Origin of the sequence: Pedobacter sp. Leaf170, from assembly GCF_920984665.1 — a bacterium.
Taxonomy (GTDB): domain Bacteria; phylum Bacteroidota; class Bacteroidia; order Sphingobacteriales; family Sphingobacteriaceae; genus Pedobacter.
Genome location: NZ_CAKLBP010000003.1, coordinates 432,303 through 485,949, shown reverse-complemented (window position 1 = coordinate 485,949; position 53,647 = coordinate 432,303). Strand labels below are relative to the sequence as shown.

The following is a 53,647-nucleotide window of genomic DNA, read 5'->3' as shown; positions in this document are numbered from 1 at the left end:
GACATCCAGGCCTCAACATGGGGAAACATTTCGTTTGACTGTAAAACTGGTTTTTTCATATCATGATTTTTAATCAAAATTAACAGTCAAAACAAGTTAAGTCAAGATGGGTTGGTCGTAGGCTTACTCTTCGCCAGCATAGCTGATGCCGTTTTTTAGTATAGTGCAGCTCGTGAGCAGAATAATTGCAGCAAAAATCAAGATAAGATTTTTCATTATGAAGAATTTAGATATGGTTTAATTAATTACCCTCAGTTTCTCTTCGTTTTCTTCTTTCTTCAGCAGCACGTTCTCTGGCAAGTCTTATCCTCTCTTCCCGAGCTCTTTGTGCTGCAGCTTTTTGTGGGTCGTTTCGTTGCTGGGATGGTGTTCTTTGTGGCTGTCTGTTGGTATTGGCTTCTCTTTGTCGCCTAATTTCTTCTGCTCTTTTTTCCTTATCAATTTGTGCATTTAGGGCATTTCGTTGACGTTCATCTTCTCTGCGCACATTTTCTCTACGTCTTTCTTCTGTTCTTTTTTCTTGATCTATTTGTCTGTTAAGCCTATCTCTTTCTTTTTGCTCTTGCTGTTGCTGTAGTTTTTCTTGAAGCCGTTTTTGTGCCTCTTGAGCCCGCTCTCTTTGTCTTGCTTCTAATAGTTTTTTACACTCCACATACTTTCTTGTTTCTTCATTTACTTGCGCAGAAGTTTGTCCTTTTTTATAGGTTGGCAGCGGACAAGGTCTATCAAAAATATGTGGTTCTTCCTCAGTTTTCTTTGCCATAGTTGCCGTTGCCAACCCAATTAGAATTAGCAAAGCTGATGTTTTTAAACCATTCATGTTAAAAGTTTGATGTTAAAAAAAATAAGTCTATTTATCAATTTTTAGAGATAACTCATCAGAAATATTGTTACCCACCAATAGCTCATTTTGATTATTTGCTCCTGCAACCACAATAACCAACCTCAATTTTAAAGCCCTACCGTATGCCTGCTCGGGTGTAGGTTTAAAACTAAACTGATGTTTTAGCAATAGTTCTTTACCTGGTTCTATAACTTGTAAAAACATTGGGTTTGATTTGATAGAAATTAAACCTTGTGAACTCATATAGCTATATTCTGCATAAATAGTTGTAGGTTTGGATGTTGTAAAACCAATGTTTTTTACAATAAAATTGATAGGGATTTTTATTCTGCCCGAAGTATCATCAAGTTTTTCTACACCGTTTCCACTGCCTACCAAAACCGGTACAAGGTGAAAAGTTAAGTCTGGTAAAGCCCTTGATACTGCTTTATTTTGGTTAGCAGCAACACCAGTATTAGTATTTACTTTTTGTGCGCATAGATTGCAAAACGAAAATATTAGCAATGCCGTAAACATCAATATTATTTTCATGGTTTTACATTTTAACGATTAATTTGAAATGTTTTTGAGCGAGCATCACCTTTAAAATAATGGATTGGCGCAGCAACTTGATCTACTAAAACTCTTGTTTCGCCAGCAATGGTTAGGGTAATTTTTAGCTTATCTAAATACCAGTTATCAATACCCTGCCCAAAAGCACCACCTGTATGGCGCAATACAATATCTTCAATATCATCGAAAGTAAAAAGCAGAGCCGAAATAGAACGAGTGAAGGTATGTTCGCTAAAGTTTCCCCAATTTTGGCTACCATTTATATTGTTTAATGCAATATTTCTAACTGGCCTAAATTTTAATCTAATTAATACGTTTAGGTTGTCGTTTCCACCTCGTAAGTCATCTCCGCCTGTTAAGGTCTCTATCTTTAATAATGGGTTTACAGCTGTTGTTCTGGGGTATGTATCAGGCGACAAATACGATAAAATACCCTTAAAAAATTGACCTTCAGTTTTTCCATCCCCACCTTCGTAAACAAATCTAAACAAAGGGTTTCGGCTTCCTAAAGGACTTATAAAATCAGGGAATTTATACGATTTTAGCACCCCACCAATCTTTAATCTTGCCGTTGCAGATATTTTATCTACATTCCAATTGTCTTTTTCGGCAATGTTAAATATTGTTGGTGTTGGCGTGCCTCCTCGTTTTTGCTTTCTGTAAACATGTAACTCTTTAATTTCGTTAACATTAATATTTGCTGGTAATGGTATGCTAACCCTTTTTATAGAGTTGTTCGGCCAATTCTGATTGTTATTTGCATTTGCCAAAATTGCATCGGCTCTGTTCTGTAAAATTATTCTTATCTCAACATTTTCCTGAAAAGGTTTCATTTCCAAGTTATCAGCTCATGTTTTAAAATCTACATCTATCTTATTGTCTGAGGGAGCACTCACAATTACAGTACCGGCATTTTGAACGGGTAATGGGGTAATTGGAGCGGCCAAAACCCAGGCATACTTTACTTCACTAAACTCACTCGCAGCTATTTTAAAAAATCTAACACCTTTATATGAACCTGTATCAAAATTAGCCCCTAAGTAGAAGACATTTGTTGCATTGCCATCTATAGCTGGCTGTATCTGGTAGCTTCCTTTATCATTTAATGTAAAAATAAACTGCTGAAATTTTTGTTTTTCATTAGGATAACGTGGCTCTAACCTAATTTTTAGGCTTATTGCGTCAGGTGTTGCTTCATCCCATGTTAAATACTTACTACTACCATTTAATGTGATTTGGTAAGTATTAGGTTTACCTCTAACTCCTGCTACAAACCAAACTTGAGAACCACATCCAGGCGTTCTATCTCTGCAATCTTCAGCAACTCTAATAAAGTTTCCACTGGCAAGTTCCATGCGTAAATTGCTAGGTACCAAACTTAATTTATACCGATTATTAACTATTTGGGCAGATAAACAAACGGGCAATAATAATAGAAGAAGCAATAATTTTTTCATGATTTATAAGTTAAGAGTTTTAACTAAAAGGCTGTTTAGATTATCAATTAAAACAGCCTTTTAAAAATTTTTATAAAATAGGTTCGCCTACTTCAAGCCCTAAACTCTTGTTTACAATTGGGCATAAACTTGTTGCTAGCAAACCATAATTTAATCTATACCTAACAACATATTGTGTTGTTCTAACCAATAATTCTTCCCGCTATTGAGCTGGTTTAATTCGGTACAAAATAACTCCTCTACTCGAGGTTTTTTCTAATTCTGCTAATGGCACTCTAATTAGGCTTTCTGAACCACCCCTAAAAATACCCAATGTATTAACTGTAGGTGTACAAGCATTTGATTTGTTATTAAAATAATCTAATCTAACAATGTAGTTTGTTGTACCTGTTTCTTTATATAAGTAAACATTTACCTTTAAATCGCTACAATTACAAGTTAGTTTCGGTGGTACAGGTCCTACTCTATCATTAACTCTAACTTGTGCAAAACTAATAACACTAATCCCTAGTGCTAATACTGTGGTAATTAACTTTTTCATATACTTTTTTTAATTAATGATTTTATAATCTTGTTACTAATCCCACTTCAAACTTTCTTGATGTGTTATTATCTGTACTGGCCTCCGCGGCAGGTGTTGGATAAATAATTATTGCAGTTAACCTTACTTTTTTACCAGGCGATAAATTTGGAAAGGTATTAAAAACAAAAGAATGCTCTTTACCCAAATCTTGTCCTTGTGTTAAGGCTGGTAAAGGCAACGGATCAGAAATAGCGGCATCATTAAAAGCACCTTCTGCCACGCCATGCTCTACCTCAGAAAAAGTTCTCGGGGCTTGGAAATGAACATATAAAATCACTTTACATGGTTTTGAAGTGGCAAGGCCGATGTTCTTAATAATTAAGTTTTTGGGAATTTTAGTCTTATTTTTAGTCTCAACAGTAGCAGGCTGGTAAATTGCTTCAGTTCCGCCATTTGTTAAGCCAGGGATAAGAAGTATTGATAAATCTGGTTTTATTTGTACAATTTTTCTATCTGGATTTATAAAAACTCCGGTCTCTCTGCCTTTTTGCGCTTTAGCAAAGCTGATGAAACAAGTCATCAACAATGCAATAGACAGTAATTTTTTCATGGTATTTAGGTTTATTTAATTTTTATGAACTCAACTCTGCGGTTATTTGCCTTGTTTATTTCACTTGTATTTGGCGTTGCAGGTACACTTTCACCTTTGCCATCGGTTTGCATTCTGCTGGCTTCAATTCCAAAATTTGTAGTTAACATGTTTTTTAAAGCTTCGGCACGTTTTTTAGATAAGGCCAGGTTTGCTTTTTCATCGCCATCGCTATCAGTATGGCCAATTATTTTAATTTTTACTGGCGGATTTTCCTGCAAAATCACCGCAATAGATTTAATTAAACCTAAACTTTCGGGCTTGATGTTTGCCGAGTTTACATCGAATAAAATACCTGAAGAAACAAATTTGCCTTCGTTTAATAACTTGTTTCTGGTATCTGCTTCGCCAACGGCCAACCTTAAATTATTGATGTAATATTTATCTTCTTCTTTTTTAACGCCACCAGTTTGAAACAGGATGGTATTGTATTTTCTTCCATCCACAAAAGCATTAGGTAAATCCCAAACTTTCTCCTGATTTAAATAAACCCTCAAACGATTTTTTTGGCGCCAAACACTTACATGAACGGTAGCTTTAACATCGCTAATAAATTCACTTTGTACGGTTTTATTTTTAGCGCCCAAACTGCCATTATCGTAAATTTGGTAATTGGTAGTGCCTTTTGCGTTTACTGTAGAAACTGATTTAGGATGAATGCCAACTTCGATACCATTTCTACCCAAACGGGTAAGCATTTTCCATTTCAAATAATCGGTGCTGGGTTTTGCTAATTCGGCAATAGAAAAATTAAGTGGATTGCTGTAAAAGTTAAAATTTGCGCTACAAGTAACATCAAACTCAAAAGTGAAATTATCTGGTAAGTTATTGATAAACTGAGGCAAAAACACGCCGTTTTTACCAAGATTAAACCAGTTTTCGCCATTTAATTCAACAATTTCGCCACCGCTGTTTGTCGTCCATTTGGCTGGGAAATCGCCCAAATTATCCTGACTAAAACTTTCTAGAACTAAAATTTTATCGCCCTGCACAAAATCAAATTTCCTTAAAATATCAGCGTTTTGTTGTGGCATTTCGTTGCCAGTTTCGCTTACTGTTTCTGCTGGTTGCGTTACCGGTTGCGTTGCTAAAGTATCGGCTTTTGCTTTATTTTTTTTGCCTTTAAATAATCCACCAATACCTTTTTCAAGTTTATCTATTCCAGCATTTACACCTTTACTTATGGCTTCATTGGCTCGGCCTTCAGCATTGCGTTTAATATCTTTGGTGTTAATTTGAGCTTTGCAAAGGCTACAAACAAACATCAACATTAAAAAGAGTTGAGTTTTCATAACCAGGTATTTAATTAACAATGATATTGAAACTGCAAGGCTGGCATTTTTTATTCCCGCAAAGCGGATTAATAGCCAACTTGTATTTGCCTGCCGTTGGAAAAGGAGAATTAACGCCATCCATTTTAAAATTCGGGAAGTTTTGCACTAAGCCAGTGCTCAGATTAGTTAGTTTGGCATTTAAAACTGCTTCGCAATTGCCCTCACATTTGTAACCGCCTTTAAACGAAAATGGCATACCAACCTTTAAATCAATGGTTGCGCCACAAGCAATTTGCTTCGAAACATTGTCTATAGAAACATAAATATTATCCCAGCCTGCTTTATTGCACTCACATTTAGCAAGCTCATCGCAAGCAACATTAAAATAGAATTTAATTGTCGGGCATTTTTTGCCGCCACAAATCGGTGTTATTTCTATCGAATAATTTCCGCCAGTTTCAAATTCATATTCCAACGGAAAAGTGAAGTTTGGAAAAGATTTTATTACCGTTCCTGCCGAATTTTTTATAACAGCAACAAGTTTAACATCACAAACCTTAATACTGTAATCGCATTTGTAACCTCCATTAAAAGAAAATGGCTGTTTGCATTTTATGCTAAATTGATGACCATCTCTTACAGTTTGGGCTGCTTTACCATTTGAATAAACAAAAGGATTAAAACCGTTTGGGTTACAATCGCATTTTTGAGCATTTGCCACAAGCATAGTTGTAGCAAATAAGATTAATAATAGAGTTAATTTTTTTATGGCGAGATTTAATTAATGGTTTCATAATCAAATTTATAGGCTAATTAACTGCCCATCAATACCATAAAAGGGTTAGTGCCTAACCTTGATTGTACTTATAAATAGCTTCGGTTGCGCTATTTACCTGTAGCTTTTTATAAATCTTTTTAATGTGACTACGAATGGTTTCCACAGAAATATGAAGTTCGCTGGCAATCATTTTATAGCTTAAACCTTTAACCACATATTCTAGAATTTCAGTTTCGCGGTGGGTAAGCAGTTCGGTGGTTTGCTGGTGTTTATTTTGTTTTTGGGGGATAAAAGAAAGCACTTTTTTAGCTACGCTACTCGTCATAGGTGCGCCACCCGCCATCACATCATGTATAGCAGCAGGCACCTGGTCGAAGTTTTTCTTTAACAAATAACCGTTAGCACCTGCGCAAATGGCATCGAAAATGTTATTTTCATCTTCAAAAACAGTTAGCATTATCACAAAAATTTCTTGGTTTTGCTGGCGGATTTTCTTCAACGCCTCAATGCCATTTAGGCCAGGAATATCAATATCCATTAAAATAACATCGGCTTTGTAAGTTTGCAAAATCTCATCCAAAGAGTTTGCATCAGGCATGGCCTTAATTAAATTGAAATCGGCATTCCACTGAAGCATGGTTTCTATGCTAAAGCGCAAATTGCTGTTGTCTTCAAATATTAAAACGTTTATTGCCATTGATTTACAAAATTAAGCTATCATTTTTTTATCGGCTATGCCCAAATTAGGGGAGGTTGATAGCAAGCAATAACACAGTGCCCTTATCATCATTGCTTAAAGTTAGTGTGCTGTTTATGGCCAAAGCTCTTTCTTTCATACTCCGAATGCCCGTTCCAGAAGTTTCGCCTTTCCAAAGGCCATTATCTGCAATAAATAATTGCGCTGTATTTTTATCAATTTTTTTAAGGTCGATATTTACTTTTACTTGCGTTAGCGTGTTTGCTGATATTGGTTAACGCTTCTTTGTAAATCAGTAAAATCTCTTTGCGGTATTCTATGGGTAACGACTTGCTCGCTAAATCTTCATCGGTAATAAACGAAACTAAAATACCCAAAGGTTCGAGCGTTTGGGTTGCAAACTCTCGCATTCTGATGGCAAGATTTTCAATTTTATCGTTATTAGGTTGTATGCTCCAAACAATATCGCTCATGCTTTGCTGTATGGTTTTGCTTTGCGAAGTTATTTTTTGCAACATTTTTTTGGCTTCGCCGGTATCTTTATCCATCGCTTGTTGCGATACACTACTTAAAATGTTGATGCTGGTTAAAGTACTTCCAATTTCATCATGCAAATCTTTACTAATGTTGTTTCTTATGGCTAATAGCGCTGTTTGCTGTTCTAATTTTTTCTTCAGTTGGTAGCGATTAAAATAAGTAACGATTAGAAGTAAGAGCAAAACAAAACCACCTATTAATAAATTTCTTGTCGTTTTTGCGTTAGCTAATTCATTTTCTTTTGCTATTTGCTCATTTTTTGCCAGGCGTAATTGTTGCTCTTTGTTTACGGCATTCAAATTCTGAATTCTAATTTTTTCATTCTGTTCCTTTAACCTTAAATCTTGCAATTGCTTCTCTTTTGATAGAAGTTCTATTTCACTTTGTTTTTGCCTGGCCAAAAGTAAATTGCCAGTAATTAAAGCATTTTGTTTTTCTATTTGGAGTTGTTTTAACCGTTCAGAAGTGCTTAATTTTAAAATTTCGCCATCTTTTTTCTCGGTTTCGTATTTAACCCGAACCTCTTCAATTTTCGCCAAATTACTTTTTTCGGTTATGCTATCGCGATATAAAATATGCTGTTTATAATTTTCATAAGCATTTTTAAAATTGCCTCTCGTGTTATAAAAACTGCTCAGTTTATCATAAGCATTGCTGATATTTTCTTTGTTTTTTAAGGCTTTAGATAATAATAATGCTTTATTGTAATAAGCAACTGAAGCTGTTGTATCGTTAATATTATTAGCCACATTACCCGCTGAAACGTACATGCGTGATAGCATTTGTTTGTCGTCAATTTTCTCGTAAAGCGCAATTGCTTTGCTTTGCCATTGCAAAGCATTCTGATTGTTTTTTGCACCTAAAGCCTCATAAGTGGCCATGCCAGCATAAGTGCTGGCAATTAATTTATTGTTTTCGGTTTGCTCTGCATATTTTACCGCATTGGTTAAATGTCGTTTAGCCAATGGATTTTCCTTTTTTATCAGATACAATTGTCCGATGTTCAAATTCGCAATCGCAAGTCCGGGTTTATCGTTAATTTTTTCTCTTACTGCTATGCTATTTTTCTGGTAATTTATCGCATCATCAACCTTGCCCATTAAATAATAAACCGATGAAATATTGCTGTAAGTTTCGCCAATGCCACGTTTGTTCTCGTTCAGTTCAAAAAGTTTCAGGGCGTTAAAAAAGTTGTTTATTGCTTTGTCTTTATCGCCCGTGGCTAAAAGTTGAGAGCTAATATTGCTGTAAACTTCTGCAAGTTTTTTGCTTTCCTTTTTGGCCAAACATAAATTTAAAGCGGTATTGTAGTGTTGCGTGGCCAAATCATTCTGACCATCTTCGGCGTAGTAAATTCCTTTTCGGTTATTTAAATCGATAAGCAATAAAGTATCTTTTAACTGATTGGCAATTTGGCTGGCAAAGGCATCGTAAGTTTTAAAATCTTTAAACTCCCTTTTTTTAAAACTCACTTCTGCCAGTAAATCATAAATATGGGCTTCTTTTCTTTTATTTTTAGTGGCTTCAGCTTGCTTTAAGCCATCTTTTAATAGCGCATTTGCCTGGTTGTAGTTACCCGAGTTAATGTAAGTATTGGCATTTATTAGCAAATTGTCAATTGCTGTAGATTGGGCATAGCTGGTTTGAGCAATTAGAATAAATAGAAAAAGTTTTAAAAACCAGCGTAAGCACATAGAAAGTTTTTGAATATCAGAAAGATGGAAGAGCTTCAGTTTTGACAAGCATAGCCGACAGTTTTCCATGATGTTTCAATCATCTATGTTAAATATAGCTATAAGTTTTAAGAAATTTTATAAGCAATTTTTTATTGTAAGTATCAAATTAACCTGAAGAAATTTACTTGAGGTTAATGTAACTTAGCATCCAGAGGAGGCTTAGCGGGAAATATAATTTGATTAGTGATTTACAACTTCTTGTAGTTTAATGTTGTAAACTTTTTCCAATTTGCTGATTTTACTGCTGTTTTTTGAAAACAGACTTTTCAAGTGTTCAAAATCATTCTTCAGGTATTTCGAAGCAAATATATTGGAAACATATTGACGGATTTTTTCACCTAAAAAAACTTCTGTTAGGATGAATGAAATCAAGAAAATATAATGATTTGATAAAACTGAATGTGGTTTTAAACTTAAGGAAATGCTTTTTGTGAAATAATCCAATATAACCGGTATTATTAGAGTAAGTATGGTAGCCACTAGTTTTGTAGCATAGATTATTTTCTGCTCAGCAGATTTAATTTTCTCTCGTAAATTTCCATTTTTATCACCAGCATCGGCTTTTACAAAAACATTTCTTTGATTAATTTTTTCCTGTTGCTTTCCATATTCAATATCTATTTCTCGAACATGGCTAATCAATTCATTTTCGGCTTGGTTCAATTTTTCCTGGTCGGCAACTATTGCTTCTTGCTCTGCAATTAGTTTTTCCATTATCATTAAATCATCAGGAATGCCTCTTGCCATTTTTTGCTCAGCAGCAATAATTCTATTGTCGAGCTGCCTGTATTGTTTTTTTAGCTCTAAAAGTTCACTATCCCAGTGTTCCTTTTTTAAATCATAATCTTTTTTTATGCGGATAATTTCCGCTTGATTTTCAAACTGTTTTAAGGCATTTTCATTTACTTCAAGCTTATTATAAAGCTCAATTAATTCGGTAAATAAAATGTTTATAGAAGTTTTTTTATCAGAAATTAATTCTTGGTAGCGGGTTATATCTTTTTCAGAAAGCAGAGTTAATGGCATATCGCCGTTAAAATTATAAAAATTATGCCAGTAGTAATTATTTAATAACTTTCATCCTTAAAATTACGATTGAATTATTTTATAAAGGCGCATTAATATTGCCTAAATATTTTCGTTACTGATCATTATTTATTACAGGTTTCGATAAGTATTTGTATATCAGCTAAAAAGACTTATTCCATCTATTTTCTATTATAAGTAATAATACTTAGATTTAAGTACCGAATCTCCCGATATGTCAAAAATACTGATTGTTGATGATGACGTATTTAACGCCGATTTACTTACATCAATTCTTGAGCGAGAAAACTTTGAAGTAGAAAGTATTCACAATTGTGATATGCTTCAAGCTGTTATTCAGAGCTACCATCCAAAATTAATCATAATGGATATTCAACTCAGTTGCGCTGATGGTAGAATACTCTGTAACCTGATAAAGAAAAATCCGAAAAGTATGCAAATTCCTATTGTACTTTTATCTGCCTTAAAGCCAACACAGTTTTTAGAAATTCCTTGTTTTGCTGACGGATTTATAATTAAGCCTTTCGATGTTGAAGACCTTTTAGCAATCGTTAGGTTGCAGCTAAAGTAATTTACTTTAATACGCCTTTTTCAAGTAATCTTCAATTGAAGCTTTTATTTCACTATTTAACGCTTCTTTACTACAGTTTTTAAGCTTATGTTGTGATGAATTGTATTTCTCTATATATGTAGCTTCAGTTAAATTAAATTTTAAATAACCCTGTTCAAAAAAACGTTCTTCAATTTCAGTAGATGAATCCATAGAACGAAACCATAATTTAATTAGTGATTTTGTATCCTTCTCAAAATAAAGCCAATGAAAAATCTCATTCAAAGTGGCAGTTTCGGGTAAATCAAGTCGTTTAATTTCAATTATTACCAGTTCCTGGTTTTCAAATTGAAATAGTGTTTTGTATTTAGAAGACATTGCTGCAAAAATAAAAACAAGATGCTTTGCACTTGAATTTATTTGTCAACATTTAAAATTGAATTTTATTTATTAGCCCACCAACTTAATGGAAACTGAATTTCATCTACAGAACTGGCAACCATATCAGGTTTAAAAGCGTAGTGGCCAAGCCTATCTTTACTTGCAATACCAGATAACACTAAAATGGTTTTGTAACCCATCTGCACACCACCTTGAATGTCGGTTTCCATTGTATCACCAATTACGGTAGTTTCGCTGGTTTCTAGTCCTAAAAATTTTCTTGCAGAACGCATCATTACCGGACTTGGTTTGCCGGTTACAAATGCTTTTCTGCCGGTAGCTTCCTCAATCATGGCCGTTGTTGCTGCAATACCAAGATTGTTCCATCCTGGCTTTTTTGGTGAAGGATCACGATTTGTTGTAATAAATTTGGCGCCTGCCAAAATCATATCAACCGCTCTCTGAACCATTTCTAAAGTAAAATTTCTGCCTTCTCCAAGCACCACAAATTCCGGGTCGGTATTTACCAATGTGATGCCGTTATCGTGCAAACTACTCAATAACCCGCCTTCACCTAAAACATAAGCTGTTCCATTCGGACTCTGATCGGCCAAAAACTTAGCTGTAGCCATTGCACTTGTATATACATGACTTTCATCAACTGTAATGCCTAAACCTTTTAGTTTACGCACAACCTCTAAGCTCGTTCTTTGACTGTTGTTGGTCATAAAAGCAAAAGGAATATCTTCGTCAATTAAATTTTTAATAAACTTATCAGCACCAAAAATTAATTCTTCACCGCTGTAAATCACGCCGTCCATATCAATAAGTAAACCTTGTTTCATAATCTTGAAATTTAATTGAGTAAAAATAATTTTTAGATGTTAACTGTTGATGAACAGAATGTATTAAATGTAAATTCCGGATTAAGCATTTGATTCTATAAGTAACTTTAAAGCTTTTAAACGCCAGAGTAAAGGCTGGTTTACTCTAGAATCCGGATCTTTTCTTAAAGGCGCAAAATGACTTTCCAAAAAATGCTCATAGTCATTTATGATGGTAGCCGGATTAAGCAGGAGTGGGGTAACGGGTTTCTCTACTGATTTAAAATATTCTTCGAGTTCAGGGATTGTCATAGCCCAAAGATAATAAACCAATCAATTTGTTAATCCTTAATTATATAATTTTAAAATAATTACAATAAATAAATTTGCCTTAGTAGAATTATAGCGATTAATATTGCACTAAGAATCAAAATAAATAGAATCAGCTTGTTTTGCTCTTTATCTTTCGAAAAATTTACTGCTGATTTAATTAATTTCATGATATACTTTACAAATTTCATTAATTTGATGCTGAGAATTCATTAATTGAATGATATTTTGACTGCCGGCAACATAAAAGGATTAATCTGTACTAAGAATTTAAGAATTTTTAATTTAACGGAAACACAAAAGGCCTCAATTTAAATTGAAGCCTTTTGTGATTTTAAGGTTGTAGTTTTTTAAATTACTCTACCTGGATATTGTTTCAAAGCAAGTTCTAAACAATCCATCGATGCATTTAAATCATCAGTATTTAAAACATAAGCCATTCTAACTTCATTTTTTCCAGAACCTGCGGTTGAGTAAAAACCAGTTGCAGGCGCCATCATAACGGTTTGGTTATTATGGCTAAATTCTTCAAGCATCCATTGGCAGAATTTATCAGCATCATCAATCGGGAATTTTGCAACAACGTAAAATGCGCCGCCTGGATTTGGGCAGAAAACACCTTCAATATTATTCAACCGCTCCACAAGCGTATCTCTACGAAGTGTATATTCTGTGTTAACTTTTTCAAAGTAACTATCTGGTGTATCAACAGCAGCTGCTCCGGCAATTTGCTCAACCATACCTGGGCTTAACCTGGCTTGTGCAAATTTTAATCCCGATGCGAGAACCTCTTTGTTTTTTGTAATTAAACAACCCAAACGAGCACCACAAGCGCTGTAACGTTTAGAAACAGTATCCATTACAACCACATTCTCATCCAGGCCATCTAAATGCATTGGAGAAATAAATTCACGTCCGTCATAACAAAATTCGCGGTAAGCCTCATCAGAGAATAAGAACAAATCATATTTTACACAAAGTGATTTTAAAGCTTCTAATTCTGCTCTCGAATAAAGGTATCCCGTAGGATTATTTGGATTACAAATGATGATTGCTTTTGTTTTATCGGTAATCAGTTTTTCAAATTCTGCTATCGGTGGCAATGCAAAACCATTCTCGATATAAGATAAAATTGGTTTTACAACAACATTACTCATGCAAGCAAAACCATTGTAGTTTGCGTAAAAAGGCTCAGGAATAATGATTTCATCACCTTCATTTACACAGGTTAGCATTGCAATTGTAATGGCTTCAGAACCACCAACAGTAACCAAAATGTTTTCAGGTTTGATATTATAACCAAGTTTATTATAGTATTCGGTAAGTTTTTGGCGATAAGCTAGAGTGCCTTCAGACGGAGTGTAAGCCCAAACATCAAAATCGATGTTTTTAATTGCATTTAACATTCCTTCTGGCGTTTCTATATCTGGCTGACCAATATTTAAATGAAAAACCTTTTTACCATCTTGCTTTGCTTTATCTGCAAATGGCGTTAATCTTCTGATTGGCGATGCAGGCATCTGCAAACCTTTTTGTGAAATTTTTGGCATGGCACAAAAATAAAAAAGTCCCGATGAAAATCGGGACTTTTTAAAGATTATAGATTAAAAAATTATTTTGTTGCTGAGGCAACAGTTTCACCTTTAATATAAAGCACTTTAATTGGCGTTTTAGCATTTGATGTAACTGTAACCGTTTTGGTGAAAGGTTGTGGTGCACCTGCAGCGCTAAACGTAACTGAAATTGTTCCGCTTTCACCTTTTTTCAAAGGAACTGTTGTGTATTTTGGTACAGTACAACCGCAACTAGCTTCTGCTTTAGTGATAATTAATGGCTCTTCGCCAACATTTGTGTATTTAAAATCGTAAGTTACAGGTTTATTAACCGTAATCTTACCAAAATCATGGGTTTCAGCCTCAAATTTAAACTCTGCTTTAGCTGCGGTTTGTGCATTAGCAACTAAACCAAATCCCATTACAAAGGCGAATAATATAAAAATCTTTTTCATGTTTCTGCGTTGAAAAAATGTTTGTTAAACTTATTAAACAAATTTAATATTAATAGGAGTAAAACAAAAACTATTCCAAATATATTTTATCAACCCATATATAATTTTACAATTTAGGATAAAGGCAAACTTTTAATTTTATATATATTTGCGACAACCAATATTTGATTACGATGCAGAATGAAAAATTGATTACCAACTCTATTGATGCTTCTGAATTAAGTTTTAACGATTTTAAATCTATCGTTATAAACGACTATAAAATTGCCTTTGAAAGCCGTCAGGCTAGCGTTTTAGGCAGAAGAGAAGTGTTAACCGGGAAGGCGAAATTTGGCATTTTTGGCGATGGTAAAGAGGTTCCTCAAATAGCAATGGCTAAAGCTTTTAAAAAAGGCGACTGGCGTTCTGGCTATTACCGTGATCAAACTTTTGCTTTTGCAACGGGTATCTCTACAATAAAAGAATTTTTTGCTCAATTGTACGCAAATCCGGCAGAAGGTGCCGATCCTTTTTCGGGCGGCAGGCAAATGAATTGTCATTTTGCAACAAAATCTATCAACGAAGATGGAAGCTGGAATGATTTAACACAAACTAAAAATTGTTCGTCAGATATTTCTCCAACCGGTGGTCAAATGGCTCGTTTGGTTGGTCTGGCTTATGCATCTAAACTTTTTAGAAACAATAAAGAATTAGATTATTTAAAACACTTCTCGGTTAATGGAAACGAGGTAGCATTTGGTACAATTGGCAATGCTTCTACTTCTGAAGGTGTATTTTTCGAGGCGATTAATGCTGCCGGTGTTTTACAAATTCCTATGGCCATTTCTATATGGGATGATGCTTATGGTATCTCCGTTCCGGCAAAATATCAAACCACTAAAGAAGATATTTCTGAAGTTTTAAAAGGCTTTCAGCGTACAAAGGAACTTGCAGGCTACGAAATTTATAAGGTTAAAGGATGGGATTATCCCGCTTTATGCGAAGTTTATGAAAAGGCAATTAACGTTTGCAGGGAAGAGCATGTACCCGTACTTATTCATGTTACAGAGCTTACACAGCCGCAAGGTCACAGTACTTCGGGTTCTCATGAACGTTATAAATCAAAAGATAGATTAGGTTGGGAAAACGAGCACGATTGCATCTTAAAAATGAGAGAATGGATGCTGGAATCGGCTATAATTTCTGAAGAAGACCTTGCTGAATTAGAAAAAACAGCTAAAGCATTTGTTCGTAATGCTCAAAAAGAAGCATGGAATGAGTTTTTAGATAGCATTAAACCAGAGCAAAAACAGGTAATTGATTTAATTGGAGGGATGGTAAAGCACCAGCCCGAACTGGCAAAGCTTTCTACTCAATTGGCTTCTATTGCTGATGCTCAAAGACGTGAAATATTTACAATTGCCCGCAAAGCGATACGTCTTTCTGTAAAGTTTAATTCTGCAGAGCGTGATGAATTACTGAATTGGTATAAAAATCAGGAAGGTTTAAATTACGCAAGATATAATTCAAAACTTTATACCAATGGAAACGAATCTCCGGATAAAATTGAGATTGTAGAAGCCGAATTTAACGATTTATCTAAAATGGTAGATGGCCGAGAAGTTTTAAACGCTTGTTTTGATGCAAATTTTGCCCGCGATCAGCGATTAGTGGCTTTTGGTGAAGATTTAGGAAATATAGGTGATGTAAATCAAGGTTTTGCAGGTTTACAGGCGAAATATGGCGAATTGCGTATTACAGATACCGGTATTCGTGAAATGACTATCATGGGGCAAGGTATCGGTTTGGCCATGAGAGGTTTAAAACCTATTGCCGAAATACAATATTTAGATTATTTAATTTTTGCACTTAATGTACTCAGCGATGATTTGGCTTCATTGTCCTATCGTACAAAAGGCATTCAAAAAGCACCGGTAATCGTCAGAACACGCGGTCATAGGCTTGAAGGTGTTTGGCATTCGGGCTCGCCAATTGGTATGCTCTTAGGTTCATTAAGAGGATTGCACCTTTGCGTACCAAGAAATATGACGCAGGCAGCAGGTATGTACAATACTTTATTCAGGGCTGATGAACCTGCCGTTGTAATTGAGTGCTTAAATGGATATCGTTTAAAGGAAAAATTGCCTGATAACGTTGGAGCATTCACAATTCCGTTAGGGATAGCCGAAGTTTTAGAAGAAGGAACAGATATTACAATTGTATCGTATGGCTCAACTTTAAAACTTGTACAAGAAGCCGCAGAAGAGTTGGCAACTTTAGGTATTTCAGTTGAAATTGTTGATCCTCAAACCCTGTTACCATTCGACAAAACTAAAGTTTGCGCTACATCACTTAAAAAAACAAATAAGCTTTTAGTTGTAGATGAAGATGTTCCAGGAGGTGCTTCAGCTTATATATTACAACAAATTTTAGAGCAGCAGAAAGGTTATTTTAATCTTGATGGACAACCAAGAACGCTCACTGCAAAAGCACACCGACCTCCATTTGGATCAGACGGCGATTATTTTAGTAAACCATCGGTTGATGATATTATAGAACTTGTGTATGAAATGATGCAGGAATCTAATCCAACTAAATTTATCAGTTTGTTTTAAATCGAACAACTAAAGGTTGTAAAGCTGTATTTATACTCAAAAAAAATCGTTTTAAATGCATTAAACAAACATTTGGGTTTATCTATTAATTAAAAAAAATTATCTTTCGGTAATAATTAAGAAACCGATCATTCCTCAATTCTTTTCTATTGCTAGAAAAGAATTTCTTTTTCAGTTCCGTTTTATGTAGTTTCTTAATGTAACCAAAAATACCGAGGTAATTAAGATTTGAGCAATGGTTTACAGGAGAACTGAGATTAGTGAATGGCTTTATGGTAGAAGATTGTTTAAACAATCTTTACTAATTTTAACTCTTATACTCTTATTTTCTAAAACCTTTGCGCAAACTGTTATTCCGCGTAAGTTAGATAGTCTTTTTAAAGTCAACCAAAAATATTCTAGGCCCGATTCTAATAAAATGAAAACGCTTTATTTTATTATGAGGGAATACATGCTGCTCAAAAGTTCATCAAAAATTGAGGAGTATTATCAGAAAAGTTTACAGTTATCTCAAAAGCTAGGCAGAAGAGATTTTTCTGCAGTGATTTATAATCGCAGAGCTTTATTTAATCACGGCCTAGGCAATTATCTGGAAGCCGAAAAGTATTATAAAAAAGCTTTAAATGAATATCAAATCCTAAAGAACGAGTATAAGCAGGCAGATATTTATCTAAATATGAGTGCGCTTTATGGATCTATTCCAGACTATGTGAAATCGCTGGAAGCAAATCAAAAAGCAATGTTTCTGTATCAAAAAACAAATAGTCAGGAAGATTTGGCTAGCTGTTACATTAATATTGCGACAGTTTATCAAGCATTGAATAAGCAGAAATCGGCCACTGAATACGCAAAAAGAGCATTAAAATTATTCACTGCCAATAACGACCAAACGGGAATAGCTTTTGCCTACCGATGTTTAGGAGAAAGTTACATGGCGGCAAACACTGCTGACTTATTAGATATCGGGCTTAAACCCGAACAGAGGCTCGATGTTGCTTTAGACTATTTTAACAGAGGATTAAAAATCTCTGAAAATTCTGATAATCAGTTAAGTATTTCGTCATTTAAAAGAAATATTGGTAAAGTTTACGAGCAGCAAGGGCATGAAGCATTAGCACTGAAGTTTTATTTAGAAGCATTAAAGTATGATGAGCAAACTGGACAAAAAGCCTATTACGCAGTAACGCTGGAAACTTTAGGGGAATTCTACAAAAATCAGAAAAGATATAATGATGCTATTGAAACATTAAATTCAGCGCTCAATACTTCATTAGAAATGAATTTTTTAGATATTCAGAGAAATGTACTCTTAAAACTTAGTGAAATCTATCTTGATTTGAATAGATATAAAGAATCATTAGATTATTATAAGAAATACATCATTGCAAAAGATAAATTATTTGATGAGGATAAAGAACGCGAAGTAACCAGAAGACAGCTTATGTTAGATTTTGGGGTTAAGGAGAACGACTACAAGCTTATGCAGCAAGTTTCTGATGCAACCTTAAAAGAACAGTTGCTTTTGGCAAAGCAACAAGAGCAAAAACTCTTGTTAAATCAGAAAGAGCTTAAATTGGTGGGCAAGGAGAAAGATCTACAAAGCAGTAATTTTGAAAGGTCAAAGTTGCAATCAGATTACGATAATTATCTAAAAAACAGACAAATTTCAGAGCAAAAACAACAAATTGAATTTGACGGGAAGGTGAAAATATTTTTAACGGTTGCAATTACCTTGGTAATGTTAACTGCAGCGCTAATTTATTTCAATCAACGTAAAACCACCAGATTAAATAAAATAATAAACAAACAAAAAGCAGAATTAGAACAGCTGAGTAGGGTTAAGGACCGGATTTTCAGTATCGTTAGTCATGATATGAGAACGCCTGTAAATTCATTAATATCATTTATTCAGCTATTAGAAGCAGGTAAAATTGAACAGGAAAAACTCACAAGATATGCTTCATCGTTGAAGAATAGTTTAGCGTATACATCATCAATGATGGAAAATTTACTGAACTGGGCAGCCAGCCAAATGCAAGGATTTAACCCTTATTTAGAACTATTGGATATTTCTAAGCTAATTCTCGATGTATTAAATGCTTTTGAAGATTCTGCCGACCTAAAGCGCATCTCTATTCACAACAATGTTCAGCCAGATACAATTTGCAGGGCAGATGAAAATATGCTCTCGTTGGTTTTAAGAAATTTAATAAGCAACGCTATAAAATTTACACCCGAAGGCGGAAAAATTACGATTGCATCTTCAACTAAGGAGAATGAGGTCGTTATTTCCATTTCAGATAATGGAATTGGTATGGCAGAAGGACAGGTTAACCATTTTAATAACTCTACATTTCAGGGTGCCGGATTTAGCACACTTGGTACAAATAAGGAAAAGGGAACTGGTTTGGGTTTACTTTTATGTAGAACTTTTATGGCACTAATGGACAGTAAAGTCGTTTTACATTCCGTAAATGGCGAAGGCTCTACATTTAGCCTGATTTTTAAAAGAAGTTAAGCTATTTTTTAAATCGCGAAAGTGTTTTTTTCTCAATAACGTTTTCCAGCAATTCCTGCTTTGCAGCGGCACTAACAGGTACAATATATTTGTGTTCTAAATGAACCTCATGTGTAGTTAGGGTACAAATTGCATTTGTATTGATAATATATTGTTTATGAACCCTCATAAATTGATTTGGAAGTTGCTTTTCAAGATTTTTAAGACCTACTAAAATAATGTGTTTGTCATCAGCAGTGTAAATCTTCGAGAAATCGCCCATGCTTTCCATATAAATAACATCGCTATATTTCAACTTTGTTATTCCTTTAGTTTCTCTAAAAAAAAAGTATTCATCCTCTTGTTTAATATCGCTTTTTACAAAACTGGCAGCTTTTCTAAGTTCAATGTATTCAATCGCTTTATTTGCAGATTTTAGCAATCTTTCGAAAGTTGCTGGTTTTACCACAAAATCAATGGCATCTAAATCAAAACTTTCTGCTGCGTATTCGTTATGAGAAGTTATAAAAATAAATACTGGTTTGTTTTTAAGTGTTTTTAACAGAGATGTACCAGAAAGTTCGGGCATATTTATATCCGAAAAAACGATGTCAATTTGATTTTTGTTTATGATGTCAACTGCCTCTACACCATCCTTACAGATTGAAACGATATTTAAATTAGGGATTTTACCGAGGTGCATAGTAATCGCATCACGTTCTATCTCGTTATCATCTACTATTAAACAGTTATACATTGTATGGGGATGTGAAATCCAAAGATAACTATTAATACGATTATAAAATTGCCTTAAGTGGTTTATTTCAGCTTAATTCCTGTGCTTTTTTTCTCCAGTATAAAGTTTTTCTCCAGCCTTTATTTCAATTTGTAAATCATTTTCTGCCGGCGGTACGGGGCAACGGTACCCATCACTATAGGCGCAATACGGATTATAGGCTTTATTAAAGTCGACTTCAATTTTATTATCTACAATCTCTTTTGAACTTAAATCAATGTAGCGTCCACCTCCATAGGTTACCTGATTATTGGTTTCATCAGTAAAAGGCAAGAAAAGTAAGTCTTTATAAATCGGATTGCCAGCCAAGGCCACGTTTTTGTAGAGCGTCAATATAATTTGTTTGCCGTTCAAATCGAAGCTTATTTTCGCAAAGCGATAAAATTCTTTACTTGTTCCATCATAAGTTGGCATTTTAAAAATCTTTTCATTTTTTAAAAGTTCAACATTTGCTAAAACTTTATAATTACGGTCAGCATCATAAAAATGAAGGTTCGCTAAATCAGTTTCTTTTAATGGAGAATTGCTTTCCTTAATAAAATCTTGCCTATAATTTTCACGGTGTTTTGCAATTTGCTCCGCATAATTTTGAGCAGAAGTATTTATGCTGATGAAGAGTAGTAGGATAGGGAGAAGTTTTCTCATGATTTTTATTTTGTCATCGTCATTTCGACTGGAGCACAACGGAATGGAGGAATGTTTGAAATTTGCTAAACATAATTTAAAGATTTCTCGGCTTCGCTTGAAATGATGGTTAATAATATAAAAGTTCTTCGACAAGCTCAGGATGACAAGTTGCTTAAAAGTATTACAATATTAGCCTGTAGCCTAAACTACACTTACTTTATTTCTCAAAAACTGATCCGCTAAAACCAAAGCAGCCATTGCCTCTACAATTACTACAGCTCTCGGCACCACACAAGGGTCGTGGCGGCCTTTACCTTTAATTTCAGAGGCTTCGCCGGCAGCATTAATGGTTTGCTGATTATGCATAATTGTAGCAACCGGCTTAAAGGCAACTTTAAAGGTAATATCCATTCCATTGGAAATACCACCTAAAATACCCCCTGCAAAATTTGTGGTGGTTTTAAATACTTTTGAATCTGCTGCTTTTGGTTGAGGAATATCATTGTGTTGAGAACCTCTGAGTTCACTTCCGGCGAAACCAGAGCCATATTCAAAACCGTGAACAGCATTAATGCTTAACATTGCCTTACCTAAATCGGCATGTAATTTATCAAAAACAGGCTCACCTAAACCGGCAGGGCAGCCTTTAATTACACAGCCAATTTTACCACCAACAGTGTCGCCATCTTTTCTAACCGAATCGATAAACTCAATCATTTCATGCGCTGTTGCAGGGTCTGCACATCGTACAATATTTTCTTCTCTAATATCCAGCAAAGCTGATAAATCGTTACTTTCTAAATTAGGTGCCTCAATAGTTCCGACTGAAGTTACGTGGGCAAAAATTTCGATGCCTTGTTGTTTTAAAAATAGCTTAGCTATTGCGCCTGCAGCTACACGGGCGGCAGTTTCACGGGCAGAAGAACGTCCGCCACCGCGATGATCGCGTATGCCATATTTTGCGTCGTACACGTAATCTGCGTGGCTAGGGCGGTAAACATCAACATTATGACCATAATCTTTAGAGCGTTGGTCTTCATTTGGAATTAGCAAAGCGATAGGCGTGCCGGTACTTTTTCCTTCGAAAATACCAGATAAGATTTGAACGGTATCGCTTTCTTTCCTCTGCGTGGTAATTTTAGATTGACCAGGTTTACGTTTATCCAATTCTGACTGAATAAAATCCATGTCAATATCTAATTTTGCCGGGCAACCATCAATAATTACCCCAATGGCTACACCATGAGATTCGCCAAAGGTGGTTATGCGAAATAATTGTCCGAAAGAGTTGCCTGCCATATTTTATTGAGTGAATAATTGATTTTTGAATGATTGATTGAGATTTACACTCCCAGTCTTTATACTTTTTACTAAATACTTTCTACTGAGAACCCTGCTTTTTTCAAATCCTCCCAAAAATAAGGATAAGATTTTTCTACAACCTGCATTTCTTCAATTTCAACTTCGTTGATTAGTAATGCAAGCGGGGCAAAGGCCATCGCCATACGGTGGTCTTCGTAAGTTGCAATGGTAATTTTTTCAGGGAAATGAAGTTCATCTGTATTTAAAGTATAAACTAAATTATCTTCCGTTAAAGTAACACCAATTTTAGCCAATTCGTTTTGCAAGGCGGCTATTCTATCTGTTTCTTTAATTTTTAAAGTTTCAAGTCCGGTAAACGACATATTTTTACCCAAAGCAGCTGCGATCACAATAATGGTTTGTGCTAAATCCGGACAAGTTTTTAAATCCAAAACCTGATTGGTTTCTAATGCCAAGCCCAAGTTGCTTATGGAAATTCCTGTTTCGGTTTTTTCTGTTGCAATACCAAAAATCTTCATGATTTTTTTAATCTGGCTATCGCCTTGCAAGCTTTTTTCTTTCAATGCTGGTAAATTGATTTTAGCTTCATCTGCCAAAGCAGCAATACTATACCAATAAGATGCAGCACTCCAATCAGGCTCTACAACTAAAATTCCAGGCTTAAAAGACTGAGGTTTTATAGAAATCGAATTTCCACTCCATGTATGTTCAATGCCTACTTCGGCTAACATATCCAAAGTCATGTCTACGTATGGCTTTGAGGTTAATTCTCCTTCAATTTCTAACGTTAAACCTTCAGGTAAAACCGGTGCAATCATCAACAATGCCGAAATATATTGACTGCTGATATCGCCTTTGATTTTAACTTCAGCAGTTTTTTGATTTAGCGGGCCAACAATATTTAATGGAGGAAAGCCCTCAGCCTCTGCGTAAGAAATATCTGCCCCGATGGTTTTTAAAGCTTCTGCTAAAATTCCAATCGGACGCTGTTTCATACGTTCAGTTCCGGTTAATAGAAAATTACCGTTTTTAGCAGAAAGATAAGCAGAAAGAAAACGCATGGCTGTTCCGGCCGGGCCAACATCAACAGTTTGTGATTCTTGAATCTCTACTTCTAATTCATCCTCTAAAATATTAAGAATGCCATTCAACGTTACCGTATCGGCAGCATTTGATAAGTTTTTAACTTGTACTAGCTTTTTGCTTAAAGCACTAATAATCAATGCTCTATTGCATTCGCTTTTGGAGCCTGTTAGTTGGATTTCCGTATTAATATTCTTGGCTCCTTTAAAAGAAACTAAGGCGTTTTTTGACATGGTATTCTGTTTTAGCCCCACCCAACCCTCCCCGGAGGGAAGGGCTTTACAGTGAGCTGATATTTTAATATTATGATTTGTTGCGAAAAATGTCTCGCAACGAGATGGTCTTTAAGCTTTGGACTTGAAACCCTCTACCTTAAGCATTTCAACCCTTAACCTTATTTACTAACTTCTGTATGTTGTTCTGCAGCAATTCCTTTTTCAGCTTTGCCAGCATTCATAATTTCAGTTTGTTTACGAATAGATTCGCCGTGTACCAATTCTAAAAATTTCTCGGTAAAGTTTAAATCTAATTTTAAAGCTTTTGCAAAAGCGTGACCTTTTTTAATGATGGCATCCCAACGGTTAACTTGTAAAATCGTTACCTGATTATCGCGTTTAAATTCTCCTATTTTTTCTACAATAGCCATACGTTCAGCTAATTTTTGTAATAAGATATCATCAATTTTATCAATGTTCTTACGCAAATCAGCTAATTTATCAGCGAAAGCTTCATTTGGTGCTTCAGGTTCACGAACTGTTAAGCGGTCAACTAATTCAGCTAAAGCTGCCGGCGTAACTTGTTGTTTAGCATCTGTCCAGGCAACTGATGGGTCAACGTGAGATTCAATCATCAAACCTTGCATGTCTAAATCCAAAGCTTTTTGAGAGATGTAAGGAATCAACTCACGGTTACCACAAATGTGACTTGGGTCGTTTATGATTGGCAATTCAGGGCATAAAGTTTTCAGTTGAATAGCCATTTCCCACATTGGTTCGTTACGGAAAGAGCTTTTCTCAAATGAAGAGAAACCACGGTGTATTGCTCCAATTTTAGTAATTCCTGCCCCATTGATACGCTCGATTGCACCAATCCATAACTGTAAATCAGGGTTAACCGGGTTTTTAATTAATACCGGAATATCGTGACCTTTTAAAGCATCAGCAATTTCCTGAACTGTAAATGGGTTTACTGTAGAACGAGCACCAATCCAAAGGATATCAACACCAGCAGCTAATGCCTCTTCAACGTGTTTTGCATTTGCAACCTCAACAGCAGTTGGTAAACCGGTTTCTGCTTTAGCACGTTTTAACCACTCTAAACCAATGCTTCCAATACCTTCAAATTCTCCCGGACGAGTACGTGGTTTCCAGATGCCGGCTCTTAAAACTGAAACTTTACCAGTTGCAGCTAATAAATGTGCTGTAGTTAATAATTGCTCTTCAGTTTCTGCACTGCAAGGACCAGAGATAATTAATGGTTCGTTGTTAACGTTTAACCATGTGTTTAAAGGTTGGATGTTTAAATTAAGTTTCATGATTTATGGCTTGTAATATTTTATAATTCGATTGTTTAATTGTTGTACTGCTTAATTATGGAGTTGTAATTCGTAAATCTAAAATCGTAACGCTATCATACTTTATCGTTCTTTTGATATTCGCCGAGTATATTGAAATTCGAAGTGTATTTTAATGCTTTTCTAACAGCTTTATCATATTTTTCTGTACTCGGCCATTCTAAGTCAACGTAAAAATAATATTCGTTTCGTTTACCTAACACAGGCATAGATTGTATTTTTGTTAAGCTTACTTCTTGTTCTGCGAAGATATTTAATACGGTTGCAAGTGAACCAGCTTTATGGCCAACCTGAAAGCAAATTGATGCTTTGTTTATTTTTTTGCCTTCATCTGTTTTATCCTTTTTAAGGATAAGAAAGCGTGTGTAATTTTTTTTATTTGATTCTACTCGACGTTCTAGAATGTTTAAACCGTAAAGTTCTGCTGCTAAGTTGTTTGCAATAGCCATTGTATCAGTAAGTTTTTCTTCTTGAATACGTTTTGCACAAGCTGCAGTATCGTTACTTTCTACAATTTTAATGTGCGGATAATCGTAAAAGAAATCGATGCATTGACGAATAGCGATAGGATGTGAGGTTACGATTTTGATGTCTTCGAATTTTACCCCTGGCAATGCCAGTAAGTGCAGTTGAATAGGAAGGTAAACTTCTCCAACAACAGAAAAGCCATAGTCGCGAATTAAGGTATAATTTGGCAATAAGCTACCTGCGATAGAATTTTCAATCGCCATTACAACGAAATCTGCATCGTTTTTTTCCAGTTTATCGCAGGTTTCTTTAAAAGAATTGCATTCTACAGTTTCGATTTCCTTACCGAAAAATTTGTAGGCTGCTTCTTCATGAAAAGATGCTTTAATACCTTGAATTGCTACTCGTTTTGTCGTTTCCATTTTTGCGTAAAACAAAAAAGTCCCGGCTGTTTGCCGGGACTTTTTTATACATTTTAATATTGTTATATATCTTTTTGCATATTAGCCCCGGCTCTTACTAAAATAGTAAAAGTAACCAAAGTAATATGTGTTGAATAATTTCATTCTTGTTTTTGCTTGAGCCAAATGTAATAACAAAATTTAATTTGTCAATAGGAAAATGAAAATATTTTTATTTTTTTTCATTTATACCGTTTTGGTGTTGGGTATGAAATGAAGATTTAATGGTTATTAGAGGCTGTCGATAATTTTCTGAATATCTTTCTTTGAAATAGTTGCTTCTTCAGATTTATCATAAATGTAAATCATTGTGATTTCATTCTCGGTCTGAAGATAGGTTATTACTCTATAACCGCCACTCTTTCCTTTACCCTTACTTTTTACAGCAAGTCTTATTTTAAAAACGCTATTCCCTAAGTCAGTGCCTGTTTTTGGGTCTGATTTAAGTATTAATTCTAATTGAGTTAAATCGTTAACTAATGATTGATGTTTCTTTTTTAATTGTTTTGCTTTTTTGATGAAAATAGGGGAATAGATTATTTTTATTCCCGTTGTCATATATCTTTTAATGATAATGGTGCAATTTTTCCATTTTTAATTTCCCTGGCCTCTTGTATGCCTTGTTTAATTCCATCAAGCAACTCTTGCTTTTTAGAATTTTGAATAATTTTTGCATCAATTCTTTTTAATACCTCTAAAAGAAATTCAGTGTCGTTATCCTTAACTTGTATGGTTAATGTTGTCATAATAAAATCGACTTTTACCAAAAATACGAATTATCTTAATGAATTATGATGATGTTCAGGTTTTTCCAAAGGCCCAAATGCTTTGTTGCTAAACCTGATAGCAATGGAAATACTTTTAAAATTGCAGGAAACCTACATATTCTGTTCCTGAGAATGACAGAAGTTTTTAAAAGATTGCCTGCCTGCGGTAGTCAGGGAATGAATAGCAGGGCTGAATGAGCCAAATGAACAAAGCTACTCATTTCCAAAATCTTAAAAGAAAAATATTCTCTGAGAAAAAAAATGCTAATAATTATGCTGCTTGGCACATAACCCACGATTTAAATCGTGGGCAATATGACAATTCCGCTAACCAGGCTTAACAAGCAACATGACAATCCTAAAAAAACGGCTTGTAAAATACAAGCCGTTTACATGTTATCCTGTAGAACTTAGCGTTCGTTGCTCTTCGTTAATATCTATAAAATTCTGATTTTTTGCTGATTTTTCTGCATCACGCAATTCTTGTTGCATAATTTTGGCAATTTTGGTGCTTCCATCGTGGCTCCATCCCGGCGGATTAAGGATGTATTTCACCTTATCCAAAAAAGTCGGTGCCTTTTTTACATCTGCATTTAAGGCAATAAATTCGTGAAAGATAATGTTTACCGGTCCCGTGTCGGATGGTTGCGTAGTTAGTCCATATTTAACTTTATCATCTGGTAATTCTGCCTGAAAAGTACCAAACCATCTATCCCAAAGGATTAGAACCATACCCATATTTTTATCTAAATAACGAACATTGCTTGCATGGTGCACACGGTGATGCGATGGCGTTACAAAAACGTACTCATACCATTTAGGAAATTTGATATCATACTGTGTATGAACCAGATTACCATATATTTGAGTAACCAGATAAGCAAAAAGGATATCCATCGCCGTAAAACCCATAAAAGCTAAAGGCAAGTAGAAAAAAACGCGATACAATGGCTCGAAAACTGTAGAGCGGAAACCTGTTGTTAAATTGAAATGCTCTGATGAATGATGCGTTACATGCATAGCCCAAAAGAAGCGCACATAATGCCCAACAGTATGTAAAAACCAATATAGAAAATCTTGTGCAAGGATTAAAACGGCCCAATAAATCCAAATATTTGAGATTTGAAAAAGCCTGAATTGATAGCAATATTCTAATAAAAAGAACGTGGCAGTTTTCATGCCTAAATTAATTACAATTGCCGTAACCATTAAATAAATATTGGTCCAGGTATCGCGTTTGGTATATAATTTTCTATCGTGGGCATAGCTGAAATACATTTCAACCAGGGTTAAAACGATTACAAAGCCAAATAAGGCACCAACAGAAATATCACTTCCGGTGTATTTCATATTACAAACTATTATAGTAATCTAAACTGCTCAAAATATCGGCTGTAGATACACGGCAGTTAAACGTGCATTTGCCAGTTGTTTCTAGTAAAGAGAACAAAATGTTACCATCCTCATTCTTTTTATCACTTTTCATCAATTCCAAAAGCGTTTCAAAACTTTCTTTTTTAATGTGGTATTTAGGATATAGTGAGCGCATATACTCGCTAATATCTTTTAATTCTTCTTTCGTTAAGCCACTGTTTTTAATTGACAAGGCAGCCTCGCAAACAAAGCCAATAGCAATTGCTTCGCCATGTGTAAGCGGGTTTTCATCGTTCTCTAAAGAATAGCTTTCAACCGCATGACCAATCGTGTGACCAAAATTTAAAATCTTACGCAGATTTTTTTCATGTGGGTCAATCTTTACAACCTCATTTTTAATCTCAACAGAACGGTAAATATCTTCTGCCGATGGCGTTAAATAATCGGTAGTTTTTAACTTTTCATAGTAAGCTTTGTCGTAAATTAAACCATGTTTAATCATTTCGGCAAAGCCTGATAAAAGCTCTCGCTGGGGTAAAGTTTTCAAAAATTCAGTTTCGATAAAAACCATTTGAGGTAGCGTAAAAGTACCTACCATGTTTTTAACGTTATCAATATCGATACCTGTTTTACCGCCCACTGAAGCATCAACCTGCGAAAGTAATGTAGTTGGAACATTCACAAAATCGATACCACGCTTAAATGTTGAAGCAATGAAACCACCCATATCGGTGATTACGCCACCGCCTAAATTTATCATTAAACTTTTACGGTCGGCTTCAAAATCTAAAAGCGTTTTCCAAATGCCTATACAGAAATCTATGTTTTTGTTTTCTTCGCCAGCAGAAGTTTCAATTAAATCGAAATCTGCAAAGTCATCCATCATCGATTGAAATACCGGCAAACAGATTTCGCTTGTATTTTCATCAGCAAGAACAAAAACCTTACTGTATTTATTACTTTCTAAAAGTGCTCTTAAGGCATCTAAATTGCTTTCGAAATAAAGCGAATGGCCTGCGCTAGTTAAGGTTTCCATTAAATTACTTCGATTTTATCTTGTTCAAAAGTGATAATATCGCCAACCCTTACTTTATAACGCTTGCGAAATTCTACTTCTCCATTACATTTAACTAAGCCATCCATTACTACGGCCTGGGCATCTCCACCTGTTCCAACCAAACCCGTAGCCTTTAAAAGCTGGATAAGTGGTATAAATTCGCCCTCTAATTTGAATTGTATCATTTTGTTGCAAAAATACGATTATTTCGATGTTTTACGTTCCAACAATGGATGCTTTTTATAATTTTGCATCCGTCTGACTTATTACACAACAAATGATTGATTCATCATCCAATAAACAACCCAATTTTGACAACACCGAAGTTGCTTTTCGCCAAAAAACCAATGCCGAATTAAAAAAGGCTTTTTGGCTTTTTAAAATGATAGGCAGCAATTTCCTTACAAAAGTTGGTCCTCCGATTACAAATTTCTTTTTAAATATTGGTTTGCCAATCCAGGGCGCCATTAAATCGACCATTTTTCAGCAATTTTGCGGTGGCGAAACCATTGCCGAATGTGATAAGGCAATTGCCCAACTGGCTAAGGGTGGTGTTGGAACTATTTTAGATTATTCGGTTGAAGGAGAGGAAGAAGAAATTGTTTTCGACGAAACTTGCCAGGAAATCATTCGAACCATTTTGCGTGCCAATGGCGATAAAAACATCCCGATTACCGTTTTTAAAATTACGGGAATTGGTCGCTTTGCATTATTAGAAAAATTAGACGCAAAACAAAGCTTAACTTCTGCAGAACAGGCTGAATTTGACAAAGTTAAATTGCGTTGTGAAATGATTTGCCGCACCGCTTTTGATAAAGGCGTACCAATTATGATTGATGCTGAAGAAACCTGGATTCAGGATACTATAGATGAATTGGCTTTAGATATGATGCGTAAATTTAACCAGGAACGCATAATTGTGTACAATACTTACCAAATGTATCGCCACGATAAATTAGCCGATATGAAAGCCGACCACTTAATTGCCAAAGCTGCAGACTTTATATTAGGCGTTAAAATGGTTCGTGGTGCATATATGGAAAAGGAGCGCAAACGTGCTGCTGAGCTGGGATATCCATCACCAATACAACCCGATAAAGAATCATCAGATAGAGATTACAATGAATCTTTGCGTTATTGCGTAGATCATATTGATGAGATTGCAATTGTTTGCGGAACGCACAATGAAGATAGCAGTCGTTTGCTTACATACCTCTTAGACGAGAAAAAAGTAGCCCACAATCATCCACACGTTTACTTTGCGCAACTTTTAGGCATGAGTGATAACTTGAGTTTTAATCTTGCAGATGCAAATTATAATGTGGCCAAATATGTTCCTTACGGCCCAATTAAAGCTGTAATGCCATATTTGTTTAGAAGAGCACAAGAAAATACTTCAGTTGCCGGCCAAACCGGTAGAGAGTTGGGTTTAATTGAAAGGGAATTGAAGAGAAGAAGGCTTTAAAATATTTTTATTGATGTTTTGGAAATGTATGGACTGTGGTTCTTGGAAGAATGCAGTCCCGCTTTCTGCTTCAATCTTTTTCAATCCTATTAGGTTTTAAAAACCTTATAGGATTAATAAAAAGTATTTCCGCGCTCCAATCGGGTTTAGAAACGAAGCTTTTGGCCAAACACTTAATCATATAAAAAAAGGCAGCTAAAGCAAACTATAATAATAAGAAATATATTATCATGGTTTTGATTCATTGCCCTTTCTATTAATCAATGTATTGGAATATTGCTTAGTCTTTCTCTACTACAAAGCCCTGTTTGCCTGTAAGCAAATCGTAGAAAAGAATAAAATCACTTGCCAATGAGTATCCAGGATATTTGAAAGTTGCCGGCTTGTTCTTTTCAAAGAAAAAATGACCAATCCAAGCAAAGCCATAACCTAAAACCGGCATCGCTAAAAAGAACAGCCAGTTGTGGAACATAAAACCTGTAAAAAAGGCCAATACAACTAAACCGGTGCCAATAAAATGCAGCACCCGCGATGTTGTATTAGTATTTTCTGACAAATAGTATGGATAGAACTCTTTTAATGATTTAAACCTTTTTTCTGCCATAATCTTAATTTACAAAATTCCGTGTGCCTTTAAAAATGATGCTAATTGGGCTGGTTTTTCAGTCATTAATAAAGTATTTAAACCAACTTTTTTTGCGCCTTCAATATGCTGCGGACTATCATCAATAAACAAAGTTTCTGCCGGATTTAAATTATTGTCCTTTAAAACCTGTTCAAAAATGTTGGTATTTGGTTTGCGCAATTTCATGTGTTGAGAAAAGTAGGCCTTCTCAAAATAATCATCATAATTGTTTAGCTGGAACGTAGTTTTAAGGTAATTGATAATCCAATCGTAATGAATTTCGTTATTATTACTCAATAGAAAAGTTCTGTATTTTTCTTTAACTTTTAAAAGAAGTTCATGATTTTCCTGGTGTGTACCAATCAATAAACTATTCCAGGCATCATCAATTTGGCTACTCGTTAATTCAGGTTTGTTTGCAGCTTTTCTAATCCCCTCCCGAAATTTAGCCGGAGAGATTGCTCCAGTTTCAAAATCATCAAATAATTGATTATGAGATTTATGCGCAAAGAAATTTTCGATATCCGTTATGCCTAATTTTTGGAAAGATGCCTGGGCAATTCTGAAATCGATGTCGAAAATTACGTTTCCGTAATCAAAAATGATGTTTTTGATGTTTTGCATGAGTATTAAACTTTTTGCAAATATCTTTAAATAATTATGATTCTGATATAGGAATTTTAATTTAGCTAACAAACGTTTTTTACTTTTCTGATTTGAATTTTCGAGCCATTATCCAACAAAAATGTAAAATCCCAGTATAGGTCTGTTACCTCCACATTGATATTTTCTATCCTACCAGAAATTCCTTTGTCATTTTCTATTGATGTGTTTGTCTTTAAACTCAAAAGGTCGGATGTTGGTGTAAGCTCATCAATTTTTATCATGCATAAATATAAAGGCTTAAAAGGTTAACATTCAAATTGCATACTCAGAAATTATACAGGATTACAATTTAACCACCGTTTTTTTGCTTTTTCGTAGGTATCGTCGCCTAAGTGAATCCCGTTTCCATCTCCTCTGATAAGTTGATTAGCGGTTACAAAACCATTGTTTCCATTTATAAAATTTATGCAAAGCTGCTTAATCAAGTCAACATCTTCGTTCGCAATAGCATCCATGTCTAAATCCATTAATTTAGCAAAATGCTCAGAACCATCTATTTGCGATTTGTATACCTCGGGTGCTTCAAAAATCTTGGTTATTGGGTTTAAAATGGGTTTTATGCATGGATTTATTCTTACCAAACAAGCTGTATTACTCAAGGATGGATCGATAATAGAGTAGGCAATAAATGTTGCTGAATCTGGTGGATCGCCTAAAATACTTGTCGACATTTTCTTGATATCCGAAACAAAGGTTAAATCATAATCTGTAAAAGCTAATTTGTTATTTCTATTCTTTTCAAAAATATTTTGAATTTCCTGATTGCTCGAAGTTTGATAATCTGCAATCATAGCTTGTCCACCCGTACCGGTTCCTAACGATAAAATTTTATAGTCGCTCAATGGAATATCATTATTCGTCATCGCCTCAATTAAGCCTGCCAAAACTGGATTGTTAAAACCTGAAACTGCACCATCCCACATTTTTGTTTTACGTACATCCTGGCCATTTAGTTGACTAATTTTAATTTCGGCAGGTGCATCAAAATAATTAACCGGTGCATTGCTTGATGAATGTATTGCATGGCCCAGGCTAATTTGATAGTATTTACCACCACTAAAAGCATCAGTTTTACTAGCTATATTTGAGCGGAAAAAGGTTGCTCTTTGTCTGAAATAATCGAAGCCAACAATTAATATCTGTAGTGCTGGCTTCCCAATTATTTGCGGGAGTTCGTTTATGTTAATCTCTAGGGTAGGTTGTGTGGTTTTACCTTGGAGCATTAATTTATTGTAAGCTTTTAAAACGTTGTGCAAACCCGATAATTTGCGCTCCATGCTATAGTTAGGACCTAAAACGTTGGTTAAACTAGCAATGTTGCGCCATTTTAATTTCTCCCAGAATGATAGTTTTGAAAATACCTGTTTGCGTTTGCCTTCATCTTCAAAAACAGAAATAATTTCGCTCAACTTCATGTCATTACAAAGAGTAGCCAGTATTAAACTCCCACCAGAATTTGCAATCACCATATCAAATTTTCTCAATAACTCATGGCCGTTTAAATCGCCATAAATATCTTGCAATACTCGGACTTGTATCAATGCCCATGAACCGCCGCCATCAAGAGATAAAATTTTATAAGACATAATGTAAGTGTTTGAGCTGCTTTAAGCTAAAAATCGTGAATTATAATCGATTATGAAAGATTTATAGATTGTAGTTACAATATCCTAATTTAAAGTTATTCGCATTATCCCTACAAAGGGGGATTTTATTCCTGTTTTATATCAGAAAAAGATTGTAATTTTATACATCCTTAATTCTCTCATTATGAATAAGTTAAATGACTTGTCTGAAAACGAACTTTATAGAATTGCCGGATATGCGAATCAGCTACAGCAAAGTAGTAAATCGGTAGAATTTATACCTGAGCTTATTACACATCAATCAGAAAGCTGTATTGGTTATCAAGGTGTTTTCAATTGGTCTTGCATGCAATATTTAAGTATCAGTAATTCTATAAAAACTATTTTAGGTTATGAACCTGAAATATTTATTAAAAAAGGTTTAAATTTTAGTCTAAGCATCATCCATCCAGTCGATTTGGATAGGGTAAGGGCTGTTCATCAATCTATTTTCGAGTACTATTATAAAACGCCTAAAAGCCAACGTCCAAAATTACGTTTTGGATATAATTTAAGGGTGAGGACTAAAAACCAGGATTACATTCACATTTTGAGGCAGAGTAATTTTATTAGTTTTACTGATGATGGAAAACCTGTAATAGAGTATATCAATTGCACCGATATAACGGGTTTTAGTTTTAACAATGTGATTTGCTTAACGGTTCATTTATTATCTCCATCAGGTACTTTTGAACTAAGCCACGAACAAGAATTTCCTGAAATTGATAGTAATTTATCAAAAAGAGAAAAAGAAGTTTTAGAATTGGCGAGCCAGGGCTATACAAGTAAGCAGATAGCTGCTAAATTGTATTTGTGTACTGAAACCATTAAAAGCCATAGAAAACATATTATTGCTAAAACAGGCGTTGGCAATATGGCAGCGGCAATAAACAAAATAATAAGACACTAAGTCTAAAACTCCTATCTCTTGTGGAATGGTTTTTGACTTTCACTCGATATGTAATTTCAAATTGTCTGCAATTATAGTTTTCTAAAAACCAGACAATACCTAAACTATGTTATTACATATTTATTTATCAGTTATTCTTTATTGAATTAATAAAGTGATTAACTGTTAAATTGGAAGAGGGATATTTATCCCTCTTTTTATTTTCTTATTGTAATTATTCTTCCCGTAACCAAATGAAATTCATAGGTTCTGTATAAAGCGTCTTCAATTATATTTATATCTTCAACCAGGCCGGTTTTACTAAACGTATCTGTAACTAAATCGCCTTTCTTAATATCCTGGAGCTCCTCAGAACTGGTATCATTGTTAATCCTTTTCATTTTGTAAAAATAACTAATGGAAAGTCATTATTGTTTTTAACAGTTTTTACATATTCTTAAACAGAGTGATAAAATTTTAAAAAGTCTGTGAAATGTCATATAATAGCGCTAACTTTCAATTATGGGCGATACATTAAATTTCATATTAGGGGTTGGTTTTATACTTGGCGGTTTTAGCGTATTCTGTGTAATATTTGGTGGCGGAAAAAAGAGCTAAAAATAAAAGTTATGTAATGATGAAATCTTTGGACTATTACTTCAGTCGGCCCATTATATCAAAATACATATCTCCATTTAGTTGATTTATTCTTACAACAATATCCCTAACCGGAGATTTGTTCACTAAATCTTTAGGTAATCCTTGTGAGTACTCGAAAGAATAATCAGAAAAATCGGTTATATTTTTGGTGTTGTATAGGTAATAATAGCCGCCTTTATTCGCTACTTTAACATACCAGTTAAGTATGTTTGGCTCGCCAATATTGGTGAATTTAATTTCTGTTTGATATAACTGAAGTTTAATCACGTCTGGTTCAGGGATATCCTTTTTGCATCCTTGAAACAATACAATAACAAAGCAGAAATATGATAGTGATTTCATTGTTATTCAACAAATATATAGTTATAAGAGTTTTAAATATATTCATAAACTATACAATGTGTATGATTAAATTTACAATTTAAATATTCATATTTTGAGTAAAACCTCTAAACAATCTAAACAATTTGAAATTTAAGCTGTTATTGTTTAAAGTATTAATGTCGCAAATCCACTCAAGGTGGCATTTGCGTAAAAATACGTATTAAGCTTTTTCCTTAATTTTGATTTTTATATGCGGATGAAGTATAATTGTATTTGAACAACAAAAGACTTTGATATAGATGATACAACTTGAAGATATCAAGGGTAGATTTAAAAAAGATAAAGCTATTAGTGCTGAGTTCCCGATTAGGGTACTGATAATTAAAGAGGCATCAGGTATACTTTGTATGAACTCTGGTGATTATGAATTATCGCCCGGAAGAGTTTTTTTTATACCCGAAGAAGGAATAATACGATTAGAAGGTGAAATTATTTCTGCCTATTGGTTAAGCTTTAGTAATTTATTGTACTCCGAATTTCTACTCCAACATACAGATTCTCAATCTAAAAATCTTTTTATGATGTTATCATTTAAAGATTTAACTACTCAACAAGCCCAAAAAGCATTTACATTATTAGAGCAACTTAAAAGGGAAATAGCCGCAAAACGAGATACTTCATATTTAGCTCAATATTTGTCTCTTTTATTAGGTTTTTCAGCGGTTTTAAATGCCGAGTTAATGGATTTATCAGTAGATGAATTACAACAGGTTTTAAGATTCAGGGCAATTTTGGAGCAATACTTTAAAACAGAGCGTTCCACCGAATTTTATGCTGCAGGTATGGGTATGTCTTCTAGAAAACTCAATTCATTCCTCAAAAAAGCATTTTCTAAAAATTTACCTGAAGTTTTATACTCAAGATTAATCCGCGAAGCGGAAGAATTATTAATCCATACAGATTATTCTGTTGCCATGATAGCCGAAATATTAGGCTTTGAGCAGGCAAATTCTTTTGTAAGTAATTTCAAAAAAACTAAAGGCGTATCAGCAGTTGAATTTAGAAAAATGAATTAGCCATTATTTTGGCTTTGAGATGAAATTTAAAAAGGATTGAAATTGAGCTTTATGCTTTTGCCTGTCGAGCTTAAAATAAAATGCACCTCGTCTTGAGCTTGATTTATCTTTTTCAGTTTGTTTTATTAATAATCCACTAGCTGTAATTTTGCGTATAAAATTCCGGTTATCAATAGGCGAATCGTAAACCTGCTCGTATAGATTTTGTAATTGAGGAATGGTAAACTTTTTAGGTAAGAGTTCGAATAAAATAGGGTGGAGCGCTGCCTGATACCTGATTTTATCCATGGCAGATTTTACCATTTCGTTATGGTCAAATATTAACTCCGGCACATCTGTAATCTTAAACCATTCTGCATGATATTGGTCATTTATTTGAGCGCTGTATTTATTAATGTCAATCAGGGCAAAATAAACTACTGATATGGTTCTTTCAATTGGGTCACGGTCTGGACTACCATAAGCATTAAGCTGCTCTAAATAAACGTCGTGTAAACCAGTTAATTCCAGTAAAATTCTTTTAGCTGCACCGTCTAAATCTTCGTCGTTGCCAATAAAACCGCCCATTAAACTCCATTTATCCTTTACTGGTTCTATGGCTCGCTTAATTACGAGTAATTTCAGTTCGTTTCCATCATAACCGAAAATGATACAATCTACGGCAACTAAAACCGGTGTTTGATTTATATACTTTGCCATACTACAAAAGTGTATTTAAAATTGGAGCGTTATAATCATCAATAAAAGCGATGATATTATTATATTCTGAAAATTCGGAAATTTCATGTGTAGTGCTTAATACAATACATTTCATGCCTGCATTTGCAGCAGATTCGACACCTTTTGGTACATCTTCAAAAACTATACAGTCTATTGCATCAACATTTAAAGCGTTTGCAGCCTTTAAAAAGGTTTCTGCATTTGGTTTGCTTACCGCAACATCATCAGCAGAAACAATGGCATCAAAGTACTGCCTTAAGTTTAATCCATCCACTACAAAATCTATATTATAAGGTATTGCTGCCGAGCCAATTGCCATTTTAATTTTATTTTGTTTCGCCTTTTCAAAAAACAAATCCAAGCCATTTATTAATGCTAAATGTGGCATATAAAGTTGTTGGTAACGTTTTTCTTTTTCAGTTGCTAATTGCTCAACTCGTGTTTCTGAAAATTTGCCAACTCCAAAAACCCTCTCCAAAACCTCAGCGTTTTTTCCATACATTTCCTTTTTTACATCTGCATACGAAATGGAAGCACCTAAATCATCCGTCATAATTCCATGCCACGCAAGGGTATGGTATTCCATATCATTAATAATGGTTCCATTTAAATCGAAAAGGAAAGCTTTAGGCTTAAATTCTGAAATGTTCATATAATTTGTAAAATATGCTAATTTATTTGGATGATTTGGAAATTGCATCAATATTATTGAATAAAATTTATAATCGTTACTATAACGTTATTTATTTTCATACTTTAGTTGCAACCAAATTATTTGTTATGAAAAAAAATAATTATCAATTTATGCTTGCGGCGTTACTTGCATTTTCATTTACAGCCTGCAATCAACCTCAAAAAAATAATGTAGACACGGCTGATAGTACAGCTAAAACTTCGGCTTACCAAACAGAGGTAGATGGTAAAAAAGTTGAATTGTTTACATTAAAAAATAAATCAGGAGCTACGGTTACCATCACCAATTATGGCGGTAGAATTGTTTCACTTTTAGTGCCCGACAAAAATAACAAACTTACTGATGTGGTTTTAGGTTACGATAGCCTTTCATCTTACCGTAAAAAAGGTGAGCCTTATTTTGGTGCGTTAATTGGTCGTTATGGAAATAGAATTGGCAAAGGGAAATTTAAATTAGATGGTAAAGAATACAGCTTGCAAATAAATGATGGCGTTAATACGCTCCATGGTGGCTTTGATGGCTTTTTTGGAAAGGTTTGGGATGCAAAGCAAATGGGAGATGATAAAATCGAATTGACTTATACATCTGCAGATGGTGAGGCGGGTTATCCTGGTAAGCTTGATGTTAAGGTTACCTATACCTTTAACGATGATAATGCTTTAAAAATTGATTACGAAGCAAAAACTGATAAAACAACGGTTGTAAATTTAACCAATCACGCTTATTTTAATTTGAATGGAGAAGGAAATAATACCATTTTAGACCATGAATTATTTATTGATGCGAATGCTTATACACCGGTTGATTCAACTTTAATCCCGACAGGTAAAATAACGCCTGTTAAAGGAACCGCCTTTGATTTTACAACGGCGAAAACTATTGGTAAAAACATTGAAGATAAAGATGAGCAATTAAAGTTTGGCAAGGGTTACGATCATAATTTTGCCTTAAATCCGCATGATGAAAACAAAGCCATTGCAAAAGTTAAAAGTGCATCAACTGGAATTATTTTAGAGGTTTACACCAGCGAGCCCGGATTACAATTTTACAGCGGCAACTTTTTAACTGGCGAAACCAAAGATGGAAAAGGAGGGAAGTCTTATTCGCATCGTTCGGCAATTTGTTTAGAAACGCAGCATTTTCCAGATGCGCCAAACCATGAGAACTTTGCTTCTACCACGCTTAAACCTGGTTCAGTTTATAAAAGCACTACAACTTATAAATTCTTAAAATAATTAGATTTTGTAAAAACGATTAGCATTTTTCAGGAAAAGGTTTTCCTTTTCCTGAAATGTTAGTCTTTTAGCGTATTTTTCTACCAAATGAAACCAATCGTTGTAGGGTCTGCTCACTAAAACAACAGGCCAATCGCTTCCATACATCACTCTTTCTGGGCCAAAGTTTTCGATGATGGTATCAAAGCATTCAAATAGCTGTTTTTCTGTCCAATTTTTCCAATCGGCTTCGACCAATAAACCCGAGATTTTACAATTTACATTTGGTTTTTGAGCCAAAGTTTTAATGTTTTCTTTCCAGGTTTTAATAGCTCCACTTTTTACATCGGGCTTACCGCAGTGGTCTAAAACTAATGGTTGGTTATCGAGCTGTTCAACAAGCTTTATTATATCAGGAAGCTGGTTATGGTAGCAAAGTAAATCGTAAGTATAATTATAGTTATTTAGCTTTTTAACACCATTAATAAAATCCTTGGCGAGGAAAAAATCTGCTTTTTCGGCTTGCAATATGTGTCTCCAGCCCTTTATCTTTTTAAACGAGCTCCAATATTTTAACCTTTCCTCTAAATTTGGGTTTTTTAAATCTATCCAACCTACAATTCCTTTAATAATTTCATTTTGTTCTGCCAACGTTAAGAGGAATTTATTTTCTTCTTCTGATTGATTGGCCTGAACGGCGATACAGTCCGTAATTTTTAGCTCGTTATATATCCTTAATAAATTTTTCGGCGAAAAATCATTCCGGATTATGCTCATTTCTTCTGTTATCCAGCTATCTCTTTTCGCATCGAAATTCCAAAAATGTACATGGGTATCAATCATATTATTAAAGTTTAAAAATTTGATCCATCAAAATCCATTTTTCACCTGGCTTTGCTCCGGGTAAAGCTTGCTGATATTTCCACATTAGGGTTTCCCACTCTTGCACCTTTGTATTCTCGTCATCAGCTTTTCTTTTAGCTTCGAAAGAGAAATTGTTGTTTACATCCATAATCATAAACAATCGATTACCTAAAAGGTAAATTTCCATATTTTCGATGCCGGAATCTGTAATGCTCGATTTAATTTCAGGCCAAACCGCTTTATGGTGAGCTTTATATTCTTCAATAAGTTGCTCATCATTGATTAAATCGAGCGCAAGGCAGTATCTTTTCATATTATTGATAAGCTTTAACATGCTGTTTGCTGCTTCCAAGTCCATCAATACCAAGCTCAACCACATCACCATCTTTTAAATACCAAGGCTCGGGTTTTTGACCTAAACCAACACCCGCAGGTGTACCGGTTGTAATTACATCGCCAGGTAAAAGGGTCATAAACTGGCTGATGTAAGAAACCATAAATGGCACATTAAAAATTAAATTTGAGGTATTTCCATCTTGTAAGGTTTTTCCATTTACGGTTAACCACAAACGTAAATTATGAACATCCGCAATTTCATCTTGCGTAGCAATGAACGGACCTATCGGAGCAAAGGTATCGCAGCTTTTTCCTTTAACCCATTGTCCGTTTCTTTCTAACTGAAATTCTCTTTCGCTATAATCATTGTGTAAAACATAGCCTGCAATATGTTTAAGTGCATTTTCTTCAGAAACATAACTCGCTTTTTTGCCGATTACAATGGCTAATTCAACTTCCCAATCGGTTTTTTTACTGTTTTTTGGAATGGTTAAATCATCATTCGGACCAACGATGGCTGATGTAGCTTTGAAGAAAAGTATCGGCTCTGCCGGAATTGGGGCATTTGTTTCAGCAGCATGGTCTTTATAATTTAAACCAACGCAAATAATTTTTGAAGGGCGGGCAAGTGCGGCACCCAAACGAACGTTTTTATCGATTTCGGGTAAGTTTGCTGTTTTAATGGCTTCGCTCAATTTTTCTAAACCATCACCACCAAAAAAATCTTCGTTATAATCGCTCACAAGCGAAGAAACATCATAATATTTGTCTTCTATAATCAATCCAGGTTTTTCTGAACCTGCTGCTCCAAATCGAATTAATTTCATTTTATTGTTTTATCTCGTTGTAATTTTAATTATTTAAAGTTGTAAATCCGCCATCAATCGGGTAATCGCAGCCAGTTATAAATGAGGCTTCATCGCTACATAAGTATAAGGCCAGGGCACCAACTTCTTCTGGTTTAGCCATTCTGCCAATCGGCTGGGTTTTCGATAGTTTCTCAAACATTTCATCAATATTATCGGGATAGTTTTTCTGTAAAAATCCATCTACAAAAGGCGTATGTACACGAGCAGGAGAAATGGAGTTGCAACGAATATTTTCCCCGATGTAATCTTTAGCAACGCTCATGGTCATTGCTTTAACAGCACCTTTCGCCGTACTGTAAGCAAACCTATCTGGTAAGCCAATTAGTGCAGCAATTGATGCCATATTAATGATTACGCCACCACCCGAAAGTTTGAGTAAAGGAATCGCAGCATACAAACAATTGTAAACACCTTTAACATTAACACGCATAATTCTGTCGAAATCTGCTTCCTCGGTTGTATCAACTTTGCCAATATGAGCTATACCGGCATTATTAACCAGAATATCAATCTTACCGATTTTATTAAATGTTTCGATTACCGAAGCGTGATCAGAAACATCACAAGCATAACTAAATGCACTATTTCCTGCTGATTTAATTTCTTCGAGGGCAGTGTGAGCTTGCTCTAAGCCAAGTTCTACAATGTGTACTTCTGCACCTTGGGCGGCAAGAATAGTCGCTATTGCTTTGCCTATACCGCTACCGCCACCGGTTACAATTGCTTTTTTATTTTTTAATGAAAACATGCTCTTATTTTGATATTATATATGATTAGCATTGCCGAAATATAGCGATTTAAATGCCTTTAAAATTAGAATACTCATAAATTTTACATGGTTAGAAATATTCCAATTGCAAATAAAAAATAATTTCCGAATTGAAAATTGTATCTTCTTGTCTAAATATTAACTAATCTTCGCATGCACGCACTTCTGCGGTTTTGAGAAGTTTAGCTTCAGAAATTTTACAAACTTGACCTAATATATTACTTATATTTGAATATTACTTTTATATTTAAATAATAATTTAACCAAATATGCTTTAAAGTCTGTAAAAAAGGCTTTAAGATATAGAGCCACACTGAATGAGGAATTTTCTGATTTGTATCTGTCTATTTTTGTCCCCCGTTTTTTCTAATGCTACAATTGATAAAGTAAATGGAAGTAAAACTATTTTCGTTTCTGCTGGAGGTAATCTTCGTACTGATTTTGGAGTAGAAAAAATATCAGCTTTGCTTAAAAATTTAGGCTATAAAACGGTTTTGAAAAGGCTGGCTTCTAATCAAAAATTATCAAATTTTAAGGATGCGATTGTTATTGGTAAAGTTAGCGATAAATCAATAGAAGCTTTATTACCTGAAAGTGTAAAAAAGAAAGCTTTAGCAACTGGAAAAGAAGGTTTTACGATTCTTAGTGACGAAAAAGGTACGCTGTATATAATAGGCTCGGATGATTCCGGTACGCTTTACGGCTGTATGGAATTGGCGGAGCAAATTAAAAATCAAGGCAAAATTCCCGAAAATATTTCAGTTACGGAGCAGCCTGAAATGGTTTTGCGTGGCACTTGCATTGGCTTACAAAAACCAGATTATTTACCCGGACATGATGTTTACGAATATCCATACACGCCCGAAACTTTCCCTTGGTTTTATGATAAAGAACTTTGGATTAAGTATTTGGATATGATGGTGGATAACCGATACAATTCTCTTTATTTATGGAATGGCCATCCATTTTCTTCGTTGGTTAAACTTAAAGATTATCCTTACGCTATAGAGGTTGATGATGAAACTTTTAAAAAGAACGAAGAGATTTTTAAGTTTTTAACACATGAGGCTGATAAACGTGGTATATGGGTTATTCAAATGTTTTACAACATTATTATTCCTAAGCCTTTTGCCGATAAGCACGGTTTAAAAACACAAGACAGAAACAGACCAATTATACCTTTAATTTCTGATTACACCAGAAAATCTATCGCAGCCTTTGTAGAGAAATACCCAAATGTTGGTTTAATGGTTGCCTTGGGCGAAGCTATGGAAGGCGTTGGTCAGGATGATATAGATTGGTTTACTAAAACAATTATTCCTGGTTTGAAAGATGGTTTAAAAGCTTCGGGTAGAACGGATGAACCACCAATAGTGCTTAGGGCACATGATACAGATGCGCCTGCGGTAATGAAAGCTGCCTTGCCATTATACAAAAACCTGTACACAGAGAATAAATTTAATGGTGAAGCCTTAACAACCTATGAACCGCGTGGGGCATGGGCAGAATTAAATAGAAAACTGGCATCAATTGGTACGGTAAATATTTCAAACGTTCACATTTTAGCCAATCTGGAACCTTTTCGTTATGGGTCGGCAGATTTTATTCAAAAATCGGTGCAGGCAATGGATAAAATTTACGGTGCAAAGGGATTGCATTTGTACCCACAAGCAAGTTATTGGGATTGGCCTTACACTGCAGATAATGTTAAAGGACGTTTGCTGCAAACCGATAGAGATTGGATTTGGTACAAAGAATGGGGTCGTTATGCCTGGAATAGCAAGAGAGATAGAAAAGGCGAAATTGATTATTGGGCTAATGAATTGTCGAAAAAATACGGCACTGATTTAAATGGCGGGAAATCTATACTGAATGCGTATGAAGAATCGGGTGAGATTTCGCCGAAGCTTTTACGCCGTTATGGCATTACAGATGGTAACCGGCAAACCTTAACTTTAGGTATGCTCATGACGCAGCTTATCAATCCGTTTAGATATGGTTTGTTTACCTTAATGTACGAATCTGAAGCACCGGAAGGCGAAATGATTATTGAGTACGCCGAAAAGGAATGGAAAAAACAGGGTCATGTAGGCGAAACGCCGGTGCAGATTGCTAAAGAAGTTATAGAGCATGGTAAAAAAGCCGTTGTTGCTATTAATCAGGCGAAGCCTACAAAAGATACAGCCGAATTTGAGCGTTTAAAAAACGATATTTATTGTTATGATGCAATGGCGAATTCTTACGCCGAAAAGGTTAAAGCAGCACTTTATATTTTAAGATACAAATATTCTAACGATGTTAACGACCTTGAAAAAGCTTTGCCATTTTTACAGAAGAGCTTAGATGCTTACACAGAACTAGTTAAATTAACTGAAAATGATTATTTGTATGCAAACAGCATGCAAACCAAACAGCGCAAAATTCCGATGCGTGGTGTAGATAAAACATTTATTACCTGGAAAGAAATGCTTCCGGTTTTTACCAAAGAATTAAACCATTTCAAAAAAAGCATCGACTCATTAAAGCAGATTAAACCTGGTATGGTAGCAAAAATTGTAGCTTACAAAAATGCAGATGTTAAGGTGCTTTCTCCAAAAGCAGAAGAATTTGTTTTAGGTAAAAGTGTGAGTGTATTTTCTGATACGAGTGTTTTGGTAAAAGAAATTACTCCAGAATTAGTTGGTTTAAAGGGAATAAAGGTTTCAAAATCTAATCAGATAAAAGCTGGTACAGAAATTAAGTTTACTACTAAATCTGCCGTTAAGCTTTTGGTGGGTTATTTTAACCCAAAAGATGCTAATACACTACATCCGCCACAATTGGAAACAGATGCAAGTGCCAATAATTATGGGCAATCTGAAATTAAAATTTCGAACGCAATTGTTTTAAATGGCTATTTACCACTTAATGTACATGCATACTCTTTTCAGCCGGGTACACATACCTTAACATTGGGTAAAGGCGCAAGTTTAATTTTAGGTTTTATTGATGATAAGCAGGAACTACGCATTTTTAATGCAGGTCTTGATGGTCGTGGAAAAGATATTGACTGGTTATTTGAATAAAATGAAGAAGATTTTTTTAACATTATTATTAGCTGCAGGCTTTGCATTTTCAGGGATGGCGCAGCAAAAGGCAATTCCTTTAAAAGCTAAGCTTAAAGAATATGTTACGTATTTTAATTCGATAGATACCGAAGCGGCAAAAAACTTTGTGCCGAATGCAAATGCCTACAATTGGTTATCAGAAAATATTCCACTATTTGAATGCCCTGATAAAGTTTTGGAGCAAAATTATTACTACCGCTGGTGGTCGTTCCGTAAACACATAAAACAAACGCCAGAGGGTTTTATCATTACCGAATTTATTGAGCCGGTTAAACATGCCGGCAAATATAATTCCATCAGCTGTGCAGCAGGACACCATATTTATGAGGGTAGATGGTTAAAAGACAATAGCTTTTTGAAAGATTACATTAAGTTTTGGTTTTACAAGGCCGATGTTGGCCAAAGCAAAGCTCGTTTCCATCAATTTAGCAGTTGGATAGATGATGCGATTTATCAAAATCAATTGGTTAAGCCTGATGTTGCTTTTTTAAAAAGTATTTTTCCGGCAATGGATGCCGACTACCAGAAATGGGAAAAAGAACGTGGTTTAAAAAGTGGCTTGTTTTGGCAACACGATGTTAAAGATGGTATGGAAGAATCAGTAAGCGGTTCAAGAAAAGACCAAAACAGACGGCCAACAATCAGTAGCTACATGTATGCTAATGCCAAAGCAATGGCACAAATTGCTATCTTATTAGGTGATAAAGATTTAAAAAACAAGTATAACGAGAAGGCTATTGCTTTGAAAAAATTGGTTCAGGATAGCTTATGGAGCAATTCCTCTTCATTTTTTGAAACTAAATTGGCTAAAGGCGACCTGGCAAATGTTAGAGAGGCAATTGGTTTTATCCCATGGGATTTTAACCTGCCGGATGATAAACCTGAATATGCTTTAGCATGGAATCAAATTGTAGATACAGCTGGTTTTGATGCGCCCTGGGGTTTAACTACTGCAGAGCGAAGAAACCCAACCTTCAGAACACGTGGCACGGGCCACAGTTGTGAATGGGATGGTGCGCTTTGGCCTTTTGCTACTTCGCAAACTTTAAAAGGGCTTTCAAATTTATTAACCAATTATAAAAATCATGGTAAAATGACTGCCGAAGTTTTTTACGATGAATTACACACCTATGCGAAATCTCATACCAAGAATGGTAAGCCATATTTAGGCGAATATCAGGATGAAAAAAATGGCGAATGGTTAAAAGGCGATAATCCAAGAAGCAGTTTTTACAATCACTCTACTTTTTGCGATTTAATTATAAACGACTTGATTGGTGTTAAACCTCGTGCTGATGAAATTCTTGAGCTTTATCCACTTATCCCGAAAGGTAAATGGGATTGGTTTAAACTTGATAATTTATCTTATCATGGCAAAATTATTACCATAAAATGGGATAAAACCGGTAAAAAATATAATCAGGGAAAAGGACTTTATGTGTACGTAAACGGTAAAGAAAAGTATAAAGGAACGGAGTTGAAAAAAATACTTGTTAAGTTGAATTAGTAAAAAATCCAGTAATGAAATTTATTCCATCAGTAAAAATAATCGTCGTATTTCTAGCTTTTTCTATTTCGGGTTTTGCTACGAAAGCCCAATCATATTACAATGTTTTAAAATATGGTGCAAAAAACGACAGCAGTAAAATCGCTACGGTTGCTATAAAAAAGGCAATCGATGCAGCTTCTGCGGCAGGGGGAGGAACGGTTTATTTTCCGGCTGGTAAATATTTAACAGGTGCCATTCATTTAAAAAGTAACATTACAATTTTTATCGATGCTGGTGCAGAACTACATTTCAGCGATAATTTTGATGATTATTTGCCAATGGTAAAAAGCCGTTACGAGGGTGTTGATGTAACGAGTTTCTCGCCTCTGTTTTATGCCTATAAAGCTGAAAATATTTCCATAATTGGTAGAGGCTTAATTGATGGACACGGAAAAAAATGGTGGGATTTTGTAGAAGGTTATAAAGAAAGTCAGCCACGCTCAAAATGGCAGCTTACATTTGACGAATTAAATAAAGACATCGTCTTACCTGACGACCCAAAGCAAATGAAACGAGGTTTTCTTCGTCCGCCATTTATACAAACGATGTTTTGCAAAAATGTTTTAATCGATGGCATTTCAATTCGTAATTCTCCCTTCTGGACAATTAACCCGGAATTTTGTGAAAATGTAAAAATTCATGCAGTTACCATTAACAATCCACACTCTCCAAACACCGATGGGATAAATCCCGAATCTTGTAAAAACGTTCATATTTCAGATTGCCACATTAGTGTTGGTGATGATTGCATTACCATAAAATCTGGTAAAGATGCGCCTGGGAGAAAAATGGCAGTTCCTGCAGAAAATTATGTCATCACAAATTGTACAATGTTATCTGGGCATGGCGGCGTGGTCATTGGCAGCGAAATGTCTGGCGATGTACGCAAAATTGCAATTTCGAACTGCGTTTTTGATGGAACAGATAGAGGTATCAGAATTAAAACCGCCAGAGGCAGAGGCGGCATTGTTGAAGAAATTCGGGTGAGTAATATCATTATGAAAAACATCCGCGACCAAGCCATCGTACTGGATATGCAATATGCAAAAACTAGTATAGAAGCCATTTCAGAGCGAACACCTAAATTCAGAAATATTCATTTCAGTAACATAACCGGTCAGGTAAATCAGGCTGCTTATCTTAATGGAATTGAAGAAATGCCAATTGAAAACATCACTTTTAGTGATATAAATATGGATGCAAAAACAGGCTTTAAAATTGATAATGCAAATAAAATTGAGTTTCACAACGTACAGATTAACACTGAGTTGGGGGCTGTAATTACTACTTCGAATGTTAAGCAACTAACCATTGATAATGTAAAAACCTATACGCCAAAGGCAAATGCGGCTGTAATCGATTTAAAAAATACGAGCGATGCATTCATTTACAACGCCTTTCCAGCAGTTGGAACATCAACTTATTTAAACCTAAGCGGTGATAAAACTAAAGGAATATCATTAGGTAATAATAATTTTAAAAATGCATTAAAAGGTGTATTTAAAGCCGAAGAAGTAACTGAAAAAGTGAATGTTATTTCTGGTGATAAAGGTCAATAAGTTTAAAAATATTTAAATAATGATTGATTTAAACCCAAACACATTTTTTAGAAAGATAGTAGTACTACTTACATTGGTATTGTGTATTCTTTCTGTTGATGTGAAAGCCCAAAATGAATCTTTATGGTACAAAAAACCAGCTTCAAAATGGACTGATGCATTGCCAATTGGTAACGGCAAAATGGGTGCAATGATTTATGGCGGTGTAAATACCGACCAAATTCAATTTAACGAAGAAACACTCTGGACAGGAAAACCTAGAAATTATAACAAAAAGGGTGCATCGGCACATTTACCGCAAATCCGGAAATTATTATCAGAAGGCAAGCAAAAAGAAGCTGAAGAATTGGCGCAAACACAGTTTATGGGTTTACAAAGTGAGCCCGGTAATCGCGAAGCGTGGGTTAAAGAAATTAAATCAGGAAAAGGAATTGAAGGAAATCCTGCACTGCCAAATTATGATGATAAAAATTGGAAGCGTTTAAAAGTTCCATCTTACGAAGGTTGGGAAGCTGTCGGCTTAGCTAATTTGGATGGTGCAGTTTGGTTTAGAACAACATTTAATGTGCCTTCAGATTGGAAAGGGAAAGACTTAATTTTAGATTTGAATAGAATTCGCGACCAGGATTTTACCTACATCAACGGGAAACTGGTTGGTAATACTGATAATCTTGAACCTCGAAAATATACCATTCCGGCAGCTTTAATTAAGGTTGGCAAAAATGTAATCGCTATTCAGGTTTTAAACTATTACGATAAGGGCGGCATAGCCGGATATAAAGATACAAGCAGAAAAATTGGTATTTATCTTCAGGGTGGCTCCATTGAGCAAGGTATTTCTTTAGTTAAAGAATGGCAATATAAAATCCAAAACCAAGAACCACCAGCAGTTGCGCAATATCAGGCCAGTTATCAGCCATTCGGCGATTTAAAACTAAATTTTAAACATGGAAATGGAGAGATTACTAATTACAAACGCTTATTAGATTTAAAAACGGCTATCGCAAAAACAAATTATACGGTTAATGGAGTTGATTTTGAACGTGAATATTTTGCAAGTGCGCCAGATAATGCCATAGTTGTGCATTTAAAATCAAGTACTACTGGTTCTATCAATTTATCAGCTGCGCTTTCCAGCCCGCATTTAAAAACTGAAATTGTAAAGATTGATGCGCAAAGTATTTCAATGAAAGTTCAGGTAAAAGACGGCGCATTAAAAGGTGAAAGCTACTTAAGTGTAACCTCAAAAAAGGGTTCTATAAAAATTACGGATAATAAAATTAATATTGAAAAGGCTGATGAGGTAACTTTTTACCTTACGGCGGCAACCAATTTTGTTAATGCAAGTGATGTTTCAGGTAATCCGAAACTGAAAAATTTGGTTTATCAACTCGGGATAGCCGGCAAAGGCTATGAACCCATAAAACAAGCCCACATTAAAGAATATCAATCGTATTTCAACGCATTTAGTGTAAATTTTGGTCAATCTGAGCAAGAGCATTTGCCAACTGACGAGCGCCTGGAGAAATTTGCACAATCAAACGATGCTGCTTTTGCAGCGCTTTACATGCAATACGGACGATATTTATTGATTTCAAGTTCAAGACCAGGCACTCAGCCTGCAAATTTACAAGGCATTTGGAACGATTTATTAAGCCCACCCTGGGGAAGTAAATATACAACCAACATCAATCTGGAAATGAATTACTGGCCAGCTGAACTTTTAAATTTATCAGCCATGCATGAGCCGTTATTTAAGAAGATTGAAGGCTTATCTATTAAAGGTACTGAAACGGCGAAAGATTATTATAATGCAAAAGGCTGGGTTTTACATCACAACGCCGATATATGGAACGGTACAGCCCCAATTAATGCCTCAAATCATGGAATTTGGGTAACAGGTGCGGCTTGGTTAAGCACACATTTGTGGGAACATTATCAATTTACAGGAGACAAAGAATTTCTTAAAACTAAAGCTTATCCATTAATGAAAAAATCTGCTGAGTTTTTTGTAGATTTTTTAGTGAGGGATAATAAAACGGGTTGGCTAATTAGTACACCATCAAATTCGCCCGAAAATGGTGGTTTGGTTGCAGGTCCAACTATGGACCATCAAATCATCAGAACATTATTTAAGGATTGTATTGAGGCCTCAAAAGCATTGGGTATTGATGAGGAATTTCGAAAATCTTTAAAAGAAAAGGTGGAAACGATTGCGCCAAACCAGATTGGAAAATACGGACAATTACAAGAGTGGTTAGAAGATAAGGATGATACGACAAATAAACACCGCCACGTTTCGCATTTGTGGGGTGTTTACCCGGGAAATGACATCACCTGGGATAAGGATAATAAAATGATGAATGCTGCAAAGCAATCTTTGTTATACCGTGGTGATGATGCTACAGGTTGGAGTTTAGCCTGGAAAATTAATTTTTGGGCTAGATTTAAGGATGGCGACCATGCCATGAAACTGATAAAAATGCTAATCAAACCTGCAAATAATGGAGCTGGTTCTTATGTAAATCTTTTTGATGCCCATCCTCCTTTTCAAATTGATGGAAACTTTGGCGGTGCAGCAGGTATAGCAGAAATGATTGTGCAGAGCCATCAGGGTTATCTGGATATTTTACCCGCTTTACCAAATAACATTCCTCAAGGACAAATACATGGACTATGCGCCAGAGGCGGATTTGAGGTAGATATAACGTGGACCAAAGGTAGGCTTACATCGCTAATTGTGAAATCAAAAAGTGGTGAGGATTGCAGAATTAAATATAACGATAAATCGATTGAATTTAAAACGAAAGCCGGAGAAAGCTACAGTTTGAATGGAGATTTAAAACTTCAATAAGTTATGAAGAATAAGAGCGGATTATTGATTTTTTTGTTTCTTTTTTTGCTTGCGAATACCTACGCTCAAAGTGTTAGAAAAACAATTAATTTAAATAAAGAATGGCTTAGCATAGCTGATGAAAAAAATATCAATGTTTACAACGGTTTTCAAATTGCGGGTTTTAAAACTAAAAATTGGCAAAGTGTAAATGTTCCACACAATTGGGACCAATACGAAGGTTACCAGCGAAAACTTCATGGCAATAAACATGGTTATGCCTGGTATCGTAAATCTTTTAAAACAGTTGAAAAACCCAACGGAAAACGCTTTTTCTTATATTTTGAGGGCGTAGGTTCTTATGCTACAATATGGTTAAATGGTAAAAAAGTTGGTTACCATGCAGGTGGAAGAACAACTTTTACCTTAGATGTAACTTCAACGATAAGATTAAATAATCAGACTAATGTTTTAGCGGTAAGGGCAGATCATCCTGCAAATATTCAGGATTTACCTTGGGTTGATGGCGGCTGTTCAACTGAACGTGGTTTCTCTGAAGGCTCGCAGCCGATGGGGATTTTTCGACCGGTGCATTTGATTATTACAAATGATATTAGAATTGAGCCTTTTGGAATTCACATCTGGAATGATGATAAAATTTCAGAAAAGTCTGCGGTTTTAAATACTGAAAGTACAATCAAAAATTACAGCGCATCATCAAAAGAAATTACCGTTTTAAATCAGCTTATTGATGCCGATAAGAAAATTGTAGATGAACAAAAGACTAAGCTTTTACTAGCGTCTGGCAAAGAAATCAATGTAAAACAGAAAACAAAAGAGCTTTTAAATCCAAAACTCTGGTCTTTGGAAAACCCATACCTATACACTTTAAAAACCACAGTTTTATCTAACGGAAAAATTATTGATGAGCTAAATACGCCTTATGGGATTAGATGGATAAGCTGGCCGATAGGGGATAATTCAAATCAAAAGGTGTTTTTATTAAACGGGAAACCTGTTTTCATAAATGGAATTGCTGAGTACGAGCATTTAATTGGACAGAGTCATGCTTTTAGCAGTGAGCAGATAAAATCCAGAGTTATGCAAATTAAAGCTGCGGGTTTTAATGCTTTTCGAGATGCGCACCAACCTCACAACCTCGAATATCAAACACATTGGGATAAAATGGGGATTCTATCCTGGACACAGATGGCCGCACACATTTGGTATGACACGCCGGAATTTAGAAAAAATTTTAAAACGCTTTTGGTTGATTGGGTTAAGGAACGCAGAAACAGTCCTTCTGTTGTGCTTTGGGGTTTGGAAAATGAAAGCACCTTGCCCGAAGATTTTGCTAAAGAATGCACAGAACTGATTAGAAAACTCGATCCGACTGCCTCTTCACAAAGAAAAGTAACGACTTGTAATGGTGGTAAAGGAACAGATTGGGATGTTCCGCAGAACTGGACGGGAACTTATGGTGGTAATCCGCAAACCTATTGTGATGACTTGCAAAAACAAGTTTTAGTAGGCGAATATGGCGCCTGGCGAACAATAGATTTGCATCATCTTAATGCCGGAGCAAAAGGTTATACGGAAAATGCAATGACGGATTTGATGGAAACCAAAGTTAGGCTGGCAGAATCTGTTAAGGGTAAAACTGTCGGGCATTTCTTTTGGTTGTACAGCTCGCATGATAATCCGGGTAGGGTACAAGGTGGAGAAGGTTTAAGGGATATTGACAGAATTGGCCCGGTAAATTACAAGGGTATGTTTACGCCATGGGAAGAACCAACTGATGTTTTTTACATGTTTAGAGCCAATTATGCACCAAAACAAACTGAACCAATGGTTTACATTGTTTCTCATACTTGGCCTAATCGATGGAACAAGCCTGGTGTAAAAGATAGTATCGTAATTTATTCTAACTGTGATGAGGTAGAGCTTTTTAACGATTTTAACCATGAATCTTTAGGTAAACAGAAACGTAATGGTATCGGTACGCATTTCCAATGGAATAAGCCAAACATACAATATAATCTGCTTTATGCGGTTGGATATGTAAACGGAAGCGCGGTTGCTAAAGATTTAATCGTGTTAAATAACTTACCAAAAGCACCTGGTTTTAACAATCTTTTAGACCACAAAACAGAGGTGATTTCAAACGAAACCAATTATAATTATGTTTATCGGTTAAATTGTGGTGGTCCGAATTATGTGGATTCAAAAGGTTTTAAATGGTTTGCCGATAAAAATTTAAGCGATATAAAAAGTTTTGGTTCAACATCGTGGACGGCAGATTTCAAAGGCATACCTTCTTTTTTTGCTAGTCAGCGAAGAACATTCGACCCAATAAAAAACACAAAAGATTGGCCACTTTTCCAAACTTTTCGTTATGGAAGACATAAACTAAATTATCATTTTCCATTACCAGATGGTGAGTATTTGGTAGAGCTTTATTTTATCGAACCATGGTTAAATACGGGCGGTGGTATGGATGCTAAAGGCATGCGATTATTTGATGTGGCTTTTAATCATCAAACGGTAATAAAGGATTTAGACGTTTGGAAGGAAGCCGGACATGATGCTGCTTTGAAAAAATCAATAAAATTCACGGTTAAAGGTGGAGCCTTGGATATTTCCTTTCCGCAAATTAAATCGGGGCAGGCTGTGATTTCTGCTATCGCGATAGCAAGTTTAAATAAAAGCATCAAGCCTGCTCAACCATCTAAATCTATAATTAATGTAACTGATAATATTTTAACAGCCGATTGGTTGGATATTGGCGATATACAATACTCTGATGAAACGATTGAGTTTATCACTTTACCTTCAAATCTTTTCGGTTCCGAATGGATAAAAACATCTAATAAGAAAAGAGAGAAAATACATTTTAGCCTTAACGAAACTGCCGATGTTTTTGTAATGATTGATGTTTCTGCAAAAGATAAATTAGATTGGCTAACCGATTTTGAAGATACCAAAACCCTTGCGGA

At 35.0% G+C, this 53,647-nt stretch carries 51 protein-coding genes (1 of these 51 running past the window's edge); 12 read left to right on the top strand and 39 right to left on the bottom strand.

The window, feature by feature from the left end; genetic code table 11:
• Positions 1–241: 241 nt before the first annotated feature.
• The 11 genes from LUA90_RS10755 to LUA90_RS10705 form a co-directional block, all read right to left on the bottom strand.
• Positions 242–820, bottom strand: coding sequence for a hypothetical protein (locus tag LUA90_RS10755; protein WP_231490977.1), 579 nt, complete (start codon positions 818–820; stop codon positions 242–244).
• Positions 821–850: 30 nt separating this feature from the next.
• Positions 851–1,375, bottom strand: coding sequence for a hypothetical protein (locus LUA90_RS10750; protein ID WP_231490976.1), 525 nt, complete (start codon positions 1,373–1,375; stop codon positions 851–853).
• An 11-nt stretch (positions 1,376–1,386) separates the two neighbouring features.
• Positions 1,387–2,229 (bottom strand): hypothetical protein, encoded by an 843-nt coding sequence (locus tag LUA90_RS10745; RefSeq protein WP_231490975.1) that lies wholly within the window; start codon positions 2,227–2,229, stop codon positions 1,387–1,389.
• 15 nt (positions 2,230–2,244) lie between these two features.
• The gene (locus LUA90_RS10740) at positions 2,245–2,853 is read right to left on the bottom strand and encodes a hypothetical protein (RefSeq protein ID WP_231490974.1); all 609 of its coding nucleotides are present in this window, start codon (positions 2,851–2,853) and stop codon (positions 2,245–2,247) included.
• Between the two features lie 202 nt (positions 2,854–3,055).
• A complete protein-coding gene (locus LUA90_RS10735) occupies positions 3,056–3,394 on the bottom strand; it encodes a hypothetical protein (protein WP_231490973.1) in 339 nt (112 codons plus the stop codon).
• Between the two features lie 22 nt (positions 3,395–3,416).
• Positions 3,417–3,986: a hypothetical protein gene (locus tag LUA90_RS10730; protein WP_231490972.1), complete on the bottom strand. Its 570-nt coding sequence runs from the start codon at positions 3,984–3,986 to the stop codon at positions 3,417–3,419.
• Between the two features lie 11 nt (positions 3,987–3,997).
• Positions 3,998–5,317: an OmpA family protein gene (locus tag LUA90_RS10725; protein WP_231490971.1), complete on the bottom strand. Its 1,320-nt coding sequence runs from the start codon at positions 5,315–5,317 to the stop codon at positions 3,998–4,000.
• Between the two features lie 10 nt (positions 5,318–5,327).
• Positions 5,328–6,026 (bottom strand): hypothetical protein, encoded by a 699-nt coding sequence (locus LUA90_RS10720; RefSeq protein ID WP_231490970.1) that lies wholly within the window; start codon positions 6,024–6,026, stop codon positions 5,328–5,330.
• 121 nt (positions 6,027–6,147) lie between these two features.
• A complete protein-coding gene (locus tag LUA90_RS10715; protein ID WP_231490969.1) occupies positions 6,148–6,774 on the bottom strand; it encodes a response regulator transcription factor in 627 nt (208 codons plus the stop codon).
• Positions 6,775–6,998: 224 nt separating this feature from the next.
• Positions 6,999–9,074, bottom strand: coding sequence for a tetratricopeptide repeat-containing sensor histidine kinase (locus LUA90_RS10710; protein ID WP_231490968.1), 2,076 nt, complete (start codon positions 9,072–9,074; stop codon positions 6,999–7,001).
• A gap of 153 nt (positions 9,075–9,227) precedes the next feature.
• Positions 9,228–10,073 (bottom strand): hypothetical protein, encoded by an 846-nt coding sequence (locus LUA90_RS10705; RefSeq protein ID WP_231463666.1) that lies wholly within the window; start codon positions 10,071–10,073, stop codon positions 9,228–9,230.
• A gap of 235 nt (positions 10,074–10,308) precedes the next feature.
• On the opposite strand from LUA90_RS10705, the gene LUA90_RS10700 reads away from it, so the two are divergent.
• On the top strand, positions 10,309–10,665 hold the full coding sequence (locus LUA90_RS10700) for a PleD family two-component system response regulator (protein ID WP_231490967.1): 357 nt from the start codon (positions 10,309–10,311) through the stop codon (positions 10,663–10,665).
• A 6-nt stretch (positions 10,666–10,671) separates the two neighbouring features.
• Here LUA90_RS10700 and LUA90_RS10695 read toward each other — a convergent pair whose 3' ends face one another.
• The 5 genes from LUA90_RS10695 to LUA90_RS10675 form a co-directional block, all read right to left on the bottom strand.
• Complete coding sequence (locus LUA90_RS10695) at positions 10,672–11,022, bottom strand: hypothetical protein (RefSeq protein WP_231490966.1); 351 nt, start codon at positions 11,020–11,022, stop codon at positions 10,672–10,674.
• A 65-nt stretch (positions 11,023–11,087) separates the two neighbouring features.
• Complete coding sequence (locus LUA90_RS10690; protein ID WP_231463671.1) at positions 11,088–11,870, bottom strand: HAD-IIA family hydrolase; 783 nt, start codon at positions 11,868–11,870, stop codon at positions 11,088–11,090.
• 81 nt (positions 11,871–11,951) lie between these two features.
• On the bottom strand, positions 11,952–12,161 hold the full coding sequence (locus LUA90_RS10685; RefSeq protein ID WP_231463673.1) for a hypothetical protein: 210 nt from the start codon (positions 12,159–12,161) through the stop codon (positions 11,952–11,954).
• A gap of 368 nt (positions 12,162–12,529) precedes the next feature.
• Positions 12,530–13,729 (bottom strand): pyridoxal phosphate-dependent aminotransferase, encoded by a 1,200-nt coding sequence (locus tag LUA90_RS10680; protein ID WP_231490965.1) that lies wholly within the window; start codon positions 13,727–13,729, stop codon positions 12,530–12,532.
• Positions 13,730–13,791: 62 nt separating this feature from the next.
• A complete protein-coding gene (locus LUA90_RS10675; RefSeq protein WP_231490964.1) occupies positions 13,792–14,187 on the bottom strand; it encodes a DUF1573 domain-containing protein in 396 nt (131 codons plus the stop codon).
• A 173-nt stretch (positions 14,188–14,360) separates the two neighbouring features.
• Here LUA90_RS10675 and LUA90_RS10670 point away from each other — a divergent pair, with 173 nt between their 5' ends.
• Complete coding sequence (locus LUA90_RS10670; RefSeq protein WP_231490963.1) at positions 14,361–16,781, top strand: thiamine pyrophosphate-dependent enzyme; 2,421 nt, start codon at positions 14,361–14,363, stop codon at positions 16,779–16,781.
• Positions 16,782–17,199: 418 nt separating this feature from the next.
• Positions 17,200–19,299: an ATP-binding protein gene (locus LUA90_RS10665; RefSeq protein WP_231490962.1), complete on the top strand. Its 2,100-nt coding sequence runs from the start codon at positions 17,200–17,202 to the stop codon at positions 19,297–19,299.
• Position 19,300: 1 nt separating this feature from the next.
• Here LUA90_RS10665 and LUA90_RS10660 read toward each other — a convergent pair whose 3' ends face one another.
• From LUA90_RS10660 to LUA90_RS10610, 11 genes are all read right to left on the bottom strand, one after another.
• A complete protein-coding gene (locus LUA90_RS10660) occupies positions 19,301–20,035 on the bottom strand; it encodes a LytTR family DNA-binding domain-containing protein (RefSeq protein ID WP_231490961.1) in 735 nt (244 codons plus the stop codon).
• Between the two features lie 72 nt (positions 20,036–20,107).
• Positions 20,108–20,719, bottom strand: a complete 612-nt coding sequence (locus tag LUA90_RS10655; protein ID WP_231490960.1) for a DUF1684 domain-containing protein — start codon at positions 20,717–20,719, stop codon at positions 20,108–20,110.
• A 183-nt stretch (positions 20,720–20,902) separates the two neighbouring features.
• Positions 20,903–22,000, bottom strand: a complete 1,098-nt coding sequence (gene aroC / locus LUA90_RS10650) for a chorismate synthase (RefSeq protein WP_231463687.1) — start codon at positions 21,998–22,000, stop codon at positions 20,903–20,905.
• 71 nt (positions 22,001–22,071) lie between these two features.
• Positions 22,072–23,340 carry a 3-phosphoshikimate 1-carboxyvinyltransferase gene (gene aroA / locus LUA90_RS10645; protein ID WP_231490959.1) on the bottom strand — a complete coding sequence of 423 codons (1,269 nt, stop codon included), beginning with the start codon at positions 23,338–23,340 and terminating at the stop codon, positions 22,072–22,074.
• Positions 23,341–23,501: 161 nt separating this feature from the next.
• Positions 23,502–24,641 carry a chorismate mutase gene (locus LUA90_RS10640; RefSeq protein WP_231463691.1) on the bottom strand — a complete coding sequence of 380 codons (1,140 nt, stop codon included), beginning with the start codon at positions 24,639–24,641 and terminating at the stop codon, positions 23,502–23,504.
• Between the two features lie 95 nt (positions 24,642–24,736).
• Complete coding sequence (locus tag LUA90_RS10635) at positions 24,737–25,570, bottom strand: prephenate dehydratase (RefSeq protein ID WP_231490958.1); 834 nt, start codon at positions 25,568–25,570, stop codon at positions 24,737–24,739.
• Positions 25,571–25,840: 270 nt separating this feature from the next.
• Complete coding sequence (locus LUA90_RS10630) at positions 25,841–26,167, bottom strand: type II toxin-antitoxin system RelE/ParE family toxin (RefSeq protein WP_231490957.1); 327 nt, start codon at positions 26,165–26,167, stop codon at positions 25,841–25,843.
• The gene (locus LUA90_RS10625; protein WP_231490956.1) at positions 26,164–26,355 is read right to left on the bottom strand and encodes a hypothetical protein; all 192 of its coding nucleotides are present in this window, start codon (positions 26,353–26,355) and stop codon (positions 26,164–26,166) included. The genes LUA90_RS10630 and LUA90_RS10625 overlap by 4 nt, the downstream gene beginning before the upstream one ends.
• Positions 26,356–26,772: 417 nt before the next feature.
• The gene (locus tag LUA90_RS10620; protein ID WP_231490955.1) at positions 26,773–27,726 is read right to left on the bottom strand and encodes a sterol desaturase family protein; all 954 of its coding nucleotides are present in this window, start codon (positions 27,724–27,726) and stop codon (positions 26,773–26,775) included.
• A 1-nt stretch (position 27,727) separates the two neighbouring features.
• Positions 27,728–28,786, bottom strand: coding sequence for a 3-dehydroquinate synthase (gene aroB, locus LUA90_RS10615; RefSeq protein ID WP_231490954.1), 1,059 nt, complete (start codon positions 28,784–28,786; stop codon positions 27,728–27,730).
• Entirely contained in the window at positions 28,786–28,992 is a 207-nt protein-coding gene (locus tag LUA90_RS10610) for an RNA-binding S4 domain-containing protein (RefSeq protein WP_056871128.1), read from the bottom strand. Before LUA90_RS10610 ends, aroB begins: the two co-directional genes overlap by 1 nt.
• Positions 28,993–29,084: 92 nt before the next feature.
• Here LUA90_RS10610 and LUA90_RS10605 point away from each other — a divergent pair, with 92 nt between their 5' ends.
• Positions 29,085–30,272 carry a proline dehydrogenase family protein gene (locus tag LUA90_RS10605; RefSeq protein WP_231490953.1) on the top strand — a complete coding sequence of 396 codons (1,188 nt, stop codon included), beginning with the start codon at positions 29,085–29,087 and terminating at the stop codon, positions 30,270–30,272.
• A 280-nt stretch (positions 30,273–30,552) separates the two neighbouring features.
• On the opposite strand, the gene LUA90_RS10600 is transcribed toward LUA90_RS10605, so the two are convergent.
• The 4 genes from LUA90_RS10600 to LUA90_RS10585 form a co-directional block, all read right to left on the bottom strand.
• Positions 30,553–30,876 carry a DUF962 domain-containing protein gene (locus LUA90_RS10600; RefSeq protein WP_231490952.1) on the bottom strand — a complete coding sequence of 108 codons (324 nt, stop codon included), beginning with the start codon at positions 30,874–30,876 and terminating at the stop codon, positions 30,553–30,555.
• Positions 30,877–30,885: 9 nt separating this feature from the next.
• Complete coding sequence (locus LUA90_RS10595) at positions 30,886–31,521, bottom strand: HAD family phosphatase (RefSeq protein WP_231490951.1); 636 nt, start codon at positions 31,519–31,521, stop codon at positions 30,886–30,888.
• 65 nt (positions 31,522–31,586) lie between these two features.
• Entirely contained in the window at positions 31,587–31,784 is a 198-nt protein-coding gene (locus LUA90_RS10590; protein WP_231463705.1) for a hypothetical protein, read from the bottom strand.
• Positions 31,785–31,835: 51 nt separating this feature from the next.
• Positions 31,836–33,149: a patatin-like phospholipase family protein gene (locus LUA90_RS10585; RefSeq protein WP_231490950.1), complete on the bottom strand. Its 1,314-nt coding sequence runs from the start codon at positions 33,147–33,149 to the stop codon at positions 31,836–31,838.
• Between the two features lie 184 nt (positions 33,150–33,333).
• Here LUA90_RS10585 and LUA90_RS10580 point away from each other — a divergent pair, with 184 nt between their 5' ends.
• Positions 33,334–34,098 (top strand): LuxR C-terminal-related transcriptional regulator, encoded by a 765-nt coding sequence (locus tag LUA90_RS10580; protein ID WP_231490949.1) that lies wholly within the window; start codon positions 33,334–33,336, stop codon positions 34,096–34,098.
• 197 nt (positions 34,099–34,295) lie between these two features.
• Here LUA90_RS10580 and LUA90_RS10575 read toward each other — a convergent pair whose 3' ends face one another.
• Entirely contained in the window at positions 34,296–34,478 is a 183-nt protein-coding gene (locus LUA90_RS10575) for a hypothetical protein (protein WP_231490948.1), read from the bottom strand.
• 253 nt (positions 34,479–34,731) lie between these two features.
• Positions 34,732–35,079, bottom strand: a complete 348-nt coding sequence (locus tag LUA90_RS10570; protein ID WP_231490947.1) for a hypothetical protein — start codon at positions 35,077–35,079, stop codon at positions 34,732–34,734.
• A 281-nt stretch (positions 35,080–35,360) separates the two neighbouring features.
• Between LUA90_RS10570 and LUA90_RS10565 the strand changes: the two genes are divergently transcribed.
• A complete protein-coding gene (locus LUA90_RS10565) occupies positions 35,361–36,137 on the top strand; it encodes an AraC family transcriptional regulator (RefSeq protein ID WP_231463715.1) in 777 nt (258 codons plus the stop codon).
• A 3-nt stretch (positions 36,138–36,140) separates the two neighbouring features.
• On the opposite strand, the gene LUA90_RS10560 is transcribed toward LUA90_RS10565, so the two are convergent.
• The gene (locus LUA90_RS10560) at positions 36,141–36,836 is read right to left on the bottom strand and encodes an NUDIX domain-containing protein (RefSeq protein ID WP_231463717.1); all 696 of its coding nucleotides are present in this window, start codon (positions 36,834–36,836) and stop codon (positions 36,141–36,143) included.
• A gap of 1 nt (position 36,837) precedes the next feature.
• A complete protein-coding gene (locus LUA90_RS10555; RefSeq protein ID WP_231490946.1) occupies positions 36,838–37,509 on the bottom strand; it encodes an HAD family phosphatase in 672 nt (223 codons plus the stop codon).
• A 128-nt stretch (positions 37,510–37,637) separates the two neighbouring features.
• Between LUA90_RS10555 and LUA90_RS10550 the strand changes: the two genes are divergently transcribed.
• Positions 37,638–38,786 carry an aldose epimerase family protein gene (locus LUA90_RS10550; RefSeq protein WP_231490945.1) on the top strand — a complete coding sequence of 383 codons (1,149 nt, stop codon included), beginning with the start codon at positions 37,638–37,640 and terminating at the stop codon, positions 38,784–38,786.
• On the opposite strand, the gene LUA90_RS10545 is transcribed toward LUA90_RS10550, so the two are convergent.
• The 4 genes from LUA90_RS10545 to LUA90_RS10530 are packed head-to-tail and all read right to left on the bottom strand — an operon-like array spanning position 38,787 to position 41,582.
• On the bottom strand, positions 38,787–39,608 hold the full coding sequence (locus LUA90_RS10545) for an amidohydrolase (RefSeq protein ID WP_231490944.1): 822 nt from the start codon (positions 39,606–39,608) through the stop codon (positions 38,787–38,789).
• Between the two features lie 4 nt (positions 39,609–39,612).
• Positions 39,613–39,942 carry an L-rhamnose mutarotase gene (locus tag LUA90_RS10540; protein WP_231490943.1) on the bottom strand — a complete coding sequence of 110 codons (330 nt, stop codon included), beginning with the start codon at positions 39,940–39,942 and terminating at the stop codon, positions 39,613–39,615.
• A gap of 1 nt (position 39,943) precedes the next feature.
• A complete protein-coding gene (locus LUA90_RS10535; RefSeq protein ID WP_231463726.1) occupies positions 39,944–40,792 on the bottom strand; it encodes a fumarylacetoacetate hydrolase family protein in 849 nt (282 codons plus the stop codon).
• A gap of 25 nt (positions 40,793–40,817) precedes the next feature.
• The gene (locus tag LUA90_RS10530) at positions 40,818–41,582 is read right to left on the bottom strand and encodes an SDR family NAD(P)-dependent oxidoreductase (protein WP_231490942.1); all 765 of its coding nucleotides are present in this window, start codon (positions 41,580–41,582) and stop codon (positions 40,818–40,820) included.
• Positions 41,583–41,953: 371 nt separating this feature from the next.
• Between LUA90_RS10530 and LUA90_RS10525 the strand changes: the two genes are divergently transcribed.
• The 5 genes in view from LUA90_RS10525 to LUA90_RS10505 are tightly spaced (at most 19 nt apart) and all read left to right on the top strand, a layout consistent with a single transcriptional unit that may run on beyond the window.
• The gene (locus tag LUA90_RS10525) at positions 41,954–44,668 is read left to right on the top strand and encodes a hypothetical protein (protein ID WP_231490941.1); all 2,715 of its coding nucleotides are present in this window, start codon (positions 41,954–41,956) and stop codon (positions 44,666–44,668) included.
• A 1-nt stretch (position 44,669) separates the two neighbouring features.
• Positions 44,670–46,217: a glycosyl hydrolase family 65 protein gene (locus tag LUA90_RS10520; protein ID WP_231490940.1), complete on the top strand. Its 1,548-nt coding sequence runs from the start codon at positions 44,670–44,672 to the stop codon at positions 46,215–46,217.
• A gap of 14 nt (positions 46,218–46,231) precedes the next feature.
• Positions 46,232–47,818, top strand: a complete 1,587-nt coding sequence (locus LUA90_RS10515) for a glycoside hydrolase family 28 protein (protein ID WP_231490939.1) — start codon at positions 46,232–46,234, stop codon at positions 47,816–47,818.
• A 19-nt stretch (positions 47,819–47,837) separates the two neighbouring features.
• Positions 47,838–50,672: a glycoside hydrolase N-terminal domain-containing protein gene (locus LUA90_RS10510; RefSeq protein WP_231490938.1), complete on the top strand. Its 2,835-nt coding sequence runs from the start codon at positions 47,838–47,840 to the stop codon at positions 50,670–50,672.
• Positions 50,673–50,675: 3 nt separating this feature from the next.
• Positions 50,676–53,647: the 5' portion of a malectin domain-containing carbohydrate-binding protein gene (locus LUA90_RS10505; protein ID WP_231490937.1), read on the top strand. It continues 538 nt past the right edge of the window; 2,972 of the gene's 3,510 nt are visible here — the first part of the coding sequence; it begins with the start codon at positions 50,676–50,678; its stop codon lies beyond the right edge, outside the window.

What these genes read in the sequence shown, in the direction of transcription:
- LUA90_RS10755 (WP_231490977.1), bottom strand. Translation starts at nt 820, where the DNA reads ATGAATGGTTTAAAAACATCAGCTTTGCTAATTCTAATTGGGTTGGCA.
- LUA90_RS10750 (WP_231490976.1), bottom strand. Translation starts at nt 1,375, where the DNA reads ATGAAAATAATATTGATGTTTACGGCATTGCTAATATTTTCGTTTTGC.
- LUA90_RS10745 (WP_231490975.1), bottom strand. Translation starts at nt 2,229, where the DNA reads ATGAAACCTTTTCAGGAAAATGTTGAGATAAGAATAATTTTACAGAAC.
- LUA90_RS10740 (WP_231490974.1), bottom strand. Translation starts at nt 2,853, where the DNA reads ATGAAAAAATTATTGCTTCTTCTATTATTATTGCCCGTTTGTTTATCT.
- LUA90_RS10735 (WP_231490973.1), bottom strand. Translation starts at nt 3,394, where the DNA reads ATGAAAAAGTTAATTACCACAGTATTAGCACTAGGGATTAGTGTTATT.
- LUA90_RS10730 (WP_231490972.1), bottom strand. Translation starts at nt 3,986, where the DNA reads ATGAAAAAATTACTGTCTATTGCATTGTTGATGACTTGTTTCATCAGC.
- LUA90_RS10725 (WP_231490971.1), bottom strand. Translation starts at nt 5,317, where the DNA reads ATGAAAACTCAACTCTTTTTAATGTTGATGTTTGTTTGTAGCCTTTGC.
- LUA90_RS10720 (WP_231490970.1), bottom strand. Translation starts at nt 6,026, where the DNA reads ATGCTTGTGGCAAATGCTCAAAAATGCGATTGTAACCCAAACGGTTTT.
- LUA90_RS10715 (WP_231490969.1), bottom strand. Translation starts at nt 6,774, where the DNA reads ATGGCAATAAACGTTTTAATATTTGAAGACAACAGCAATTTGCGCTTT.
- LUA90_RS10710 (WP_231490968.1), bottom strand. Translation starts at nt 9,074, where the DNA reads ATGGAAAACTGTCGGCTATGCTTGTCAAAACTGAAGCTCTTCCATCTT.
- LUA90_RS10705 (WP_231463666.1), bottom strand. Translation starts at nt 10,073, where the DNA reads ATGCCATTAACTCTGCTTTCTGAAAAAGATATAACCCGCTACCAAGAA.
- LUA90_RS10700 (WP_231490967.1), top strand. Translation starts at nt 10,309, where the DNA reads ATGTCAAAAATACTGATTGTTGATGATGACGTATTTAACGCCGATTTA.
- LUA90_RS10695 (WP_231490966.1), bottom strand. Translation starts at nt 11,022, where the DNA reads ATGTCTTCTAAATACAAAACACTATTTCAATTTGAAAACCAGGAACTG.
- LUA90_RS10690 (WP_231463671.1), bottom strand. Translation starts at nt 11,870, where the DNA reads ATGAAACAAGGTTTACTTATTGATATGGACGGCGTGATTTACAGCGGT.
- LUA90_RS10685 (WP_231463673.1), bottom strand. Translation starts at nt 12,161, where the DNA reads ATGACAATCCCTGAACTCGAAGAATATTTTAAATCAGTAGAGAAACCC.
- LUA90_RS10680 (WP_231490965.1), bottom strand. Translation starts at nt 13,729, where the DNA reads ATGCCAAAAATTTCACAAAAAGGTTTGCAGATGCCTGCATCGCCAATC.
- LUA90_RS10675 (WP_231490964.1), bottom strand. Translation starts at nt 14,187, where the DNA reads ATGAAAAAGATTTTTATATTATTCGCCTTTGTAATGGGATTTGGTTTA.
- LUA90_RS10670 (WP_231490963.1), top strand. Translation starts at nt 14,361, where the DNA reads ATGCAGAATGAAAAATTGATTACCAACTCTATTGATGCTTCTGAATTA.
- LUA90_RS10665 (WP_231490962.1), top strand. Translation starts at nt 17,200, where the DNA reads ATGAAAACGCTTTATTTTATTATGAGGGAATACATGCTGCTCAAAAGT.
- LUA90_RS10660 (WP_231490961.1), bottom strand. Translation starts at nt 20,035, where the DNA reads ATGTATAACTGTTTAATAGTAGATGATAACGAGATAGAACGTGATGCG.
- LUA90_RS10655 (WP_231490960.1), bottom strand. Translation starts at nt 20,719, where the DNA reads ATGAGAAAACTTCTCCCTATCCTACTACTCTTCATCAGCATAAATACT.
- aroC (WP_231463687.1), bottom strand. Translation starts at nt 22,000, where the DNA reads ATGGCAGGCAACTCTTTCGGACAATTATTTCGCATAACCACCTTTGGC.
- aroA (WP_231490959.1), bottom strand. Translation starts at nt 23,340, where the DNA reads ATGTCAAAAAACGCCTTAGTTTCTTTTAAAGGAGCCAAGAATATTAAT.
- LUA90_RS10640 (WP_231463691.1), bottom strand. Translation starts at nt 24,641, where the DNA reads ATGAAACTTAATTTAAACATCCAACCTTTAAACACATGGTTAAACGTT.
- LUA90_RS10635 (WP_231490958.1), bottom strand. Translation starts at nt 25,570, where the DNA reads ATGGAAACGACAAAACGAGTAGCAATTCAAGGTATTAAAGCATCTTTT.
- LUA90_RS10630 (WP_231490957.1), bottom strand. Translation starts at nt 26,167, where the DNA reads ATGACAACGGGAATAAAAATAATCTATTCCCCTATTTTCATCAAAAAA.
- LUA90_RS10625 (WP_231490956.1), bottom strand. Translation starts at nt 26,355, where the DNA reads ATGACAACATTAACCATACAAGTTAAGGATAACGACACTGAATTTCTT.
- LUA90_RS10620 (WP_231490955.1), bottom strand. Translation starts at nt 27,726, where the DNA reads ATGAAATACACCGGAAGTGATATTTCTGTTGGTGCCTTATTTGGCTTT.
- aroB (WP_231490954.1), bottom strand. Translation starts at nt 28,786, where the DNA reads ATGGAAACCTTAACTAGCGCAGGCCATTCGCTTTATTTCGAAAGCAAT.
- LUA90_RS10610 (WP_056871128.1), bottom strand. Translation starts at nt 28,992, where the DNA reads ATGATACAATTCAAATTAGAGGGCGAATTTATACCACTTATCCAGCTT.
- LUA90_RS10605 (WP_231490953.1), top strand. Translation starts at nt 29,085, where the DNA reads ATGATTGATTCATCATCCAATAAACAACCCAATTTTGACAACACCGAA.
- LUA90_RS10600 (WP_231490952.1), bottom strand. Translation starts at nt 30,876, where the DNA reads ATGGCAGAAAAAAGGTTTAAATCATTAAAAGAGTTCTATCCATACTAT.
- LUA90_RS10595 (WP_231490951.1), bottom strand. Translation starts at nt 31,521, where the DNA reads ATGCAAAACATCAAAAACATCATTTTTGATTACGGAAACGTAATTTTC.
- LUA90_RS10590 (WP_231463705.1), bottom strand. Translation starts at nt 31,784, where the DNA reads ATGATAAAAATTGATGAGCTTACACCAACATCCGACCTTTTGAGTTTA.
- LUA90_RS10585 (WP_231490950.1), bottom strand. Translation starts at nt 33,149, where the DNA reads ATGTCTTATAAAATTTTATCTCTTGATGGCGGCGGTTCATGGGCATTG.
- LUA90_RS10580 (WP_231490949.1), top strand. Translation starts at nt 33,334, where the DNA reads ATGAATAAGTTAAATGACTTGTCTGAAAACGAACTTTATAGAATTGCC.
- LUA90_RS10575 (WP_231490948.1), bottom strand. Translation starts at nt 34,478, where the DNA reads ATGAAAAGGATTAACAATGATACCAGTTCTGAGGAGCTCCAGGATATT.
- LUA90_RS10570 (WP_231490947.1), bottom strand. Translation starts at nt 35,079, where the DNA reads ATGAAATCACTATCATATTTCTGCTTTGTTATTGTATTGTTTCAAGGA.
- LUA90_RS10565 (WP_231463715.1), top strand. Translation starts at nt 35,361, where the DNA reads ATGATACAACTTGAAGATATCAAGGGTAGATTTAAAAAAGATAAAGCT.
- LUA90_RS10560 (WP_231463717.1), bottom strand. Translation starts at nt 36,836, where the DNA reads ATGGCAAAGTATATAAATCAAACACCGGTTTTAGTTGCCGTAGATTGT.
- LUA90_RS10555 (WP_231490946.1), bottom strand. Translation starts at nt 37,509, where the DNA reads ATGAACATTTCAGAATTTAAGCCTAAAGCTTTCCTTTTCGATTTAAAT.
- LUA90_RS10550 (WP_231490945.1), top strand. Translation starts at nt 37,638, where the DNA reads ATGAAAAAAAATAATTATCAATTTATGCTTGCGGCGTTACTTGCATTT.
- LUA90_RS10545 (WP_231490944.1), bottom strand. Translation starts at nt 39,608, where the DNA reads ATGATTGATACCCATGTACATTTTTGGAATTTCGATGCGAAAAGAGAT.
- LUA90_RS10540 (WP_231490943.1), bottom strand. Translation starts at nt 39,942, where the DNA reads ATGAAAAGATACTGCCTTGCGCTCGATTTAATCAATGATGAGCAACTT.
- LUA90_RS10535 (WP_231463726.1), bottom strand. Translation starts at nt 40,792, where the DNA reads ATGAAATTAATTCGATTTGGAGCAGCAGGTTCAGAAAAACCTGGATTG.
- LUA90_RS10530 (WP_231490942.1), bottom strand. Translation starts at nt 41,582, where the DNA reads ATGTTTTCATTAAAAAATAAAAAAGCAATTGTAACCGGTGGCGGTAGC.
- LUA90_RS10520 (WP_231490940.1), top strand. Translation starts at nt 44,670, where the DNA reads ATGAAGAAGATTTTTTTAACATTATTATTAGCTGCAGGCTTTGCATTT.
- LUA90_RS10515 (WP_231490939.1), top strand. Translation starts at nt 46,232, where the DNA reads ATGAAATTTATTCCATCAGTAAAAATAATCGTCGTATTTCTAGCTTTT.
- LUA90_RS10510 (WP_231490938.1), top strand. Translation starts at nt 47,838, where the DNA reads ATGATTGATTTAAACCCAAACACATTTTTTAGAAAGATAGTAGTACTA.